Consider the following 56,806-nt stretch of genomic DNA (forward strand, 5'->3'; position numbering starts at 1 on the left):
TGGGCCGCCGAATCGGTGGATGCCATCGAGCCCCCATGGATGGGTTTACGGCGTGTCCTGACCACCCACACCGCCCCGCCATCCCACGGAATGCGGCTCTTGATCTTGCTTCGGCTTCGCCTTCGGCAGGTGCAGGGCTGCAAGCCCTGCCGAAAACCCCCTTGGGCGTAGAATGCGGCCATGAGCGAATCCCTTGATAACCACCTGGTCCACGGCCGCCGCCAGCGGCCCGACGGTCCGTCGCCGATCGATGTCATCTCGGTCCAGTCGCAACTCGTCTACGGTCATGCCGGCAACAGCGCGGCAATCCCGCCGATGCGCGCGCTGGGCGTGCGTGTGGCAAGCATTCCGACGGTGCTGCTCAGCAACGCGCCGTTCTACGACACCACGCGTGGCCGCGTGCTGCCGGCCGACTGGTTCGCCGACCTGCTGCTCGGCAGCCACGAGCGCGGCCTGCCGCAACGCGCGAAGATGCTGGTGTCCGGCTACTTCGGCAGCACCGCCAACGGTGCCGCTTTCGCCGACTGGCTGGACGCGATCCTGCCGGGCTGCCCGCAACTGCGTTATTGCCTGGACCCGGTGATCGGTGACACCCACACCGGCCCGTACGTGGAACCGGGCCTGGAAGCGATCTTCGCCGAGCGCCTGCTGCCCCATGCCTGGCTGGTGACCCCGAACGCCTTTGAACTCAATCGCCTGACCGGCATGCCAGCGCTGGCCGAGGCCGATGCCATCGCCGCCGCGCGCACGCTGCTGGATCGCGGCCCGCATTGGGTGATCGCGCACAGCGTGGGCGGCACCCCGGGTGAACTGGTAACCCTGGCCGTTGGCCGCGAGGAAACCTGGCGCTGGACCTCGCCGTTGCTGCCAGTGGACGTGGCAGGCACCGGTGATGTGCTGATGTCGCTGGTGGTGTCGTTCCTGCTGCGCGGCGAATCGATGCAGCAAGCGATCTCGCGCGCGATTGCCGGCACCCATGCGGCGCTGGAGGCGACCCTCGACAACGGCTTCGAAGAGTTCGACGTGATTGCTGCAGCGCCGGCGGCGCTGGCCGAAGGAACGCGCTTCCGCGCCGAACGCGTGGCATGAGCGGCCTGGACCCACGCACGCCGCGCACGGTCGGCATCATCGGCAGTGCCGGCGCCTACGGGCGCTGGCTGACCCGCTTCTTCCAGCAGCACATGCAGCTGCAGGTGATCGGCCACGATCCGGCCGATCCGGACTCGCATACGCCGGAACAGCTGCTGGCGCAGGCTGACGTGTTGGTGTTCTCGGCACCGATCCGGCATACGCCGGCTCTGATTGCCGCGTACGTGCAGCAGTCGGCCGGCCGCGAGCAGGACCGGCTGTGGCTGGACGTGACCTCGGTAAAAGAAGCGCCGGTGCAGGCGATGTTGGCCTCTCAAGCCGAAGTGGTCGGCCTGCACCCGATGACCGCGCCGCCCAAGGCGCCGACCCTGAAGGGCCGGGTGATGGTGGTCTGCGAAGCGCGGCTGCGGCACTGGCAACCGTGGGTTGATACGCTGTGCACGGCGTTGCAGGCTGAGTGCGTGCGCGCCACGCCGCAGCATCACGACCAGATGATGGCGCTGGTGCAGGCGATGGTGCATGCCACCCACCTGGCCCAGGCCGGCGTGCTGCGCCAGTACCAGCCGCAGCTGGGCGACCTGGCCGCGATGATGCCGTACCGGTCGGCATCGTTCGAACTGGATACGGCGATCATCTCGCGCATCCTGTCGCTGAACCCCGCGATCTACGAGGACATCCAGTTCGGCAACCCGTACGTGGCGCCGATGCTGGAGCGCTTGGTCGGCCAGCTGCAGGCCCTGCAGGCCCAGGTCGGGCAGGGCGACGACACTGCACGCAGTGCATTCCGTGAGCAGCTGTTGTTGGCCAATCGCAATGCCTTCGGCGAGCAGGAACTGGCTGACGGCAACTACACGTTCGAACGCGTGGGTTACCTGTTGGCGGACCTGACCGAGCGCAACGCGCTGTCGGTGCATTTGCCGGAGGACCGGCCGGGCTCGCTGCGTGAACTGTTGAACGTGTTCGAGCAGCACCGCATCAGCTTGGCCTCGATCCATTCCTCACGCACGCCCGGGGGCGAGGTGCATTTCCGTATCGGATTCGTGGCCGGCAGTGATCCGACGGCAATCCGTCGGGCAGCGGCCGAGGTGGACGCCAGCGGCATCGGACGGGTGCTGGGCTGAGCACATTCATCCACAGGCGGTGTGGATGGTTTCTGAGCAAAGGTGTGGATAACCGCGCGCAGCCCTTGGCAGCCAAGGCTGTCAAGATGCCTGGTGAAAAATTGACCATGCTTTTTTGTAGCGTCGAGCCATGCTCGACCGCCTTTGGCAAAAAGCATGTCGACCAAGGTCGACACCCACCAGAGCGGGGCGGAATGAAATCCGGTAGCGCCGGGCATGCCTGGCGAGCCTCAGATCGTCAGCCTCAGCTCACCGCCGCTTGTTGTGAATTCGCGGCCATTGCGCACCAGCTGGCGCCCGTCATCCAGCTCATAGCGTGGCGTAGCTTCGGAGTGGTGCCCGCTGCCACTCGCTTCGGGCTTGAACTCGATGATGATGTGGCTTTCGCCGTTGCTGTCGACGGCGGGGAACTGACGGAACGACATCGTGCACCTCCTTCAGCGGATGCTGCTGTTGCGCGGCCAGCTTGGCCGCGCCGATGTTAGCCGGATGTCATCAATCGATGAACTGCAGGCGTGCCAGTTCAGCGTACAGTCCGTCTTCGGCCAGCAGCTGTGCATGCGTGCCCTCGGCGACGATGCGGCCCTGGTCCATCACCACGATGCGGTCGGCCTTGAGCACGGTGGCCAGGCGGTGGGCGATGACCAGCGTGGTGCGACCCGCCATCAACCGTTCCAATGCCTGCTGCACGCTGTGTTCGCTCTGTGCATCCAGCGCGCTGGTGGCTTCATCCAGCAGCAGGATCGGCGCATCCTTCAGCAGCGCGCGGGCAATCGCCACACGCTGCTGCTGGCCACCGGAAAGGCGGGCACCGCGCTCACCCAGCTCGCTGTCATAGCCCTGCGGCAACGCGCGCAGGAAAGCATCGGCCTCGGCGGCACGCGCGGCATCCTCGACTTCCGCATCGCTGGCCTGCAGGCGGCCATAGCGGATGTTGTCGCGTGCACTGGCCGCGAACAGCGTCGGCTGCTGCGGCACCAGCGCCAGCTGCGCGCGCAGCTCGGCCGGGTCGACCTGGCGCACGTCGATGCCGTCCACGTCAATGTGGCCGCTGGCTGGGTCATGGAAGCGCAGCAGCATCGAAAGCACCGTGCTCTTGCCCGCCCCTGACGGACCCACCAGCGCTACGGTCTCGCCGGGGCGCACATGCAGGTTGAAGTGGTCCAGTGCGGCCTGGTCTGGTCGCTGCGGGTAGTGGAACACCACGTCGTCGAATCGTATCTCGCCACGCAGCGGTTGCGGCAACGCGTGCGGCTGGGCCGGCGCGCGGATCTCGATGTCTTCCTGCAGCAGCTCGCCGATGCGGCCCATGCCGCCGGCCGCGCGCTGCAGCTCATTCCATACTTCGGCCAGCGCGCCCACCGAACCGCCGCCGATCAATGCATACAGCACGAACTGACCCAGCGTGCCGGCGCTGAGGCGGCCGTCGATGACGTCGTGCGCGCCCAGCCACAACACGCCGACGATGGCGCCGAACACGAGCAGGATGGCGCTGGCGGTGACCAGCGACTGCGCGCCGATGCGGCGCCGAGCGGCAACGATGGCATCACCGAGTGCCTTGTCAAAGCGTCCGCGTTCATAGGGTTCGCGCGCATGTGCCTGTACCGTGCGCACCGCTCCCAGTGTCTCACTGGCCAGGCTGTTGGCGTCGGCGATGCGGTCCTGGCTGTTGCGTGCGACGGTGCGCAGCTTGCGTGCGCCGATGATGATCGGCAGCACCGCCAGTGGGATGCCAAGCAGCGACCACGCCGCCAGCCGGGGACTGGTCACAAACAGCATCGCCAGGCTGCCGATGACCGTGACCGTGCTGCGCAGAGCCACCGACATGGTCGAGCCGACCACGCTGCGCAGCAGTTCGGTGTCTGCGGTCAGGCGCGAAACCAGCTCTCCGCTGCGGCTGCGGTCGTGGAAGCCGGCGCCCAGCTGGATCAGGTGGGCATACAGCTGGCTGCGCAGGTCGGCCACGACTTTCTCGCCAAGCAGCGACACGAAGTAGAAGCGCGCGGCCGTGCCCAACGCCATCACTACCGCCACCAGCATCAGCAGGGCGAACGCACGGTTGATCTGGCCGCCGCTGCTGAAACCATGATCGATCATCTGCTTCACCGCCGGAGGCAGGCTCAGCGTGGCGGCCGAAGACACCGCCAGGGCCAGCAGCCAGGCGGTGAACAGCCCGCTGTGGCGGCGCACGAATGGCCACAGCGTGCGCAGGCTGCCGAGGCGCCGCAGCGGCGGTGTCGAAGCGGGGGCGTCGTCCTTGTCAGTCATCCTGGTCGTCTTCTATGCGGATACGGTCACGGGTGGCGTCGCGCAGGCGGATTTTCAATGCGTCGACCTGATCGGCAGGCAGTTCGATCCGCAGGCACACACCGTTGGCATCGAACTGTTCATCGCGTTTTTCCGCGCTGAAGGCGGGCAGGGTGGCGTGCAGGGTGCCGAGGTCCTCAAAGCCAGCCAGCAGCTGCAACCGGGCCAGCGCCACCAGCGGCAGGCGCGGGGCGGTGCGCAGGCACTCGGCGGCGGCGCCACCGTAGGCGCGTACCAGGCCACCGGCGCCGAGCTTGATACCGCCGAACCAGCGCGTCACCACCACCATCACCCGGTCGAAGCCCTGCCCGTCAATCGCCGCAAGGATCGGACGTCCAGCCGTGCCGGCCGGCTCGCCATCGTCGCTGGAACGATAGTCCTGGCCGTGCCGGTAGGCCCAGCAGTTGTGGGTGGCATCGGTCACCGCGACCTGCTGCAGGAACGCCATGGCCGCTGCGGCGCCGTCGATGGGCGCGGCCTGGGTGATGAAACGGCTGTGTTTGACTTCCAGCGTGTGGCTGACCGGCTGGGCGAGGGTATTCAGCATTCCCGTCATTCTACGGGGTTGCCGGGTGTTCCCGTCCGCTTCAATCGTCCAGCAGCGGCCGCAGGTCGCGCGGCAGGCGCGCTTCCGGGTACTGCTGCATGTAGCGCTCCAGGCTGGCACGGGCCAGATCGCGCTGGCCGTCGTCGCGTCGTGTGCGGATTTTCTGCAGCCACTGCCGGCGCGGCAGTCGTGCGTCGGCGTCCACTTCGGCCTGCACGGCATCCGCGCTCAGGCGCGCATCGCTGCCGCGACGCATGATGCCCGGTGCGGAACGGCTGGGAGCCTCACGCTTCATCGAGGTGATCTCCACCCGATCCAGCGCCTGCGCCCGCTCGACCTCGGCTGCATTGGCGGCCGGTGCGCTGGCCGCGCGTGCTTTCAGTGCCCCGGACGCTGCCGGCGCGAGGGCCGGTGCCGGTGCGGGTGCCGGGTAGGCGGCCGGTGCCGGTGGCGCAGGTGGCGCAGGCGGCGCCGCTGCCGGTGCGGGCGGGAGGGCCGCAAAGGAGACATCGGCGGCCGCATCCGCAGCCATCGATCGTGCTGCCTGGGCAGACGCTTCATCGGGTTCGGCCGGAACGGGCTTGGACGCCCGCGCGATGGCCGGTGCCGGGGCGGCGGCAACGGGGGCCGCCTCGGGTGCTGCGGGCGCAGTAGCAGGATCCGCTGCCACCAACGCGCTGTCGGCTGCGCGGTTGCCAGCGGCCTGTTCGGCAGCCGCGCTGTCTTCTGCCGCAGCCGGTGCCGCAGCCACGGCCGCCTCACCGGCCGGAATCGGCGGCGGTTCCGGACGCAGCTGCCAGGCGATGCCGATGGCGAACACCATCGAGGCGGCGATGCCGAACACGGCCGGCCAACGCGGGCGTGTGCGCTGCGTGCGCGGCGCCTCCGGAGAGGCCACTGCATCGGCAGGCGGAGTGTCCACGGCAGCGCGGGCCGCGGCCAGGATGGCGGCGTCCAGTGCGGCCGGCGGTGCCTGCTCGGCGCGACGGCCGAGCAGCCGGGACAGCTCGCGTTCTTCCGGCGTCAGTGGTTCGTCTCGGTTCATGCGTTCAATCCCGCACGCAGCTTGTCCATCGCATAGCGCAGCCGCGATTTCACGGTTTCCCGGCCTACGCCGGTGATCTGGCCGATCTCCTCCAGGCTCAGTTCCTGATCCAGCCGCAGCTGCAGCACTTCGCGCTGCTCCGGCGGCAGTTGTTCCATCGCCAGCTGGATGCGGCGACGTTGTTCGAATTCGGATAGCTCGCCTTCCGGGGTCTGCCCATCCTCGATCGCGGCCAGGCGCAGGTCGGCGTCGGCCGGCGCGGCGGGGCGATGACGGGCGGCACGCCAATGGTCATTCAGGCGGTTGTGGGCGATGCGGAACAGCCAGGTGCTGAACGCGGCCTCGGGCTGCCAGCCGGCGCGGGCGCTGATCACCCGCTGCCAGACGTCCTGGAAGATCTCCTCGGCCAGCGCGTTGTCGCGCAGTTGCCGCAGCAGGAAGCCGAACAGGCGCTTGCGGTGGCGCGCATACAGGCTTTCGAAGGCGCGCAGGTCGCCACCGGCCCAGGCCAGCATCAAGGCTTCATCGGTTGGCAGTGCGCTGGCTTCCACGGCGTACAGGGTAAGGCCTGCGGGCGATGGCGCATAGCCGGTGGCGGGGGCGGGCAGGGCGAGGGTCATGGCTCGGATGGGGCTACGGACAGCAGGAAAAACGTACGGGTGCACGATTCGGGGTTTACGGGCTTCCATTGCCCCCCGGGTGGCGCGCTATGCTCGGCGGCTCAGGGGAGGCGACGCACAGACGGCGCCAAGAGATTGTCATTTGTCCACGCATGCTGAACCGGCGGAAGAGTCACCACACGAGGCCGTGCTGAGCACGGCGCTGGTGCGGGCGTTGCATGCGCTTTTGCCGGAAACGGCCGTGGTTCGCGTTGGCTGGGACGACCCGCAGCTCGGTCGTGGCCAGGGCGGCTGGCCGTCGCCAGCAGTTGCCGGCCAGGTGGCCGCGGAGCCGGGAATCGGCGAGGGTCAGCATGGCTGGGAATACGACGGTGCGCGGTTGCTGTTGTCGGTAGCCGGGGCGGCGCCTTCGCCTGCATGGTGGGGGGTTGCCCGGCAGGCGATGGAACTGGCGCTGCAGCGCGGCCGCCAAGCCGGCCAGATCAAGGCACTGGAAGAGGCCGAGCGGCTGCAGCAGGCCCTGTTCCAGATTGCCGATCTGGCCGGTGCCGATCTGGAAATGCCCGAGATGCTGCGCCACGTGCATGGCGTGCTCGGCACGCTGATGTATGCCGAGAACTGCTACATCGTGGAATACGACGATGTGCGCGACCAGATCCGGTTCCTGTACTTTGCCGATCAGGTCGATGACTTCGTCGCCGATCCCACGCAGAGCCATGACGCCAGCGAGATGTCGCGCAGCCTGACCGTGGCGCTGCTGCGCCATGGCAAGCCGCTCAGTGGCCCTTCGCGCAAACTGCTGGCGCAGGTGATGGAACAGGAGCATGACCCGCAGCGCGGTCCCGAAAGCCTGGACTGGCTGGGCGTGCCGATGCTGCGCGACGGCCGCGTCTGCGGGGCCATCGTGGTTCAGAGCTATGAACAGGCCGCCCGCTACGGCGAGGCCGAGCGCGCACTGCTGGGCTTCGTCGCCCAGCACGTGCAGACCGCGATGGATCGGCGCCAGGCGCAGGTCCGGTTGGAACAGCAGGTGGCGCGGCGCACCCAGGAACTGCAGCGGGCCAACCACAGCCTGCAGGACGAGGTAGCCGAGCGTCGTCGTGCCGAACAGCTGCAGACCGCCCTGTACAACATCGCCGAAATGGCGATGTCGGCCGACAGCCTGGCTCAGTTCTACGGGCAGGTGCACGGCGTGGTCGGGCGCCTGCTCGACGCGCGCAATTTCTACATCGCCCTGGTCAACCCGGCCGGCAACGGCCTGGATTTCGTGTATTCGGTGGACGAGCACAATGCCAGCCGCGCGCCACGGCCCTTCAGCCGGGGCCTGACCGAATACGTGGTGCGCAACCGGCGCCCGCTGCTGGCCTCGCGCGCGCAGATCGATGCGCTGCTGGCCAGTGGCGAGGTGCGTGAATCCGGTGCACGTTCGCACTGCTGGCTGGGCGTGCCGCTGCTGCGCGACGACGAAGTGGTCGGCGCGATCGTGGTGCAGAGCTACAGCGAGAACAGCACGTTCAGCGTTCACGACCAGCGCCTGCTGACCTTCGTCGCGCAGAACATCGGTACCGGCCTGGCCCGTCAACGCGACCAGCAGCGGCTGCGTTCGGCGCATGCCGAACTGGAAAAGCGCGTGGAAGAACGTACCCGCGAGCTGGCCGAGGTCAACGAAAAGCTGCTCGGGCAGATCGGCGAGCGGCTGCGGGCCGAGCAGCGGCTCACCCATCAGGCCATGCACGATGCGCTGACCGGCCTGCCCAATCGCCTGCACCTGCTGGATCGACTGCAGGATGCGCTGGTGCTGGCCAGGCGTGAGGGTGGCCCGGTGTTCGCCGTACTGTTCCTCGATCTGGATCGCTTCAAGCTGGTCAACGACAGCATCGGGCATGCCGCCGGCGACCGCATGCTGGAGGAAGTGGCCAAGCGCATCGTATCGATGGCCGGCGCCGACGACGTGGTGGCACGGCTGGGCGGTGATGAATTCGCGGTGCTGCTGCAATGCCCGCAAGGTCTGGCCCAGGCACTGGATTTCGGCCAGCGGCTGCTGCTGGCGTTGCAGGAATCGATGTGGATCGCCGGGCGCGAACTGTTTCCGTCCGGCAGCCTGGGCATTGCCCTCTGGAATCCGCGCTACCGCACCGGAGAAGAGCTGCTGCGCGATGCGGATGCGGCCATGTACCGGGCCAAGGCGCAGGGCCATGACCGCTGTGCGATTTTCGACGAGGACATGCGCGAAGAAGCCATGCGCAGCCTGGACCTGGAAGCCGACCTGCGCCGTGCGATCAACAACCGCGATTTCGTACCGTTCTACCAGCCGATCGTGCGCTTGTCCGACGGTGAAGTGGTCGGCCACGAGGCGCTGCTGCGCTGGCAGCATGAGCGCCGTGGCCTGCTGCTGCCCGGCGCGTTCCTGGAGCTGGGCGAGGAAAGCGGCCTGATCGAGCAGGTCGACTGGCTGATCTACGAGCAGGTCATCGCAGGGTTGGCGCAGGGGGGCGACGGCTACGTCTCGGTGAACGTCTCACCCCGGCATTTCCGCTCCGCCGAATTCAGTGACCGCCTGTTCGGCCTGCTCGACAGCTGCGGTGCCGATCCGCGCCGGCTGCGCCTGGAGATCACCGAGGTGGCGCTGCTGGACGATGGCCCGCACACGCTGCGCATCCTGCAGGGGCTGCGCGAGCGCGGCATCCAGGTGCAGCTGGACGATTTCGGTACCGGCTTCTCCGCGCTGTCCTACCTGCACCGTTTCCCGATCAGTACGCTGAAGATCGACCAGAGTTTCATCGCTGGCCTGCATGGGCCGGAAGTGCAGAGCACGCGCGCGCTGGTCGAGGGCGTGCTGTCGCTGGCGCGCACGCTCGGCATCGAAACCATCGGCGAAGGAATCGAGACCGAGGCGCAGCGGCAGACCCTGCGCGAACTGGGTTGCGACTACGGCCAGGGCTACCTGTTGGGGCGGCCCGCCCCGTGGTCGCACGCGGCGGCCTGAGCCCACCGCGTGCGGCTGCATCAACGCAGGGCAGCGCGACGCTTCTCGTCGATCCACTTCGAGGCCTGGGCCGGCTGGTAGTTCTGCATCCACTCCAGCATCGCTTCGATGTCCGAGCCGTACCACAGGTCCTGGCGCTGGTCCGGGTGCAGGAAGCGCTCTTCCACCATGCGATCGATCATGCCGATCAGCGGGGCGTAGAAACCTTCCACATCGAGGAAGGCGCACGGCTTGTTGCCGATGCCCAGCTGGCGCCAGGTCAGCATTTCAAAGATCTCTTCCATGGTGCCGAAGCCGCCGGGCAGGGCGACGAAGCCGTCAGCAAGATCGAACATGCGCGACTTGCGCTCATGCATCGAACCGACGATCTCCAGTTCGGTCAGGCCGCGGTGGGCCACTTCCCAGTCGGCCAGCTGGCGCGGGATCACGCCGGTCACCTCGCCGCCAGCGGCGAGCACGGCATTGGCCACGGTTCCCATCAGGCCGACGTTGCCGCCGCCATACACCAGGCGCAGGCCGTCGCGGGCAATGCGGTCGCCCAGGGCAATGGCGCGTTCGGTGTAGGCCGGCTTGCTGCCAGCGTTGGAACCACAGTACACACAGATCGATTTCATGGATCTTCCTGTCTCTTGGCCGGAAACGAAAACGCCCCGTCGCCAACCGCAGGGCGGTCGGGGACGGGGTGTCCTTGGATTATGAGCCCTTCTGTAGAGCCGAGCCATGCTCGGCTGCTCTTCGTTCAGATCGCGGCAAAGGCCGAGTCGAGCATGGCTCGACTCTACAAACGCCAAGCAGGCTTACGCGGCAGCGGCCTGTTCGCGGCGCGGGCCTTCACGCAGGGCACGGCCGACCATCCCCACCAGCAGGTCCAGCTCCTCGCTGTCCATGCCGAAGTGCGGGGTGAAGCGCAGCGAGTTCTCGCCACCGTGGATCACGTTGATGCCGTGCTGGCGCAGCCATTCTTCGGTGGAATTGGCGCCGTAGCACTTGAACTGCGGCGCCAGCTCGCAGGAGAACAGCAGGCCGGTACCCTGCACCTTGGTGATCAGGCCGCCCAGCTCGTTCTTCAGCTGCTCCAGCTTGCGTACGGCTTCGGCGCCACGTTCGGCGATGTTGGCGCGCACCTGTGGGGTCAGCTGGGCCAGCGTGGCGCAGGCCACGTCCAGCGCACGCGGGTTGCTGGTCATGGTGTTGCCGTAGATGCCCTTGCGGTACAGCTGCGCGGCATGCTCGGTCACCGCCAGCACCGACAGCGGGTACTGCGCGGCGTTCAGCGCCTTCGAATAGGTTTCCATGTCCGGCGGGTCCAGGCCTTCGAAGCCCGGGTAATCGACCACCGAGAGCACGCCATGCGCGCGCAGGCCGGCCTGGATCGAGTCGAGCAGCAGCAGGCTGCCATGCGCACGGGTCAGTTCGCGGGCCACGGCATAGAACGACGGCGGCACCGAGCGGCCCGGGTCGCCTTCGCCCATCACCGGCTCCAGGAACACCGCCTCGATGAACCACTGGTTGCGTGCGGCGTCCTCGAACACCTTGCGCAGGCCGGCCTCATCGTACGGCGCCACGGTGATCACCGAATCCTCGCCACGGTAGCTGGCCAGGTGCTGCATGTAGCTCTTGCGGCTGGAATCGGAATACAGGGCAGGGCGGTCGGTACGGCCATGGAAGCTGCCCTTGACCACCACGCGCTTGATCGCAGCGCCAGCGTGGCGCGCACCCGGGTCGGTCTGCAGCTTGGCGTTGACGTCGGCGATGCGCGCGGCCAGGCCGACCGCTTCGGAGCCGGAATTCAGGCACATGAAACGGGCGAATGGGCAGCCGCCACGGCGATGGCCGATCTCGGCGCGCAGGGCGGTGATGAAGCGCTGCTGCGACAGGCTGGGGGTCATGATGTTGGCCATCACCTGCGGGCGGGCCATTGCCTCCAACACGGCGTCCGGGGTGTGCCCGAAGCCGAGCATGCCGTAGCCGCCAGCGTCGTACAGCACGGCGCCCTTCAGGGTGACCACCCACGGGCCGCGCGCAGCCAGTGCCACGTACGGGGTCACCGCGTCATCGGCGTAGAAGTTGACGAAACCATCCTGCATCGCGTCGATCTGCGCCTGTTCGTCCTGCGCCAGCAGCGGCCCCAGGTCGGCCTGCACGCGCGCGAATTCCTCGGCGGCGGCGTCCACCGCGGCGATCAGCTGCGGGTGGTTGGCGGACAGGGCGGTCAGCGTGGCGTCGTCCAGGCCGGAGGTGAGGCGGGTGCCGGGCTGGGCGCGCAGGGGGGCGAGGCGTTCGATGAAGCTCATTGCAGATCTCCTGAAACGATGGGTCGCACGGGCCTTCAAATGCAAAACGCGCGTCATCACGCGCGCTTGGGGGCAGGCTCGTGCAGCGGACTTCCAACTCGATGCTAGCACTTGTTTTTTTGCGCGATAACCCCGCAGAAACCTGCTGCATAGCAGCATTTTGCGCGACGTTCGCCGCGAAGCGCGCCGGCTCGCAGACGCTGGACGTACAATGCGCGCCATTGTCGACCTGTTGCCGCCCACTGCCTTGAAGAAGTCCGATTTCCACTACGACCTGCCGGCTGAACTGATCGCGCAGGCTCCCTTGGCCGAACGTTCCGCCAGCCGCCTGATGCTGGTGCCGGCCGCACCTGCGCCCTTCACCGATCTGCAGGTGCGCGACCTGCCGTCCCTGCTGCAGCCGGGCGACCTGCTGGTGTTCAACGACACCCGCGTGATCCCGGCGCGCCTGTTCGGGCAGAAGGCCAGCGGCGGCCGCGTGGAGATCCTGATCGAGCGCCTGCTCGGTGGCCAGCAGGCCCGTGCCCAGGTCGGCGCCAGCAAGTCGCCGAAGGCCGGCAGCCGCATTGCGCTGGATGCCGGTGGGGAGGCCGAGGTGCTGGGTCGCGACGGCGAGTTCTACGTGCTGCAGTTCCACGTGCCTGAGTCGCTGGAGCAGTGGCTGCTGCACGCCGGCCGCCTGCCGCTGCCGCCGTACATCCAGCGTGAGCCGGGCGTGGACGATCGCGAGCGCTACCAGACCGTGTTCGCGCGCGAAGTGGGCGCGGTGGCGGCACCGACCGCCGGCCTGCATTTCGACGAACCGCTGCTGGCCGCGCTGAAGGAGAAGGGCGTGGACTTCGGCCACGTCACCCTGCACGTGGGGGCGGGCACCTTCCAGCCGGTGCGCGCCGATGACCTGAAGGACCACGTGATGCACCGCGAGTGGCTGAACGTCGGCGCCGAACTGGTGCAGCAGGTGCGGCGCACGCGCGCCGCCGGCGGCCGGGTGATCGGCGTCGGCACCACCGTGGTACGCGCGCTGGAAAGCGCGATGCGCGATGGCGAGCTGCTGCCGTTCGCCGGTGAAACGCAGATCTTCATCACCCCGGGCTACCGCATCCGCAGCGTCGACGCGATGGTGACCAACTTCCACCTGCCGGAAAGCACCCTGCTGATGATGATCTCCGCGTTTGCCGGCAAGGAGCGGGTGTTCGAGGCCTACCGGCACGCGATCGAGCAGCGCTACCGCTTCTTCAGCTACGGCGACGCGATGCTGCTGTTCCCGCAGGCGGGGGTAGGGCGCTGACCTCTGCCTGCTTGTGGTGGGTGCGCACCGTTGGTGCGCACTTGCAGGTGCCTGGAGACCAGGAAAGCCACGCATGGCGTGGCTCTACTGCCCAGGTAGATCCACACCATGCGTGATGAATCCGGTAGCCCCGGCCATCCCGGGCAAACCGCTCCGCCGGGCGTGGCCCGGCGCTACCGGAGCAGGGAGGGCGGTTTTGGGAGACAATGGGCAACTATTTGCCCGAATGACCGCTCCATGTCCCGATTGCAGTTCCAGCTCCAGACCCGCGACGGCCGTGCCCGCCGTGGCCGCCTGACCTTCCCGCGTGGCACGGTGGAAACGCCGGCCTTCATGCCGGTGGGGACCTATGGCTCGGTCAAGGGCATCCTGCCGGACCAGGTGCGGGCGCTGGGCGCCGAGATCATCCTCGGCAACACCTTCCACCTGTACCTGCGCCCGGGCCTGGACATCATCGCCGACCACGGCGGCCTGCATGGCTTCTGCCGCTGGGATGGCCCGATCCTGACCGATTCGGGTGGTTTCCAGGTGTTCTCGCTGGCCCACCGCCGCAAGATCACCGAGCAGGGCGTGACCTTCGCCTCGCCCACCGATGGTGCCCGCGTGTTCCTGGGCCCGGAAGAGAGCATGAAGATCCAGAAGGTGCTCGATTCGGACGTGGTGATGATCTTCGACGAGTGCACCCCTTATCCGGCCACCGAGGATGTGGCGCGCCGCTCGATGGAGCTGAGCCTGCGCTGGGCCCAGCGCAGCCGCAACGCGCATGACGAGCTCGGCAACGACGCGGCCCTGTTCGGCATCGTCCAAGGGGGCGTGCACACCGATCTGCGCAGCCGTTCGGCCGAGGCCCTGCAGGCGATCGGCTTCGACGGCTATGCCATCGGCGGCCTGGCCGTGGGCGAGCCGGAGCACGAGCGCAACGCCATGCTCGACCACCTGGACCCGGAGCTGCCAAGCGACCGTCCGCGCTATCTGATGGGTGTGGGCCGGCCGGAGGACCTGGTCGAGGGTGTCGCACGTGGCGTGGACATGTTCGACTGCGTGATGCCGACCCGTAATGCGCGCAACGGCCATTATTTCACCTCGTTCGGCACCGTCCGCATCCGTAATTCCCAGTACGCGCGCGACATGGACCCGATCGAGCCGGGCTGCGGCTGCGTGGCCTGCACCGGTGGCTATACCCGTTCCTACCTGCGCCACCTGGACCGCTGCAACGAGATGCTGGCGCCGATGCTGGGCACCCTGCACAACCTGTTCTATTACGAAAAGCTCATGGCCGACATCCGTGCGGCCATCGAGGCGGGAACCTTCCTGGCCTTCCGTGAGTCTTTCTACGCGGCACGCGGGGCGGTGGCCCCGCCCCTCTAACCCGGACGCCCCCTGCCAAACGGTCCAAGGACGAACGCCCGGGGCCGTGGCATACTTCAAGGCTGACCCAGATCCGCGGTCGACACCCCCGGCCCTCAAGGGACGGGAGCGCCGCCCAACCAAAGGACCAACGATGAACCTGCTTGCTTTCCTGATTCCCGCCGCCCACGCCCAGGCCGCCGGCGGCCAACCGCAGGGCATGGGCCTGACCACGCTGCTGTTCCCGATCATCCTGATCGCCATCATGTACTTCCTGATGATCCGCCCGCAGATGAAGCGGCAGAAGGAGCACAAGGCCATGCTGGAGAAGATCAAGCGTGGCGATGAAGTGCTGACCAACGGCGGCATCGCCGGCATCGTCACCGACATCGGCGACAACTTCATCACCATTGAAGTGGCTGACAACGTGCGCATCCGCGTGCAGAAGGGCGCTGTCGGCAACGTGCTGCCGGCCGGTACCCTGAAGTCGGCCCAGTAAGCCACTCCCTTTCCGATGCACAACCGCGGCGCCGGGGATGGCGCCGCGCGGGACCCAAGCAATGCTCGAATTTCCACGCTGGAAGTACGTCGTCATCCTGATCGTACTGGCGCTCAGTGCGCTGTATGCGCTGCCCAACATCTACCAGAAGGACCCGGCCGTCCAGATCACCGCCAACCGTGGCGGGCAGATCGATGATGCGCTGCGCGACCGTGTGCTGGCCGACCTGAAGAAGGCCGGTATCACTCCCGTCGGCGCCGAGAAGGAAGGGGAAAGCCTGATCGTCCGCCTGCCGGACCTGAAGGCGCAGTCCGCCGCCAGCGACGCCCTGCGTGACACCGTCGGCGAGAACTACACCGTGGCCCTGAACCTGGCCTCGACCGTGCCGGACTGGCTGGCCAAACTCGGCGGTCGCCCGATGGTGCTGGGCCTGGACCTGCAGGGCGGCGTGCATTTCGTGCTGCAGGTCGACCAGAAGGCTGCCCTCGACAAGCGCCTGGATGCCTATACCGAAGACGTGCGCAGCACGCTGCGCGACGCCCGCATTCCGTACCAGTCGGTGGAACGCCGTGCCGACAATAGCATCGTGGCCAACCTGAGCCCGTCCGCCGGCGACGACGCCGCGCAGCGTGCGCGCGCCGCCCTCGTGAAGGCGCAGCCGACGCTGGGCTATGACGTCAGTGGCAACCGCATCACGGTCACCGTGCCGGAGACCGAGATCACCCAGATCGCCAATGGCGCCATCGAGCAGAACATCAACACCCTGCGCAACCGTGTGAACCAGTTGGGCGTGGCCGAACCGATCATCCAGCGGCAGGGTGCGGACCGCGTGGTCGTGCAGCTGCCGGGTGTGCAGGACACCGCCGAAGCCAAGCGCATGATCGGCGCCACCGCCACCCTGGAGTACCGCGCGGTGGTCGAGGGCAATGCGCAGGACGCCATCAATTCCGGCCGCATCCCGCCGGAGGCGAAGGTGTACCAGCGTCGTGACGGCCTGGGCCCGGTGCTGCTGAACAAGCGAGTGATCGTCACCGGTGACCAGATGGTCGGCGCGCAGGCGGTGACCGATCCGAACAGTGGCTCTCCGGCCGTCAGCGTGACGCTGAACAATGTCGGCGGCCAGCGCATGTTCGACTTCACCAGCGCCAACGTGAACAAGCCGATGGCGGTGGTCTACACCGAGCGCGTGCCGACCGTGACCGTCGTCGACGGCCAGGAAGTGCGTGGCTTCAAGGTCAACGAGGAAGTGATCTCGGTGGCCAACATCAATGGTGTGTTCGGCAAGAACTTCCAGACCACCGGCCTGCAGAAGAAGGAAGCCGAGGACCTGGCCAAGCTGCTGAAGTCGGGTTCGCTGGCTGCGCCGATGGACTTCGTCGAAGAGCGCGTGGTCGGCCCGAGCCTGGGCGCCGAGAACGTCAAGAACGGCATGCGCGCGGTCGTGTTCGCATTCCTGTTCACCCTGGTGTTCTTCAGCATCTACTACCGCATGTTCGGTGTGATCACCTCGGCGGCGATGCTGTTCAACCTGCTGATCGTGGTGGCGGTGATGTCGCTGTTCGGCGCGACCATGACCCTGCCGGGCTTCGCCGGCCTGGCGTTGTCGGTCGGCCTGTCGGTGGACGCCAACGTGCTGATCAACGAGCGTATCCGAGAAGAGCTGCGTGCCGGCGTGCCGGGCAAGACCGCGATCGTGACCGGTTACGAGCGTGCTTCGGGCACCATCCTCGACGCCAACCTGACCGGCCTGATCGTCGGTGTGGCGCTGTTTGCATTCGGTACCGGTCCGCTGAAGGGCTTCGCGCTGACCATGATCATCGGTATTTTCGCCTCCATGTTCACCGCGATCACCGTGTCGCGTGCGCTGGCGACGCTGATCTACGGCCGCCGCAAGAAGCTCCAGAACGTGGCCATCTGACGGGACGACACGCACATGAAACTGTTTCCGCTGCACATCCTCCCGAACGACACCAAGATCGACTTCATGCGCTGGCGCCATGTCGCCATGGCAGTCACCATCGTGGTGTTCCTGGCCTCGGTCGCCATCATCGGCATCAAGGGCTTCAACTACGCACTGGACTTCACCGGCGGCACCCTGATCGAAGCCCGCTTCGACAAGGCGGTGGACGTCGAGCAGGTCCGCACCAAGCTCGAGCAGAACGGCTTCGAAGGCGCGCAGGTGCAGAGCGTCGGTGGCAACACCGATCTGCTCATCCGCCTGGCGCCGCACGGCGAGCATGCGCCGGGCACCGGTGATGCCGCTGCCGAGGACAAGGCCACTGCCGCTGCCGTGGTGAAGGCACTGTCCACGGCTGACAACCAGGCCACCGTGCTGCGCAACGAGTTCGTCGGCCCGCAGATCGGCAAGGACCTGGCGATGAATGGCCTGTACGCCACCATCTTCATGCTGGCCGGCTTCCTGATCTACATCGCGGTGCGCTTCGAATGGAAGTTCGCGGTCACCGCCAGCATCGTGGCGATGTTCGACCTGATCGTGACGGTGGCTTACGTGTCCCTGCTGGGCCGTGAGTTCGACCTGACCGTGCTGGCCGGCCTGCTCTCGGTGATGGGCTTTGCGATCAACGACATCATCGTGGTCTTCGACCGCGTCCGCGAGAACTTCCGCAGCCTGCGCGTGGACTCGATGGAAGTGCTGAACCGCTCGATCAACCAGACGCTGTCGCGTACGGTGATTACCGCGGTGATGTTCTTCCTGTCCGCGCTGGCCCTGTACCTGTACGGTGGCAGCTCGATGGAAGGCCTGGCCGAGACGCACATGATCGGTGCAGTGATCGTGGTGCTGTCCTCGATCCTGGTGGCGGTGCCGATGCTGACGATCGGTTTCCTGCGCGTCAGCAAGCAGGACCTGCTGCCGAAGGCGAAGGACGTCGAGGCCCTGGCCCGTCGTCCGTAAGCGTCCCGCTGCACGCAACACGCAGAGAACCCCGCGCAAGCGGGGTTTTTTGTTGGCAGGGCTTGCAGCCCTGCACCTGCAGAGGCAACAGCAACAGCAACAGCAACAGCGGGCATTCCGTGGATTGGTGGGGCGGTGTCGGAGTGCGGGGGCGCCGCAAGTACGTCCCTGTAGGCTTGGCAGCCGCTTGCTCGTGCGCGCAGTCCTGCGCGCACGGCAAGACCGGGGTTGGGCGTCCTGCCCAACCCGCCCGAGGCATGCCTCGGGCCCATGCGGCTGACACCCCGCACTCCGACACCGCCCCGCCTCTGACAGATCCCCACGGCTGTGGGTAGGTGTCGACCTTGGTCGACACATTTGTCAGATATCGAAACAATTCTGGGGTCAGATCCGTTTTCCTTCGAAAAACGGATCTGACCCCAAGAGCTGTTCCGACAGATCGCGGAAGACTGTCAAAGGCGGGGTGGGTCCGGTTGCGGGGGTGTCCGCGGCATGGATGCGCGGCCAAGCCCCCATGGACGGGTTAACGGCGTCCCCCGCAACCGGACCCACCCCGGCATCCCTCAGTAGCCCGGCTTTTGACGTTGCTGTTGAGGTTGCCGGCCAGCGGCCGGCACTACCGCAGGTGCAGGGTGCAACCCTGCAAAGAAACCCCACCCTACGCCAGCGTCGGTTGTGCATTCGGCCCCCGCACACTACGATCCTGCGGTTCGCGCGCACAGGCGCGCGCCCGTATTCCTGCTGAGCGCCCCGTGCGCCGCATCTGCCAACCCGAGGTATCCATGGTCATCAAACCGCGTGTCCGCGGCTTCATCTGCGTCACTACCCACCCGACTGGCTGCGAAGCCGCGGTCAAGCAGCAGATCGACTACATCCGCGCGCGCCCGCCGATCCAGAACGGCCCCAAGCGCGTGCTGGTGATCGGCGCCTCCACCGGCTACGGCCTGGCCGCACGCATCACCGCCGCGTTCGGCAGTGGCGCGGCAACGCTGGGCATCTTCTTCGAACGCCCGGGCAGTGAATCCAAGCCGGGTACCGCCGGCTGGTACAACTCGGCCGCGTTCCACAAGTACGCCGACGAAGCCGGCCTGTATGCCAAGAGCATCAACGGCGATGCCTTCTCCGATGAGGTGAAGGCGAAAACCATCGAGATGATCAAGGCCGATCTCGGCCAGGTCGACCAGGTCGTGTACAGCCTGGCGGCGCCGCGCCGCAAGCACCCCAAGACCGGCGAGATCATCAGCTCCACGCTGAAGCCGATCGGCGAGCCGATCACCCTGCGTGGTCTGGATACCGACAAGGAAGTGATCACCGAGACCACTCTGCAGCCTGCCACGCAGGAAGAGATCGCCGGCACCGTTGCGGTGATGGGTGGCGAAGACTGGCAGATGTGGATCGACGCGCTGGCCGATGCCGGCGTGCTGGCCAACGGCTGCACCACCACGGCCTTCACCTACGTGGGCGAAGAGATCACCCAGGCGATTTACTGGAACGGCTCGATCGGCGCCGCCAAGAAGGACCTGGACACCAAGGTGCTGGGCCTGCGCGAGAAGCTGGCGAAAATCGGCGGCGACGCGCGCGTGTCGGTGCTGAAGGCCGTGGTGACCCAGGCCAGCTCGGCCATTCCGACCATGCCGCTGTACCTGTCGCTGCTGTTCAAGGTGATGAAGGAAAAGGGTACTCACGAAGGCTGCATCGAGCAGCTCGACGTGCTGTACGACATCCTTTACGGCGGCAGGGCCGATGGCACGGCGGTCGACCGCCTGCGCCACGATCTGGTCGATGGCGATGGCCACACCGTTGCGCTGGTCGACGAGGAAGGCCGCCTGCGTGCCGACTACAAGGAAATGGCGGCGGACGTGCAGGGCAAGGTGGTCGCGCTGTGGCCGCAGGTGACCAACGAGAACCTGTACGAAATCAGCGACCTGGCCGGTTACAAGGCCGACTTCCTGCGCCTGTTCGGTTTTGGCGTGGAGGGTGTCGACTACGAGGCCGACGTCAATCCGGACGTGAAGATCGACAACCTGGTCGACATGACCTGATCAACGAAAAGGCCGGCGAAAGCCGGCCTTCTCTTTGTGTAGAGCCGAGCCATGCTCGGCTGCTCTTCGCTTGAGTCCCGCAGCCGAGCATGGCTCGGCTCTACAGAGAGGCATCACCCAAACTCGAACCCCATCTCCGGCAACGCCGGGCCGACGAAATCGCCCTGCACGTAATCCACGCCGGCACTGAACAGCAGGGTCATCGAATTGGCGTCGCTGACGAACTCGGCGATGGTGCGTATACCGGCCTCCTGCGCGCGTGCGGTGATCTGGCTGATGCGATCGATGTTCTCGCGGGTGGCCGCCAGATCGCTGGTGAAACCGCGGTCCAGCTTGAGGAACTGCGGCTGGAAGTGGGCGAGCAGCTGGAACGAATCCAGTCCGGAACCGAACTGTTCCAGGCCGATGCGGCAGCCCAGGGGCGCCACTTCAGCAAGGAACTGCTGCGCACTGCGCAGGTGGGTGAACACCTTGGCTTCCGGCGCATGCAGCCACAGCCGTTCGCCGGGTAAACCCTGCGCCTGCAGCTCGCGGCGCAGGGTGGCGATCATCTGCGGGTCATCGAACGATTCCGGCGTGACCTTCACCAGCACCTGGGTGGCATGACCCGCACGCGCGCGTTCACCCAGCACCGCGATCGCCTGCGAGACCACCCAGCGGTTGATGTCGGCCAGCAGCCCGTGCTCTTCGGCGATGCCCAGGAACGCGGTCGGGCTCAGCAGTTCGCCATTGTGTTCCAGGCGCAGGTAGGCCTCGTAAAGCTCCAGTGGCTCGCCCTGCAGGTTCAGCACCGGCTGGTAGTGCAGCTGGAAGCCGTCGCCAGCCAGCGCCTCGCGGATGCGGGCGACCCAGCGCAGCACGCGCTCTTCCTCGACCCGGTCGGCGGCGGCCGGGTCGAAGATGCGGCAGGTGTTGCCCAGTTCGGCGGCGGCCTGCGTGCATTCGCTCGCGCGTGCCAGCACCTGGCCGATGCTGGCGATCTTCTCGCCCACCTGCACGCCACCGATGCTGACCGTTACCGTGGCCGAACGCGCGCCGATGCTGAAGACGTGTGCGGCGTAGGCTTCGCGGATGCGCTCGGCCAGCGCCACGGTCTGCGCGTAGGGCCCGGCCTGCAACACGGCGAAATTGTGTTCGCCGAAGCGGGCCAGTTGCGCGTCCGCGCCAACTACTTCGGCCAGCAGGCCGGCGAGGGCGCCGATCAGCGTATCGGCCGAGGCCAGGCCGATGTCCGGCAGCAGGCGCGCATAGTGGTCCGGCTCGATCAGCAGCAGTCCGAACTGGCCCTCGCTGCGCCCGGCCTGGGCCACTGCGCTTTCCAACTGCAGCATGAAGGTCGGTCGGTTGAGCAGGCCGGTCACCTGGTCACGCTGGCGCAGGTCCTCGACCTCGCGTGCCAACTCGGGATCGAACTCCATGCGGCGGCGGAGCACCACCTGCAGGCAGGATTCGCCCTCGTAGGTGGCGGCGGTGAATTCCATCGTCGCCGGGAACGCACTGCCATCCTGGTGGCGCGCGTCGAGCTGGTACTGCGGCGGCGGCGCTTCGCCGCGGCTGAGGCCCTTCAGCAGCTGCTTGAAGCCTTCCACGTGCTGCGCGGCAACCATGTCCAGCAGCGAGATGCCTTCGATATCGTCGAAATGCTCGTAACCGAACATCTCCAGGTAAGCGTCGTTGGCACGGATGTGCATGCCTTCATGCACGTAGGCGATGGGATCGCGCGAGGAGGCAATCAGCGCATCGCAGCGGCGCTCGGTCTCACGCATCTGCGCCTCGATGCGGCGCAGGCCACGCCGTGCCTGCAGGTCCACCCACTGGTCACGGACCACGGCCAGCAGGTGCTCGGAACGCTGGCGCAGGGCGAGGGCACGGATGCCATGGCTGCTGGCCTGTACCAGTTCGTCTTCGTCGATGCGCTCGGCCAGCAGTACCAGCGGGATGTCCTTGCCGCTGGCGGCAATATGCTGGGCCACCAGCGGCAGCGGAATGCCCTGCGAAGGCGAGGCCAGCACCAGGTCGATGGCCTGGCTGGCCAGCACCTGGGCCAGCTCGGCAGCATCCTGCGGGCGCCACGGACGCACCGCGATGCCGCTGTTGCGCAGGGTGCTGACGATGGCTTCGGCATTCTCGCCGCTGTCATCGACGATCAGCAGGCGGATGGTGATGTCGTTCGCGTTCTGCATGCACTGCTCCCCAATCTGCAAATCTAGATACACGATGCGCGCCGAACCGTCCATGCGCGCACCCCTTGCGCGCAACGAACGGCGATGTGGTTCACACCACGCCACCGGCCGCGTGGCCGCTGGCCCAGGCCCACTGGAAGTTGTAGCCGCCCAGCCAGCCGGTCACATCCAGCACCTCGCCGACGAAATGCAGGCCGGGTACGCGCTTGGATTCCATTGTCGAGGACGACACCTCGGCGGTATCCACGCCGCCCAGGGTGACTTCGGCGGTGCGATAGCCCTCGGTGCCGCTGGCCACCAGCGGGAACGCGCCCAGCAGCTGCGCGGCCTGGCGCAGCACCGGCTCGTCCAGCTGACGCACCGGGCGGTCCGGCAGCCAGTGCTCGCACAGGCGCTGCGCCAGCCGCTTGGGCATCACGTCGCCCAGCACGGTGCGCAGCTCGGCGGCGGGCCGCTCGCGCTTCATCTGGCGCAGCCACTCGCCCGCATCCTGGCCGGGCAACAAGTCCAGCTCCAGCGCATCGCCGGGCTGCCAGAACGACGAAATCTGCAGGATGGCCGGGCCGCTCACGCCGCGGTGGGTCAGCAGCATGAAGTTCTGGAAACTCTTTCCGTTGCAGCGCGCCTCGACCGGCAGTGCGACGCCGCTGAGGTCGGCCAGCCGCTCCTGGTGCTTGCCGCTCAGCGTCAGCGGGACCAGCCCGGCGCGGGTCGGCAGCACCTGGTGGCCGAACTGGCGGGCAATTTCGTAGCCGAAGCCGGTGGCGCCCATGCTCGGAATCGACAGGCCGCCGGTGGCAACCACCAGCGAGGCGCAATGGAACAGGCCCTGCGTGGTGTGCACGCGGAAACCATCGCTGCCGTGCTCGATGCGCTGCACGCTGCATTCGGTGCGGATCTGGGCACCGGCCGCCTGGCATTCGTCCACCAGCATCTTCACGATCTGCTTGGACGAGATGTCGCAGAACAGCTGGCCCAGTTCCTTTTCGTGATAGGCGATGCCGTGCTTGCTGACCAGCTCGATGAAGTGCCAGGGCGTGTAGCGCGCCAGCGCGGACTTGCAGAAGTGCGGGTTGGCCGACAGGAAGTTGGCCGGGGTGGTGCCGGTGTTGGTGAAATTGCAGCGGCCGCCGCCGGACATCAGGATCTTCTTGCCGACCTTGTTGGCATGGTCGATCACCTGCACCTGGCGACCGCGCTGGCCAGCCGTGATCGCGGTCATCAGCCCGGCCGCGCCGGCGCCGATGACCACCACGTCGCAGCGGATCGTGCTCATGCCTTGGCGCGCTTGCGCCAGTCCGGGATCACGTCAAGCTGCATCTGATCGTTGAGCAGCTGCACTTCACCGTCCTGGATCAGCACGCTCCAGCGCATCGCGCGCTGGATCTGCTGGCCCCACAGTTCTACGAAGGCACCGTCGAGGTCGACCACCGACAGGTTGTCGAAGCGCGCCAGACCCTTGCCCTGCTTGCCCCACCAGATCTCCGAGGCGTTGCCGCCGTAATTGATCACCTGCACTTGGCGGCTGCGGTTGCTGGCCTTGCGGATGCGCGATTCGTCCGGATGGCCCAGGTCGATCCACTGCAGGATGTCGCCGGTGTAGTCGTGTTCCCACAGGTCCGGCTCATCGTCGGTGCTCAGGCCGCGGCCGAACTCCAGGCGATCGCTGGCATTGAGAGCGAAGGCGAGCAGGCGCACCATCAATCGTTCGTCGGTCTCGGACGGGTGCTGGGCCAGGGTCAGGTTGTGGGTCGCGTAGTAGCCGCGATCCATGTCGCTGATCTGCAGTTCGGCCTTGCGGATGGTGGCGGTAAGAGCCATGGGGGATCCGTGGACTAAAGACGTCAATGATAGAGGTTTGCTCGAAGGGTGTCCGTTGCCGGGCTGTCTGCGCAGCGTCAACGGTGGCACTCTTGGCGCTCTTTCCCGTGGCCGGAATGGACGCCATGACCCTGCCCAGCCACCTGCAGCTGCCCCCCGGCCACTGGCCCAGCCTGCTCGATGGCCTGTGCGCGCGTTTCCCGCGCATCGGTCGCGCGCAATGGCAGGACCGCTTCGCCCGAGGCCGTGTGCAGGATGCGCAGGGCAGGGCACTGGCGCCGGACATGCCCTGGCAGGTGGGGCTGGAAATCCAGTACTTCCGCGAGGTTGCCGACGAGCCGGTGATTCCCTTCGCCGAGACCCTCCTGCATCTGGATGAGCACCTGCTGGTGGCCGACAAGCCGCACTTCCTGCCGGTAACGCCGGCCGGTGGGTATGTGCGCGAAACCCTGCTGTCGCGCCTGGTCGCCCGCACCGGCAACACGGATCTGGTACCACTGCACCGCCTGGACCGGCTCACGGCGGGGCTGGTGTTGTTTTCGACCCAGCCGGCGACACGCGATGCCTATCAGCGCTTGTTCCGCGAGCGCCGCATTGAAAAGACCTACGAGGCGCTGGCACCGGCGCTGCCTGGGCTGGCGTTCCCGCTGCTGCGGCACAGCCGGCTGGCGCCAGACGAGCCGTTCTTCCGCATGGCTGAAGTGCCGGGCGAGCCCAATGCGCGCAGCCGGGTCGAACTGGTCGAAGCCGAGGGGGCGATCTGGCGCTACCGGCTGCTGCCGGAAACCGGCCGCAAGCACCAGCTGCGGGTGCACATGGCGATGCTGGGTGCGCCCATCGTGGGCGACGACCTGTATCCGCAGCTCAGAGTGCGCCCGGAGGGGGCGGACGAGCCGCCCCTGCAGCTGCTGGCGCAGGGCTTGGCCTTCAATGATCCGTTGAGCGGGGAGCGACGGCGCTTCCGCAGCCAGCACCGCTTGGTGCTGCCGGGTCAGGGCGACTAGGCCCGTTCAGCGGGCCGGGCGCCGCGCCAGCCAGCGGTCCAGCTCGGCGGCGAACAGCTGCCGGTCGCGCTGGCCCAGTGGTGGCGGGCCGCCGGTCTGGACCCCGGCGCCGCGCAGTTCTTCCATGAAATTGCGCATCGACAGCCGCTCGGCCATGTTGTTCGGGGTGTACAGCTGACCGCGCGGGTTCAGCGCCACGGCCTTCTTCTCCAGCACCAGCGCGGCCAGCGGAATGTCCTGGGTGACGACCAGGTCTCCAGCGGCGACCCGTTCGACGATGGCGCTGTCGGCCACGTCCAGGCCTTGGGGGACCTGGATCGAGCGCAACCAGCGCGACGGCGGGGTGCGGATCCACTGGTTGGCAACCAGGGTCAGTTCGATCCCGACCCGTTCAGCGGCCCGGAACAGGATGTCGCGAATGACGGCGGGGCAGGCGTCCGCGTCCACCCAGATACGGGGGAGGGCCAGTTCAGCTTGGGTTTCAGCTTCAGTCATTTACCCAGTGTAGGGTAGGAAAATCCTGAATGGGGGCTCAGGGTTAGCCTCGACCGGCTGCCAACCCTTGCCACGTCTAGCGGGCGGGGCCAGCCCATGAACGCCCCGGCTATCGCTTTTTGCAGAAAACACGCGTATCGTTGGCCCCACTGTGTTTGCTAGGGTCACCGTGAATCGTGGCCTGGTGCAGTTGATCTCACGATCCGCTCATCGATCCGCTTTACCAACGCCTGCAACTCAGTCTCGGCCCCGATACCCGGTGGCTGCGATTTTTTCAACATGTGTTTCAGGAGTTAGTCAAATGTCTGATCGTCAGACCGGCACCGTCAAGTGGTTCAACGACGCCAAGGGCTTCGGCTTCATCACCCCGGAAAGCGGCCCGGACCTGTTCGTGCACTTCCGTGCCATCCAGGGCACCGGCTTCAAGACCCTGCAGGAAGGCCAGAAGGTTACCTTCATCGCCGTCCAGGGTCAGAAGGGTATGCAGGCTGACCAGGTGCAGGCGGTCTAATCCGTCTGCTGCCGTTTGGTAGCCAGAACGCCGGAAGCGAGAGCTTCCGGCGTTTTTTATTGCCCGTTGTTTTTTTGTAGAGTCGAGCCACGCTCGACTGCTCTCAAAGCCACTCGAGCATGGCTCGACTCTACAAAGGGCATGCACTGCGCGCGGTACGATGTGGGCCTCCCCAAGGATCATCCCCATGCGCATTGTCCATCACCTGGAAAACTCCCGTTCCCTGCGCGTGCTGTGGATGCTGGAGGAGCTGGGGCTGGACTACGAACTGCGCCGTTATCCCCGTGATCCGAAGACGCTGCTGGCACCGCCCGAGCTGCGCAGGGTGCATCCGCTCGGCAAGTCCCCCGTGCTGCAGGACGGTGAGCTGGTACTGGCCGAGTCCGGCGCGATCCTCGACTACCTCGCGGATCGCTATGACACCCAACGCCAGCTGTCGCCGTCCCCGACACCGGCCGATGGCGCCGAGCGCATCGCCTACCGTTACTGGCTGCACTACGCCGAAGGCTCAGCGATGCCGCCGCTGCTGTTGACCCTGGTGATGGGCCGCATCCGCAACGCGCCGATGCCGTTCTTCGCCCGCCCGATCGCGCGCAGCATCGCCGACAAGGCCGAACGCGGCTTCATTGGTCCGCAGCGGCGCCTGCACCTGGACTGGATGGAGCGCCGCCTGGCCGAAAGCCCCTGGTTCGCGGGTGAGCGGTTCAGCGCAGCCGACATCCAGATGAGCTTTCCGATCCAGGCTGCGGCCGCGCGCGGCGGTGGCCTCGACGACAAGCCGGCGCTGCGCGGCTTCCTCAAGCGCATTGGCGAGCGCCCGGCCTACCAGCGCGCCGAGGCCCACGGTGGACATCTGCAGGCGCTGAGCGGCAATTGAGGCCGTCGGCCGTCGCCCCCATCTTCTACACCATGGATAACGACAGCCCCCGTTTCGACAATCGCCTGCTGAATGCCCTGCCGGGTGACCCAGAGTCCGGCCCGCGCAGGCGTGAAGTGCTGGGCGCCGCCTGGTCGCCGGTGATGCCGACGCCCGTGGCGGCGCCCACGCTGTTGGCCTGGTCGCCGGAGGTGGCGGCGATGCTCGGCTTCGATGCCGATGAAGTGGAGAGCGATGGCTTCGCCGATGTGTTCGGTGGCAATGCGCTGTACCCCGGCATGCAGCCGTGGGCGGCCAATTATGGCGGGCATCAGTTCGGCCACTGGGCGGGGCAGCTGGGTGATGGCCGCGCGATCTCGCTGGGCGAACTGGTCGCGCCGGATGGCGGTCATTGGGAGCTGCAGCTGAAGGGTGCCGGCCCCACCCCGTATTCGCGGGGCGCCGATGGCCGCGCGGTGCTGCGCTCGTCCATCCGCGAATTCCTGTGCAGCGAGGCGATGCATCACCTGGGCGTGCCGACCACGCGCGCGTTGTCGCTGGTCGGCACCGGCGAAGACGTGGTGCGTGACATGTTCTACGACGGTCATCCCCGCGCCGAACCCGGCGCCATCGTGTGCCGTGTATCGCCGTCGTTCCTGCGCTTCGGCTCATTCGAACTGCCGGCCTCGCGTGGTGAAACTGGCTTGTTGCGGCAGCTGGTCCACGCGTGCATCGCCCGCGACTTTCCGGAGCTCGAAGGGCAGGGCGAGGCGCTGTACGGTGACTGGTTCGCGCAGATCGCGGTGCGCACTGCCGAGATGATCGCGCACTGGATGCGCGTCGGCTTCGTGCATGGCGTGATGAACACCGACAACCTGTCCGTGCTAGGCCTGACGCTGGATTACGGTCCCTATGGATGGGTCGAGGACTTCGATCCGGACTGGACGCCGAATACCACCGATGCCCAAGGCCGGCGCTATCGTTTCGGCACCCAACCGCAGGTGGCGTACTGGAACCTGAGCCGACTGACGCAGGCGTTGTCGCCATTGTTTGCCGATGTCGAACCGTTGCAAGCGGGACTGGCGGCGTACCAGTCCACGTTCGTTGCCTGCACCCGTCGCGATGCAGCGGCCAAGCTCGGCCTGGCAGCGGCGGATGATGAGGACCTGCAGCTCTACCTGCGCTGGCAGCAGCTGATGCAGGACGGCAGCATGGACATGACGCTGGCCTGGCGCGCGCTGATGCGCGTTGATCCAACGTCGCCCGATGTGGGCGTGCTTGACGCGGTGTACTACGACGAGGCGCGCCAGCAGTCGGTGCAGGCACCGCTGCAGCAGTGGTTGCAGGACTACGCGGCGCGACTGCGCGTGGATCCGCTGTCGGCCAGCGAGCGCACGGCGAAAATGGCCGCGGCCAATCCGCTGTACGTGCTGCGCAACTGGCTGGCCCAGGAGGCCATCGATCGCGCCGAGCAGGGCGACCTGGGCGGTGTTCACGCATTGCAGGACGTACTGCGTGACCCGTATACCGAACGCGCCGGGCTGGAGCACTTTGCCGGCAAGCGCCCGGCGTGGGCCGACAACCGCGCCGGCTGCTCGATGCTGTCCTGCAGTTCCTGAGGGTGGGTTTCGGCGGGGCTGCGCCCTGCACCTGCAGAGGCCACCGCGCAAGCAACGGCCAAAGCCAAAGCGGCTCTGGATTGCTGATGGTCTGGCGGGGCGGTGTGGGGCTGCAGGACACGCCGTAAACCCGTCCATGGGGGCTCGATGGCGCCATTCATGGCGCCAACGGTCCTGCAGCCCCACACCGCCCCACCTCCGACAGATTCCCGCTGCTGTGGGTAGGTGTCGACCTTGGTCGACACGGTCGATCCACGCCATGCGTGGATGCTTTTCGTTCAATTCTCGAAATATTCGATTTCGATGAAAGTTCATCCACGCATGGCGTGGATCTACGACAGATCGCAGGAATCTGTCGAAGGCGGGGTGGGTCCGGTTGCGGGGGCGTGAGCCGCATGGGCCCGAGGCATGCCTCGGGCGGGTTGGGCAGGACGCCCAACCCCGGTCTTGCCGTGTGCGCAGGAAAGCGCACACGAGCAAGCGGCTGCCAAGCCTAGACGGACGTACTTGCAGCGCCCCCCGCAACCGGACCCACCCCGCCATCCCTCGGAATGCGGCTTTTGTTTTCGCTTTTGCTTGCGCGGTGGCCTCTGCAGGTGCCGGGCGCAGCCCGGCCGAACACCCCAACAGGCAGCCGGCGCCCGGAACAGGTACCCTATGCCGCCATCAGATAGCCAACGTGACATGACCGACGCCCTCGTCGCTCCGCAGTGGGCCTCCCGCCTGCGCGACATCGCCGACTTCCCCAAGCCCGGCATCCTCTTCAAGGACATCATGCCGCTGCTCGCCCATGGCGAGGACTTCCGCGGTGCCATCACCGCGATGGCCGACCGTTGGCGCGACCAGAAGCTGGACGCGGTGATCGGTATCGAATCGCGTGGTTTCATCCTCGGTGCCGCCATGGCGCTGGAACTGGGCGTGGGCTTCGTGCCGGTGCGCAAGCCGGGCAAGCTGCCGGGCCAGGTGCTGCGCGAGGAATACACGCTCGAATACCGCAGCGACTGCATCGAAGTGCACGCCGATGCGCTGCCGGCCGGTGCCCGCGTAGCAATCATCGATGACGTGCTGGCCACCGGCGGTACGCTGGTCGCTGCCTTGTCGCTGGTGCGCCGCCTGGGTGTCGAGGTGGTGGGTGCCGGCGTGTTGGTCGAACTGGACGGACTCGGCGGCCGCGCACGCTGGGAAGCGGACCTGCCACTGCACACCGAACTGGTGTTCTGAGCGTGTCGCCGGGCGTGGCCCGGCGCTACACACGGCATGCCGGTAGCGCCGGGCCACGCCCGGCGACCACCCTGTTCCTTACATCATCCGCACGCGGAAACGACGGCCCTTGATCTTGCCGGCTTCCAGCCTGGCCACGGCCTTGTTGGCCTGCTCACGGGCGATCGCCACGTAGGAGCGGGTCGGGAAGATCGCGATCTTGCCGATGAACTTGGCTGACAGGCCGGCGTCGCCGGTCAGTGCGCCGAGGATGTCACCCGGGCGCAGCTTGTCGGTCTTGCCACCATCGATGCGCAGCGTACGCATCGCCGCCTGCGGCAGCTCGGCCGGGCGCGCCGTCGCCAGCGGCGTCTTCTGCCAATCCAGCGGTTGCCCCATCTGTGCTTCGATCGCTTCGGCGCGGGTCTTCTCGCGGCCGGCCACCAGGCTGATCGCCAGGCCACTGGCACCGGCACGGCCGGTACGGCCCACGCGGTGCTGGTAGCTCTCCACGTCGGTCGGCAGCTCGTAGTTGATCACCGCGGCCAGCTCTTCCACGTCCAGGCCACGTGCGGCCACGTCGCTGGCGACCAGCACGTTGCAGCTGCGGTTGGCCAGCAGCAGCAGCACTTCCTCGCGGTCGCGCTGCTCCATGTCGCCGTGCAGGGCCAGTGCCGAGAAGCCGAACTGCTGCAGCGAGTTCGCCACTTCGTCCACGTCCTTGCGGGTGTTGCAGAACACCACCGCCGATTCCGGCGTGTACTTCAGCAGCAGGCCGGCCAGCGCCTTCTGCCGGTGCGCCGGTTCCACTTCGCAGAACATATGGCGGATGGCCGGGGCCTGGTCAGCGCCTTCGACGGTCACTTCCACCGCGTCGCGCAGCAGGTCGCGTGCCATGGCACGGATGCTGTCGGGGAAGGTGGCCGAGAACAGCAGGCTCTGTCGATCCTTGTGGGTACGGCCGGCGATCTCGCGGATCGGTTCCTCGAAGCCCATGTCGAGCATGCGGTCGGCTTCGTCCAGCACCAGCGTGCGCACCGCGCCAAGATTCAGCGCGCGCTTGCGCGCCAGCTCCTGCACGCGGCCGGGCGTGCCGACCACCACGTGCGGGTCGTGGCCTTCCAGCGACGCCAGCTGCGGGCCCAGCGGCACGCCGCCCACCAGCAGCAACAGCTTCAGGTTGGGGATGCCGGTAGCCAGCTTGCGGATCTGCTTGCCGACCTGGTCAGCCAGTTCGCGGGTCGGGCACAGCACCAGCGCCTGCACGCGGATCAGGCTGGGGTCGATGGCCTGCAGCAGGCCCAGGCCGAAGGCGGCGGTCTTGCCGCTGCCGGTCGGCGCCTGTGCGATCACATCGCGGCCATCGAGGATGGCCGGCAGGCTCTGCGCCTGCACAGGGGTAAGAGTGGTGTAGCCGAGGGCATCCAGGCCGGGCTGCAGGGCCGGGCTCAGCGGCAGGGTCGAGAAGTCAGTCATGGCGCATTGTACCCGTCCGCGAGGCCGGTCCCGCCTGATGGGGTAGGGTCATCCACGCATGGCGTGGATCTACGGGTGGGTGCCGACCGCCGGTCGGCACGCTCTTGCTCAGCCCAGCACCGCCAGCACGCCCTGGTGGATCGCCAGGCCACCGAAGAGCAGCCAGGCGAACAGGATCAGCGCCAGCAGCAGCGGCTTCAGGCCCGCCTGGCGCAGCGCCGAGACGTGGGTGGTCAGGCCCAGTGCGGCCATCGCCATCGCCAGCAGCACGGTATCCAGCTGCACCAGCCCGGCCTGCAGGCCGGCCGGTAGCAGGTGCAGCGAGTTGAAACCGGCCACCGCCACGAAACCGAACGCAAACCACGGCACCACGATGCGGGCCTTGCTGCCGCCGGCGCTGGCCTTGCCGCCACGCGCCAGCCACAACGACAACACGACCAGAAACGGCGCCAGCAGCATCACCCGCACCATCTTGGTGATCACCGCGGTATCGGCGGCGGCTTCGCTGACCGCGCGGCCGGCGGCTACCACCTGCGCCACTTCATGCACCGTCGCACCGGTGAACAGGCCATACTGCCGTGCGTCCATTGCCAGCCAGCCGTGCGACTGCGCCAGTGCATAGAGCGCCGGGTACAGGAACATCGCCAGCGTGCCGAACACCACCACCGTAGAGACCGCGACCGTGACCTGCGCCGCGCGGCCGCGCACCACCGGTTCGGCGGCCATCACCGCTGCCGCACCGCAGATCGCGCTGCCGGCACCGATCAGCATTGCTGCCTCGCGTTCCATCTTGAACACGCGCACGCCCAGCCAGCAGGCCAGGCCGAAGGTGCTGGCGACCACCAGTACGTCCATCAGCACGCCGCTGACGCCGACGTGGCCGATGTCCTGGAAGGTCAGGCGCAGGCCGTACAGCACGATGCCGGCGCGCAGCAGCCAGTGCTTGGAGAAGCCGACACCGGCCGCGCTGCTCGGCGCCAGCCGCGGGTAGAAGGTGTTGCCGACCACGATGCCGGCGACGATGGCGACGGTCAGTGCACTCAGACCATGCGCCTGCAACCAGGGAAGCTCGGCCAGGTACAGGGATGCCGCCGCGATCAGGCCCACCAGCAAGAGGCCGGGCAGGCGTGGCTGCCAGCGTTGGCGCAGAGCGGGCAGGGACCAGGGGGAGAGAGCGGGGGCGTTCATGGCAACGGCAGGTCTGGAATGGCCAGGCAAGCGTGCGCCTGCATGGCTGACCTGTAAAACGAATAATATGGGTGAAATCTACCTATTAAGCGGGTAAATGACATGCGCCTGACCTTGCGCCAGCTTCAGGTCTTCGTCGCCATCGCCGATCACGGCAGCACCACCGCCGCTGGCCAAGCCATCGCGCTATCGCAGTCGGCCAGCAGTGCTGCGTTGCAGGAACTGGAGGCACACTTCGGTACCCCGTTGTTCGACCGCATCGGCCGCCGCTTGGCCCTGAACGGCCACGGCCGCGCGCTGCTGGAGCCGGCCCGCACGCTGCTGGTCAACGCCGCCGACCTGGAGCGGCAGCTGGCCGCCGGCGGCGATCCGGGGCAGGGCGCGCCGCTGCGGCTGGTGCTGGCCGCCAGTACCACCATCGGCAACTACCTGCTTCCACCGCGCATCGCCGAGCTGTTGCGGCAGGCACCACAGGCCGAGGTCGACCTGCGCATCGACAACAGCGCCGGCGTGGTCGCCGCCGTGCAGCGCCTGGATGTGGACGCCGGCCTGATCGAAGGCCCGTGCCACGAGCGCGGCCTCCAGGTCACGGCCTGGCAGGAGGACCCGCTGGTGATCGTGGCTGCCGCCAATGCCCCCGCACGCTGGTCGCTGGACGAACTGCGCCGTACACGCTGGCTGTTGCGCGAGCCCGGCTCGGGTACCCGCGAAGCGGTGGAGCAGGCGTTGTTGCCGCACCTGCGCGGCTTCGCCCAGACCCTGCAGCTGGGCAATACCGAAGCGATCAAGCAGGCCGCCATCGCCGGCCTCGGCCTGGCCTGCCTATCGCGCCACGCGCTGGAAGAGCCGCTGGCCCTGGGTCGCCTGCGCGTGCTCGAGACTCCGCTGCCGGCCCTGCAGCGCACCCTGTGGTTGGTACGCCACCCGGGCAAGCAATGGTTGCCGGGGTTGCAGGCGTTGCTGGGGGAGGTGGAGTAGCAGGGATCGGTCTTGCACTGCGCGAATTCCACGAAGGGGTCAGAGCCCGTTGCGCAGCAACGGGATCCGACCCCGACAGATCGACAGGCCTTGCAGCGCTCATCCACGCGTGGCCTGGATCTGCCGTGTCGACCAAGGTCGACACCCACCCGCGCAGAATGCCGTTCCGACAGATCGCGGGAAACTGTCAGAGGCGGGGCGGTGTGGGTCTGCAGGACCGTTGGCGCCATGGATGGCGCCATCGAGCCCCCAAGGAGGGGTTTACGGCGTGTCCTGCAGACCCGCACCGCCCCGGCATCCCACAGGAAACCAGCTTTTGACGTTGCCGTTGAAGTTGCCGGCCAGCGGCCGGCACTACCGCGGGTGCCGGGTGCAACCCGGCCGACGCCCCCAACCCGTACAATATCCGGATGCCTCTGATTACTCTGCAGAACGTCGACTTCAGCGTCGGCGGCCCGTTGTTGCTGGAAAAAGCCGAACTGTCGATCGAGCCGGGCGAACGCATCGCCCTGATCGGCCGCAACGGCGCCGGCAAATCCACCCTGCTCAAGCTGCTGTCCGGCGACCACAAGCCCGATGACGGCGAAGTCCGCGTGCAGCAGGGCGTGCGCGTCACCCGCCTGGAGCAGGAAGTGCCGCACGGCGCCGCCGGCTCGGTGTTCGACGTCGTCGCCGATGGCCTCGGCGAGCTGGGCCAGTGGCTGGCCGAATTCCACCACCTCAGCCATGCCGAAGTCTTCGATGGCGAAGCCCTCGGCAACGTGCAGGCCAAGATCGATGCCGCCAACGGCTGGGGCCTGGACCAGCGCGTCAGCGAAACTCTGACCAAGCTCGACCTGGATGGCGAGGCCGAGTTCGGCCGCCTGTCCGGCGGCATGAAGCGCCGCGTGCTGCTCGCCCGCGCGCTGGTGTCCAGCCCCGATGTGCTGCTGCTGGACGAACCGACCAACCACCTGGACATCGAGGCCATCGACTGGCTCGAAGCGTTCCTGAAGGGCTGGAGCGGCAGCGTGGTGTTCGTCACCCATGACCGTCGATTCCTGCGTGCCCTGGCCACCCGCATCGTCGAGATCGACCGCGGCCAGGTCACCAGCTGGCCAGGCGACTGGGCCAACTACGAGCGCCGCCGCGAGGAACGCCTCAACGCGCAGGCGCAGGAAAACGCCCGCTTCGACAAGCTGCTGGCGCAGGAAGAAGTCTGGATCCGGCAGGGCATCAAGGCCCGTCGCACCCGCGACGAAGGCCGCGTGCGCCGCCTGAAGGCAATGCGCGTGGAGCGTTCGCAGCGCCGTGATCTCAGCGGCAACGTCAAGATGGAAGCCGCGCAGGGCATCAGCTCCGGCAAGAAGGTCATCGACGTCAAGGACATTTCGTTCGCCTTCGGCGAGCGCACCATGGTCCGCGATTTCACCACGACCATTCTGCGCGGCGACCGCATCGGCCTGATCGGCCCCAACGGCAGCGGCAAGACCACGCTGTTGAAGCTCCTGCTGGGCGAGCTGCAGCCGGCCAAGGGCGAAGTCAACGCCGGCACCAACCTGCAGATCGCGTATTTCGACCAGTACCGCGCGGTGCTCCGCGAAGACTGGAGCGCGATCGAGAACGTCGCCGAAGGCCGCGATTTCCTCGAGTTCAACGGCAAGCGCAAGCACGTGCATGCCTACCTGCAGGACTTCATGTTCACCCCGGAACGTGCGCGTGCGCCGATTACCCGCCTGTCCGGTGGCGAGCGCAACCGCCTGCTGCTGGCCAAGCTGTTCGCGCAGCCGTCCAACCTGCTGGTGATGGACGAACCGACCAACGACCTGGACGTGGAAACCCTGGAGCTGCTGGAAGAGCTGCTGGGCGAATACACCGGCACCCTGCTGCTGGTCAGCCACGACCGTGACTTCATCGACAACGTGGTCACCTCCACGCTGGTGATGGAAGGCGACGGCGTGATCGGCGAGTACGTGGGCGGTTACAGCGACTGGCAGCGTTATGCGGCCAGCATCGCAGCGCCTGCCGCGGCCCCTGCGGCCAAGCCGGCGGCCGCTGCGCCGGCCACCCCGGCTACCGCAGCTCCGGCCGCACCCAAGCGCAAGCTGGCCTACAAGGAAGCGCGCGAACTGGAGCAGCTGCCGAAGACCATCGAGAAGCTGGAAGGCGATGTCGAAGGCCTGACCTCGGCGATGAACGACCCGTCGTTCTACACCCGCAGCAGTGCTGAAGTGACGGCGCACACCCAGCAGCTGGCCAAGGTGCAGGCCGAACTGGATGCCGCTTACGCGCGCTGGGAAGAGCTGGAAGGCTGAGCGTTGACCGGCGCCAGCGATCGCGCCGATTGATGTAGAGCCGAGCCCACGCTCGGCTCAGCAGATCCACGCCATGCGTGGATATCCGGAATCTGTGCGGACCAACGGTCCGCACCTACCAACCGACGGTCCGCACCGACCGGGGGGCCGGCCGTCATTTGACCCCGTGCAGATCCCGCAGCTGGCTCGGCCGGCTACCGAAATACGCGGCCAGATCGGCGATGTCCTGATCGCTCAGGTCCTTCGCCTGCGGCGTCATCAGCGCATGCTGGCGGTCACCGGCGCGGTAGGCCTGCAGCGCGTGCGCCAGGTAGTCACCGTACTGCCCACCCAGCTTCGGGTAGGTCGGATCGATCGGCGCATTGCCGTCGGCCCCGTGGCAGTCGATGCAGCTCTGGTTGGTGGCCTTGCCCTTCACCTTGGCGCGGGCTTCACCGGCGGCCTCGCGGCCGGCGGGCAGGCCGGCCGAAGACGAAGAGCCGTGTTCGCCGCTGGCGTGGCCCGGGTCGGCGGCGGATTTCTCGCTGTTTTCCACCTGCGACTGCGAACAGGCCGCCAGCAGCAGGGCAACGGACAGGGCGATGGCGTGACGCATCGGATGCGCGGCTTTCGACATGGGCGGGCCTTACTTGACGGTGGACAGGTAAACAGAGAGATCGGCGATCTCCTGTTCGCTGAAGCTCATCGACTGCGCCTGCATCGTCGGATGCCGGCGCTTGCCCTGGCGGTACTCGGCCAGGGCCTGGGCCAGGTACTGCTGGGTCTGGCCGCCGATCTTCGGCACCCGGTAGCTGGGGTAGGCGTTCTTGTAGCCGGTGATGCCGTGGCACCCCTGGCAGGTGTAGGCCAGCACGCGGCCATTGTCGAAGTTGCCGGTGGGCGCGGCAGGCGCCGGCGCGGCGGCAGGAGCCGGGGCCGGGGCAGGTGTGGCGGGAGCAGAAGCAGGAGCGGGCTGTGCGGCGGCCCCAAGGGGCAGGAGGACGGCCAGAGCGAGACAAGCGGCGAGCGGCTGCGGGCGCATGGTGTCGTTTCCGGGGATTCGGGTCTGGTCGTTCCGGCGTGGGGTACGGAACGCCCCGAGTATAGCCTCAGGTTTCATCTAGCTGAAATGGGGTCGGTCCGACCGGTGGCGTGAAGGCACCATGACCTTTGGGATATGGTGTGGCCGTGAAGTGGTGCATTACTTTGCTACCACACCTGTCCACGCATCCTCCAGGGACCTGACGATGTCGCACCCAACCTTCCCGTCCGGCCGTCGCAGCGGAATCTGCGCTGCCGCACTGCTGATCTCCACCTCCCTGCTGCTGGGCGGTTGCGCCGCAGGGCCCAATTCCGAAGCCAAGGCCGCCGACACCAAGGAGGAGAAGAAGGTCGATGCGGTCCCGGTCGAAGTGGCCGTGGCCAGCCATCGCGCGGTCGCGGCCAGTTACACAGGCACCGCCGCGCTGGAACCACGCGCCGAGTCGCAGGTGGTGGCCAAGACCTCCGGTGTGGCGCTGGCGGTGCTGGTCGAGGAAGGCCAGCGGGTCACCGCCGGCCAGCCGCTGGTGCGCCTGGACCCGGACCGCGCACGCTTGGCCGTAGCCCAGAGCGAAGCGCAGATGCGCAAGCTGGAGAACAACTACCAGCGTGCACAGAAACTGGTTGGTCAGCAGATGGTCAGTGCGGCCGATGTCGACCAGCTGCGTTTCGACCTGGAGAACGTCCGCGCGCAGTACCGCCTGGCCACGCTGGAACTGTCCTATACCACGGTGGTGGCGCCGATCTCCGGCGTGATCGCCTCGCGCTCGATCAAGACCGGCAACTTCGTCCAGATCAACACGCCGATCTTCCGCATCGTCGACAACTCGCGCCTGGAAGCCACCCTCAACGTGCCCGAGCGCGAGCTGGCCACGTTGCGCGCCGGTCAGCCGGTAACCCTGGCCGCCGACGCGTTGCCGGGCCAGAGCTTCACCGGCACCGTCGACCGCATCGCGCCGGTGGTGGATTCGGGCAGCGGCACGTTTCGCGTGGTCAGTGCCTTCGATGGCGCCGCGCACGCGCTGCAGCCCGGCATGTTCGGGCGCATCCGCATCGATTACGACCAGCGTGCCGATGCGCTCGTGGTGCCGCGCCTGGCGCTGCTCGACGACGGTGAGCCGGCGGTGTTCCGGGTGCGCGAAGGCAAGGTCGCACGCGTTCCGGTCAAGCTGGGTTACGCCGAGGGCCCGTGGGTGGAGATCCGTGATGGCCTGGCGGCCGGTGATCAGGTGGTCACCGCCGGCAAGGTCGCGCTGCGCGATGGCACCGCAGTGCAGGTGATCGCTGATCCGAAGGCAAAGGCGAAGACGGTCGCAGCGGCCGCCAAGCCGGCAGACAAGGCCGGGAGCAAGCAATGACCGCCCCGGGCCACGACCACGGTGCCTCGCCGGCGAGCGACGGCGCCGCCGCCGGCATGCGCGGCGGCCTGGTGGAATTCGCCACCCGCCGCCGCGTGACCATCGCCATGTGCACGGTCACCCTGCTGCTGTTCGGCCTGATCGCGCTGGGCAACCTCAAGGTCAACCTGCTGCCCGACCTGAGCTACCCGACGCTGACCGTACGCACCGAGTACACCGGTGCGGCGCCGACCGAAATCGAAACCCTGATCACCCAGCCGGTCGAAGAAGCGGTGGGCGTGGTCAAGAACCTGCGCAAGCTGAAGTCGGTCTCGCGCACTGGCCAGAGCGACGTGGTGCTGGAGTTCGCCTGGGGCACCAACATGGACCAGGCCAGCCTGGAGGTGCGCGACAAGATGGAAGCGCTGAACCTGCCACTGGAGGCCAAGGCCCCGGTGCTGCTGCGCTTCAATCCGTCCACCGAACCGATCATGCGTCTGGTGCTGTCGAGCAAGGACGCGCCAGCCACCGATGCCGATGCGATCCGCGAGCTGACCGGCCTGCGCCGCTATGCCGATGAAGACCTGAAGAAGAAGCTGGAGCCGGTCACCGGCGTCGCAGCGGTCAAGGTCGGCGGTGGCCTGGAAGACGAGATCCAGGTCGACATCGACCAGCAGAAGCTGGCGCAGCTGAACCTGCCGATCGACACCGTCATCAAGCGCCTGAAGGACGAGAACATCAACATCTCCGGCGGTCGCCTGGAGGAGGGTTCGCAGCGCTTCCTGGTGCGCACCGTCAACCAGTTCGCCGACCTGGAGGAAATCCGCAACCTGCTGGTCACCACCCAGGGCTCGAACGGCAGCGCGGCCGACTCGGCGTTGCAGCAGATGTTCAACATCGCCGCGTCGACCGGGTCGGCGGCCGCCATCGCGGCGGCGTCGGCGGCACAGAGCGCATCGTCCGGTAGTGGCTCCAGCGTGGTCGCCAACGGCGTGCCGGTGCGCCTGAAGGACGTGGCCACCGTGCGCCAGGGCTACAAGGAGCGTGAAGCGGTGATCCGCCTGGGCGGCAAGGAATCGGTGGAACTGGCGATCTACAAGGAAGGCGACGCCAATACCGTGTCCACCGCCGAAGCGCTGCGCAAGCGCCTGGAGCAGATCAAGGGCACGTTCCCGTCCGATGTCGAAATGACCACCATCGAGGACCAGTCGCGCTTCATCGAGCACGCCATCGCCGACGTCAAGAAGGATGCGGTGATCGGTGGCCTGCTGGCGATCCTGATCATCTTCCTGTTCCTGCGCGATGGCTGGAGCACCTTCGTGATCAGCCTGTCGTTGCCGGTCTCGATCATCGCCACGTTCTTCTTCATGGGCCAGCTCGGCCTCAGCTTGAACGTGATGTCGCTGGGCGGCCTGGCGCTGGCCACCGGCCTGGTGGTGGACGACTCGATCGTGGTGCTGGAGAGCATTGCCAAGGCGCGCGAACGCGGCCTGGGCATCCTGCAGGCGGCGATCGTCGGTACCCGCGAAGTGAGCATGGCCGTGGTCGCCTCGACCCTGACCACCATCGCGGTGTTCCTGCCGCTGGTGTTCGTCGATGGCATCGCCGGCCAGCTGTTCCGCGACCAGGCAATGACCGTGGCGATCGCCATTGCGATCTCGCTGCTGGTGTCGATGACCCTGATCCCGATGCTGAGCTCGCTGAAGGGACGGCCGCCGCTGGCGTTCCCGGAAGAGGCACCGAACGAACCGTGGCAGCCGCAGAACCGTTGGCAGAAGCCGGTGGCGCTGGGGCGCCGTGGTGCCGTGGCGACCGCGCGCTGGAGCTTCTATGCACTGGCCTGGCTGGTCGTGCGGGCGTGGCGTGGCATGGTGGCCGTGGTTGGCCCGGTGATGCGCAAGGCCAGCGATCTGGCGATGAAGCCCTATGCCGGTGCCGAGCGCGGCTACCTGCGCCTGCTGCCGAGCGCGCTGGCCCATCCGGGCAAGGTGCTGGGCGTGGCCACGATCATCTTCGTGGCGACCATGGCGCTGGTGCCGATGCTTGGTGCCGACCTGATCCCGCAGCTGGCGCAGGACCGTTTCGAAATGACGGTGAAGCTGCCGGCCGGCACGCCGCTGAAGCAGACCGATGCGCTGGTGCGCGAGCTGCAGCTGGCCCACGGCAACGGCGAGGGCGTGGCCTCGCTGTATGGCGTCAGCGGCAGCGGCACCCGCCTGGATGCCAGCCCAACCGAGAGCGGCGAGAACATCGGCAAGCTGACCGTGGTGATGGAAGGCGGCGGCGACGCGCGTACCGAGGCGGAGATCACCGAGCGCCTGCGTGACACCATGGGCCAGCATCCGGGTGCACAGGTCGACTTCGCGCGCCCGGCGTTGTTCAGCTTCTCCACGCCGCTGGAAATCGAGCTGCGTGGGCAGGACATGGCGACGCTGGAAGTGGCCGGCCAGCGCCTGGCGGCAATGCTGCGCGGCAACGCGCACTACGCCGACGTGAAGTCCACGGTTGAAGAGGGCTTCCCGGAAATCCAGATCCGCTTCGACCAGGAACGTGCCGGTGCGCTGGGCCTGACCACCCGCCAGATCGCCGACGTGGTGGTGAAGAAGGTGCGCGGCGACGTGGCGACCCGCTACAGCTTCCGCGACCGCAAGATCGACGTGCTGGTGCGTGCCCAGGAAGGCGACCGTGCCAGCGTGGAGAGCATCCGCCGGCTGATCGTCAATCCGGGCAGTACCCGTCCGGTGACGCTGGACGCGGTGGCCGACGTGGTCGCCACCACTGGTCCCAGCGAGATCCATCGCGCTGACCAGACCCGGGTGGCCGTCGTGTCGGCCAACCTGCGCGATATCGATCTGGGCGCGGCCATGCGCGAAGTGCAGCAGATGGTGGCCGAGCAGCCGCTGGGCGCGGGTGTCGGCATGCACATCGGTGGCCAGGGTGAGGAGCTGGCGCAGGCGGCGAAGTCGCTGATCTTCGCCTTCGGCCTGGCCATCTTCCTGGTCTACCTGGTGATGGCCTCGCAGTTCGAATCGCTCCTGCACCCGTTCGTGATCCTGTTCACCATTCCGCTGGCGCTGGTCGGTGCCATCCTGGCGCTGGCACTGACCGGCAAGCCCATCTCGGTGGTGGTGTTCATCGGCCTGATCCTGCTGGTCGGGCTGGTCACCAAGAACGCGATCATCCTGATCGACAAGGTCAACCAGCTGCGCGAGGCCGGCGTGGCCAAGCACGAGGCCCTGGTGGAAGGGGCACGCTCGCGCCTGCGGCCGATCATCATGACCACCCTGTGCACGCTGTTCGGCTTCCTGCCGCTGGCGGTGGCGATGGGCGAGGGTGCCGAAGTGCGCGCGCCGATGGCGATCACCGTGATCGGTGGCCTGCTGGTGTCGACCCTGCTCACCCTGCTGGTGATCCCGGTGGTGTACGACCTGATGGATCGCCGCGGTGATGCCTACTACCGCGAGCGTGGCCGCAAGCACGCCGGCGAGATCGAGCCGGGTGCAGCAGGCAGCGCGGCGGGTGTGGAGGAGCCGGCATGAGTGTTGCCGAGTTCTCCATCCGCCGTCCGGTCACCACCATCATGTGTTTCGTGTCACTGGTGGTGATCGGCCTGATCGCCTCGTTCCGGCTGCCGCTGGAAGCGCTGCCGGACATCTCCGCGCCGTTCCTGTTCGTGCAGATTCCGTACACCGGTTCAACCCCGGAGGAAGTGGAGCGGACCATCATCCGCCCGGTGGAGGAATCGCTGGCGACGATGACCGGCATCAAGCGGATGCGCTCGTCGGCGACCTCCGAGGCGGCGCTGATCTTCATCGAGTTCAGCGACTGGGACCGGGACATTGCCATCGCCGCGTCCGATGCACGCGAGCGCATCGATGCGATCCGCAGCGACCTGCCCGATGACCTGCAGCGCTACAACGTGTTCAAGTGGTCCAGCAGCGACCAGCCGGTGCTGAAGGTGCGCCTGGCCAGCACCACCGACCTGACCACCGCTTACGACATGCTCGACCGCGAGTTCAAGCGGCGCATCGAGCGCATCCCCGGCGTGGCCCGCGTCGACATCACCGGCGCGCCGCCGAACGAGGTGGAGATCGCCATCGATCCGAACCGGCTCAACGCGCATGGGTTGAGCATCAACGAGCTGAGCGAGCGCCTGCGCACGCTGAATTTCTCGATCTCGGCCGGGCAGATCGACGACAACGGCCAGCGCGTGCGCGTGCAGCCGGTGGGCGAGATCACCGACCTGCAGGAAATGCGCGACCTGGTGATCAACGCCAAGGGCCTGCGCCTGGGCGACATCGCCGACGTGCGCCTGAAGCCGGCGCGGATGAACTACGGGCGCCGCCTGGACGGCAACCCGGCCGTCGGCCTGGACATCTTCAAGGAGCGCAGCGCCAACCTGGTGGAGGTGTCGCGCGCGGCGCTGGCTGAAGTCGAGTCGATCCGTGCCGAAGCATCGATGCGCGACGTGCAGATCAAGGTGATCGACAATCAGGGCAAGGCGGTGACCTCCTCGCTGCTGGAACTGGCCGAGGCCGGTGCGGTCGGCCTGATCCTGTCGGTGACGGTGCTGTTCTTCTTCCTGCGCCATTGGCCGTCCACGCTGATGGTGACCCTGGCCATTCCGATCTGCTTCACCATCACCCTGGGTTTCATGTACTTCGTCGGGGTGACGCTGAACATCCTGACCATGATGGGCCTGCTGTTGGCGGTGGGCATGCTGGTCGACAACGCCGTGGTGGTGGTGGAGAGCATCTACCAGGAGCGCGAGCGCATGCCGGGACAGCCGCGCCTGGCCTCGATCATCGGCACCCGCAACGTGGCCATCGCGCTCAGCGCTGGCACCTTGTGCCACTGCATCGTGTTCGTGCCGAACCTGTTCGGCGAGACCAACAACATCAGCATCTTCATGGCGCAGATCGCGATCACCATCTCGGTCTCGCTGCTGGCCTCGTGGCTGGTCGCGGTCAGCCTGATCCCGATGCTGTCCGCGCGCATGGCCACGCCCAAGCTGGTGCACTCGCAGACCGGCCTGATCGCGCGGCTGCAGCGCCGCTACGCCAGGCTGCTGGACTGGTCGCTGCACCATCGCGGCTGGAGCCTGCTCGGCATCGTGCTGGTGGTGCTGGTCAGCCTGGTGCCGATGAAGCTGACCAAGGTCGACATGTTCGGCGGTGATGGCGGCAAGGACATCTTCATCGGCTACATGTGGAAGGGCGCCTATACCTATCGGCAGATGTCCGAGGAGGTGGCGCGCGTGGAGAACTGGATCGACGCCAACCGCGAGCGCCTGCACGTCAAGCAGGTGTACTCCTGGTACAGCGAGCAGGAAGGAAGCTCGACGGTGGTCACCCTGGACGAGAAGTACGCCAAGGACATCAAGGCGCTGCAGGAAGAGCTGCGCAAGGGCCTGCCGAAGTCGGCCCGCACCGACTACTTCGTCGGCAACCAGGGCGGTGATGGCGGCGGTGGCGGCAACCAGGGCGTGCAGGTGCAGCTGGTGGGCGACTCCAGTTCGATGCTGCAGGAGATCGGCCAGGAAGTGGTGCCGCTGCTGGCCCAGCGTGCCGAGCTGCGCGACGTGCGCATCGACAACGGCGAGAAGGGCGGCGAGCTGAAGGTGCGCGTCGACCGCGAGCGTGCCGCCGCATTCGGCTTCAATGCCGAGCAGGTCGCCAGCTTCGTCGGCCTGGCCCTGCGCGGTGCGCCGATGCGCGAGTTCCGCCGCGGCGACAATGAAGTACCGGTATGGGTGCGCTTCGCTGGCGCCGAGCAGAGCAGCCCGGAAGACCTGGCCGGCTTCAGCGTGCGCACCGGCGACGGTCGCAGCGTGCCACTGCTGAGCCTGGTCACCGTTGACGTCGGTTCATCGGCGACCCAGATCGGTCGCACCAACCGCCAGACTACGCTGACCATCAAGGCCAACCTGGCCGAGAAGGTCACCGCACCGGATGGCCGCAAGGCGATGGAATCGGTGCTCAAGCCGATGAACTTCCCGGCCGGCTATGGCTTCACCTTCGATGGCGGCGACTACGGCAACGACGACGAAGCGATGCAGCAGATGGTGTTCAACCTGCTGATCGCGCTGGTGATGATCTACGTGGTGATGGCGGCGGTGTTCGAGTCGCTGCTGTTCCCGGCGGCAATCATGAGTGGCGTGCTGTTCTCGATCTTCGGCGTGTTCTGGCTGTTCTGGATCACCGGCACCTCGTTCGGGATCATGTCCTTCATCGGCATCCTGGTGCTGATGGGCGTGGTGGTGAACAACGGCATCGTGATGATCGAGCACATCAACAACCTGCGGCGCAGCGGCATGGGCCGTACCCAGGCGCTGGTGGAGGGCTCACGTGAGCGATTGCGCCCGATCATGATGACGATGGGCACGGCGATCCTGGCGATGGTGCCGATCTCGCTGACCAACACGCAGATGTTCGGCAATGGTCCGGAGTACGCGCCGATGGCGCGCGCGATTGCCGGCGGGCTTGCGTTCTCCACCGTGGTCAGCCTCCTGTTCCTGCCGACCATCTATGCAGTGCTGGATGACCTGCGCAGTGCGGTGACGCGGCTGATCCGCCGTGCCCGAGGTGTGGAGAGGGTAGAGCCGGGCGCTGCCCGGCTGTAATGCGCGACAACGTGTTGTGGTGTGGGGGAGGCTGGTCGTAGTGGGGCGGCCTCCCCCTTTTTTTGGCTTGAGTCAGGCTTTGCGCAGGAACCAGGTCCGGCGCGTGTACTCGTGACCGAAATCCACCTGCCCGAATCGCGCGATCTCACGCTGACCACGCCTGTAATAGCGCCAGGGCGCTTTGGCCAGCGGAGGGGTTTGCCCGTAGAAAACATCCATGTGACCCACGGGCATCGACTTCGGGGTCACGTGCATGACCACGCTGCGGCGGGTTCCGGCAGAGGGATGCGGGGCGCCGCCATGGAACAGCTGCGGGTGCCAGACGATCACATCGCCTGGCTGCACGTGCACCGACTGCGGCTTCAGGCCAGCGTCTTCGCACTGGCGCGCCACCGCATCCTGATAGGCGGCCCAGCCCTCCGGCGACATGGCGCTGATCGGGCCGTCGCCGAAGACTTCGCGTCGCAGTGCCTGCACATCGATGGGCGGCAACAGGTGGCTACCCGGAACCACGCGCAGGGGGCCATTGCTTTCGTCAACCGCATCCAGCGCGGTCCATACCCCCATGTAGCGCTCGCCCGGGGACGTGCAGAACACTGGCGTATCGCGATGCAATGACTGCTCCGATCCGCGCTCGTAGTAGAGGCTGGTGTAGAGCGTGGTCGGTTCGCCGAGGAAGCGATCGCAGACGTCGATGGCCGGGTTGTCAGTGAGCAGGCGGGTCATCGCATCCACCGCCAGGTGCAGGTTGACGACCCGATACATGCGCTGGTGGTCGTCCAGGTTGCGCGAGACCGCCTTTGGATTGCGCTGTTTGAAGCGCGAGATGCGCTCGTTGATGTCCCTGACCAGTGCGGGTGCGATGGCCTGTCGCACCACCACGAAGCCATCGCGCATCAGCGCATCGTATGCATCCATTGGACTGTTCCTTCCTTAAATGCGGAGTATAGCTACGTGTGGCGGGACGTTACCCCGCCACCTTGCCCCACACCTTGAACGTGGTCAGCCACAGGCCGAGCATGCTGCCGATGTTGGTCAGCATGAACGTCAGCACCACGCGCGTGACCCGATTGCGGTACCAGCCCTTCAGGCTCTGCGCGTCGTCGCGCAGCTTGAGGAAGTCTTCGTACGCCGGCTTGCGCAGGCGCGCTTCCACCAGCGCCGAGAATGCGCCGGTCGGGATGCTCAGGCGGAACGGCTTGAACGGGGCCACCGCGATCGCGGTGAGGATGCTCAGCGGGTGACCGCCTGCCAGCAGGCAGCCCAGGCCCGCCAAGCCGCCGGTAAACATCGCCCAGGTCGCCAGCAGTTCGGTACCCACGCCCAGCCCGCCGCGGTAGAAGCCCACGCCGATGCCGGTCGCCACGATGGCCAGGATGCCGAGCGTGAACCACGGAATGTTGCGCTTCTTCGGTACCGCCTCCAGCTCGGCGCGCAGCGGTGCCGGTGCCTCGGTGTCGGTTTCCAGGTAGCGCGCCAGGCCTGCAAGGTGACCCGCACCCACAACCGCCAGCACTTCACGCTGCTGCGGGTTGTGCTCCTCGCGCAGGCGCGTGGCCATGTAGCGGTCGCGCTCGCCGATGATGGTCTCGTACAGTGCCGGGCTCTCGCTGGCGAACTCGCCGAAGCTCGATTCCAGCATGTCGCCCTGCTTGAGCTTCTCGATCTCGTTCTCGCCCACTTCCTCGGACGAGAAAAGGCCGGCGCCGAGACCGGCAACCAGCTTCAGCTTGCCGAAGAAGCCCAGCCGCTGCGAGGCGCGGCGGAAGGTCAGGCCGACCTCGCGGTCGATCAGGTGCACCGGCAGGTTGCGCTCGCGCGCCAGGTCCACCGCGCGCTTCAGCTCGGCACCGGGCTCGATGTCGAGCTGTTCGGCCAGGCGGCGCTGGTAGGCGGACAGGGCCAGGTTGGCGGCGAACAGGGCGACGCGGCCCTTGCGGATCACATCGACCAGGTCGAGCTTGGCCAGCGTATCCGGGTCGCTCAGCGCCTGCAGGCGCTGCGGGTCCAGTTCAACGGCAACGGCATCGAAGCGGCCGCTGTCGATGGCTTTCTCCACTGCTTCGACGCTGGCGCGCGAAACGTGGGCGGTGCCCAGCAGGGTGTAGCGCACGCCGTCGCGTTCGACGACGCGCACCGGCTGGCCGGCGAACAGATCGTCGCCGGTCTCGGGAAGGGTTTCGGTCATGGGTTCATTCATTGAAAGGTGCGGTTTCGGCGCCATCGCCGAGCGCGCGCTGCATCTGCACGGTGTCCAGCCAGCGGCCATGCTTGCGGCCGAGGCCACGGAACACGCCCACCAGCTCGAAGCCGAAGCGTTCGTGCAGCTTGATCGAGGCGGTGTTGGTCGGTTCGCCGATCACGGCCACCATCTGCCGGTAGCCACGCGCCACGCAGGCATCGATCAGGGCCTGCAGCAGGCTGGTGCCGACGCCCTTGCCCTGGAACGCGGCATCGACGTAGACCGAGTTCTCCACGGTCCACTGGTAGGCAATGCGGGTGCGGTAGGTGTTGGCGTAGGCGTAGCCGGCCACCTGGCCGTCGATTTCGGCGACCAGGTAGGGAAAGCCGCGATCGACAATGTCGCGCATGCGGCGCAGCATCTCGGTCGCGTCCGGAATGTCGTACTCGTAGGTGTTGACGAAGTCGGTCACTTCCACCGCATAGATCGCGGTGATCGCGTCGATGTCGGCCGGGCCGGCATCACGGATGAGGACGGCCATGCGCGGCTCCGGCTCAGTCGATGTAGCGCTTGAGCAGGTCACCGTACGCGTCGATGCGACGGTCGCGCAGGAACGGCCAGATGCGGCGCACGTGCTCGCTGCGCTGCAGGTCGACATCGCACAGCAGCACGGTGGCGTCCGTGCCGGCCTCGGCCAGGAACTCGCCCTGCGGGCCGAGCACGTGGCTGTTGCCCCAGAACTGGATGCCCGAGGCACCCAGCGGCGAGGCTTCGTGGCCGACGCGGTTGCAGCTCAGCACCGGCAGGCCGTTGGCCACGGCATGGCCGCGGTGGCTCAGCACCCAAGCGTCACGCTGGCGGGTCTTCTCGTCCTGCACGTCGTCCGGGTCCCAGCCGATCGCGGTCGGGTAGAGCAGCAGTTCGGCACCGGCCAGCGCCATCAGGCGTGCCGCTTCCGGGTACCACTGGTCCCAGCACACCAGCACGCCCAGGCGGCCCACCGAAGTGTCGATCGGCTTGAAGCCGATGTCGCCCGGGGTGAAGTAGAACTTCTCGTAGAAGCCCGGGTCGTCCGGGATGTGCATCTTGCGGTACTTGCCCAGCAGCGTACCGTCCTTCTCGAACACCACGGCGGTGTTGTGGTACAGGCCGGCGGCGCGGCGCTCGAACAGCGAGCCGACCAGCACCACGCCATGCTGCTTCGCCAGCGCGCCCAGGCGCTCGGTGCTCGGTCCGGGAATCGGCTCGGCCAGGTCGAACTCGTCCACCGACTCGTGCTGGCAGAAGTACGGACCGTTGTGCAGTTCCTGCAGCAGCACCAGCTTGGCACCCTGCGCAGCCGCCTCGGCCACGCGTGCTTCGATCACCGCCAGGTTGGCGGCGGCGTCACCGTGGTTGCGCTCCTGGACCAGGGCGACGGTAAGGGGGCTGCGCGAGTTCATGCGGGGCGTTCCTGCGGGAGAAAACCTGCATGTTAGCGCGGATGGGCGGCCGCAGCGTGTTGCGCGCTGAATGGCGTCCGCACACGGTAGCGCCGGGCCATGCCCGGCGGATTTTCAGGTCGTCGCTGCGCTCGCCGGGCTTGGCCCGGCGCTACCGGTCCGGCTTATGCCTTCAACAGCCCTTCCGGCAGCTGCATGGTGATGCAGTGCAGGCTGCCGTTCTGCCAGATCAGCGAGCGGCAGTGCACCTGCACGATCTCGCGGCCCGGATGGGCCTGGGCCAGCACGTCGCGGGCCAGGTCATCAGCCGGATCGCCGTAGGCCGGCATCAGCACCGCGCCGTTGATGATCAGGTAATTGGCGTACGACGCCGCCAGGCGGCGGCCTTCGTCGATCACCGGCTGTGCCCACGGCAGCGGGAACAGGCGGTACGGCTTCCCATCCTTGGTACGCAGCGCGGCCAGTTCGTTGCCCATCGCCTGCAGTTCGGCGTAGTGCGAGTCGCTCGCGTCGTCGCAGGCCTGGTAGACGATGCTGTCAGGCGAGGCGAAACGGGCCAGGGTGTCGATGTGGGCGTCGGTGTCGTCGCCTTCCAGGTAGCCGTGGTCCAGCCACAGCACGCGGTCCTGCTGCAGCCAGTTGGCCAGGTCGGCGCTCAGGCTGGCGCGGTCGCGGTCCGGGTGGCGCTCGTGCAGGCACTTCCAGGTGGTCAACAGGGTGCCTTCGCCATCGGTCTCGATGCCGCCGCCTTCCAGCGCGAACGGGATGCTGCGCACCGGCGCGTCGTTGAACACGCCGGCCTGGTCCAGCACGCCCACCAGCTGGTCATCCAGGGTGGCGTCGAACTTGCCGCCCCAGCCGGTGAAGCGGAAATCCAGCAGCTGGAAACCGCCATCGGCACGGCGCAGGGTGATCGGGCCGGAGTCACGCAGCCAGGTATCGTCGTAGGCCGCCGTGGTGAAGTGGACCTTGTCCATGTCGATGCGGTTGGAGCGCAGCCGCATCTCGGCGTAGGTCTCCACATCGTCGTCGGCCACGCAGATCAGCACCGGCTGGAAGCGGGTGATGGCCGCGACCAGGGCGATGTAGGTCTCTTCCACCTGGCCCAGGCGGTCAGCCCAGTCGGTATCGGCGGTGGGCCAGGCAATCAGGACGCCGCTCTGGGCTTCCCACTCGGCAGGAAAACGAAGGGTCTGGTTCATGGTCTCGCTACACAGGCCCGCCCACGGCGGGTAAGGGGATCAGCGGATCGGCGGTCTCGGGCCGATTTCGTTCGGGTCCGCCTGGTTGGCCACCACGTCGATCACCTTCTGCTTCTCGAAGTAGACGGTGAACTGCGGGTACACCCAGCGGTTGATGGTCGGCCATTGCCGCTTCTGCCCGCCACGCGGCTGCAGCTGCTCGCTCGGCGCGCCGAACTGCGCCTGCACCTGCTGCATGCTCTGGCCGCGCACGGGCAGGGCACCGGCCGGCTTCTCGCGGGCGCGGTCGACAAGCAGGGTATCGGCCAGCGCCGGCGTGGCGGCGGCCAGGGTGGCCATCACGGCCAGGGCGGACAGGTAACGCTTCATCTCGATCTACTCCCCAGTGGTCAAGAAAGGCGATTACAGCAAAAACGGCAGGAAAAAGCCGCATAAACAAAAAACCGCCCGAAGGCGGTTTCTTGCATCGGGTCGGCCCCGCGTAGGGCCAGCCGCAGCCGGAAGGCTGTGAGGCTTAGCGCTGACGCGCCTTGAAACGCGGGTTCGACTTGCAGATGACGAAGATCTTGCCGCGACGACGGACGACCTTGCAGTCGCGGTGACGGGCCTTCGCCGACTTCAGGGAGGACAGGACTTTCATGGCATACCTCGGCGTAAACAGTAGTTGTTCGGGTGGAGCGTGGCCGCGATATGCGAAAGACAATCGGCAGTTGACGCTCGTTCAAGCCCGCCATTCTACCGGGCTTTTCCTCGTGGTTTCAAGTGGTTGCACAAAAGACCCCGCTGGGGGCGTCTGGCAGGGGCTAGAATGACCCCTTCACACGCTCTGGGACCCCCATGAATCCACTCGCTCCCGTCCTGACCATCGACGGCCCATCCGGGGCCGGCAAGGGTACCATCAGCCGCATCATCGCGCGCCGCATGGGCTGGCATTACCTGGATTCGGGTGCGCTGTACCGGGCGGTGGGCGTGGCCGCAAGCTGGGCCGACATCGACACCTCCGACGCCTCGGCGCTGGTGCGCTGCACCTTCGATACCCATGTTCAGTTTGTCGAGCAGGGCGATGCCATGCGGGTCATGGTCAACGGCACCGATGCCACCGACGAGCTGCGCCTGGAGACCACCGGCGCCCTGGCCTCTGCCATCGCCGCCATCCCCGAGGTCCGGGCCGCCCTGAAGGAGCGGCAGCGCGCATTCAGGGAGCTGCCGGGCCTGGTCGCCGACGGCCGCGACATGGGCACGGTGATCTTCCCGGATGCCCCCCACAAGGTCTTCCTGACCGCCAGCGCCGAGGAGCGCGCCGAGCGCCGGCATAAGCAGTTGAAAGACAAGGGGGTTTCTGTTAACTTTGATGACCTCCTGCGCGAGATCATGGCCCGCGACGCCCGTGATGCCCAGCGTACCGTGGCGCCCCTGAAGCCGGCAGACGATGCTGTCCTCATCGACACCACAGGCATCGGCATCGATGATGTCGTTGCCCGAGTGATGGATCTGCTTCCGGTTCCGGCTGCCTGATCCGTTCGCGCGGGAGCACTGCCAGCCGCATCGGCAGTGGTCGCGCAAAGCAGTGCTGTACCCGCTCCGTCGCGCAATGATGCGTGGCGGTTTTCCTACTACACACGACCTGCGTTTCCGGGGTCGACCAACAGGCGGGCGGTCGCCATTCCCCTGAAGGGGACGCCACCGACCCATGTGTCCAACAGAGTAAATCTAATGACCGAATCATTTGCCGAACTGTTTGAAGCCAGCCAGGCCAACCTGGCCAAGCTGAAGCCGGGCGCCATCGTCAGCGGTACCGTTGTTGAAGTCCGCGGCGACGTCGTGGTGATCAACGCTGGCCTGAAGTCCGAAGGCATCGTGCCGATCGAACAGTTCCGTAACGACGCTGGCGAAATCGACGTCGCCGAAGGCGACATCGTCAAGGTCGCCCTCGACTCGATCGAGAACGGCTTCGGCGAAACCGTCCTGTCGCGCGAGAAGGCCAAGCGCGCGATGGTGTGGGACGAGCTGGAAGAAGCGTTGGAAAAGAACGAAACCATCACCGGCCGCATCAGCGGCAAGGTCAAGGGTGGTTTCACCGTGGACATCAAGGATGTCCGCGCCTTCCTGCCGGGTTCCCTGGTCGATGTGCGCCCGGTGCGCGATCCGGCCTACCTGGAAGGCAAGGAGCTCGAGTTCAAGCTCATCAAGCTGGACCGCAAGCGTAACAACGTCGTGGTCTCGCGCCGCGCTGTCGTCGAAAGCGAGCACTCGGAAGAGCGCGAGCAGCTGATGGACAAGCTGCAGGAAGGCGCGATCCTGAAGGGTGTCGTCAAGAACCTGACCGATTACGGCGCGTTCGTGGACCTGGGCGGTATCGACGGCCTGCTGCACATCACCGACATGGCGTGGAAGCGCGTGCGTCACCCGTCGGAAGTCGTGAACGTCGGCGACGAGCTGGACGTCCGCGTGCTGAAGTTCGACCGCGAGCGCAACCGCGTTTCGCTGGGCCTGAAGCAGTTGGGCGAGGATCCGTGGGACAACATCGGCCGTCGTTACCCGGCCAACAGCCGCGTCTTCGGCAAGGTCTCCAACGTCACCGATTACGGTGCGTTCGTTGAGATCGAGCCGGGCGTCGAAGGCCTGGTGCACGTCTCGGAGATGGATTGGACCAACAAGAACGTCAACCCGTCCAAGGTTGTGCAGGTTGGTGATGAAGTCGAAGTGATGGTGCTGGACGTCGATGAAGAGCGTCGCCGCATCTCGCTGGGCATGAAGCAGGTTGCCGCCAACCCGTGGGAAACCTTCGCTGCCACCCACAAGAAGGGTGACAAGGTGTCGGGCCAGATCAAGTCGATCACCGACTTCGGCATCTTCATCGGCCTGGACGGCGGCATCGACGGCCTGGTCCACCTGTCCGACATCAGCTGGAACACCACCGGCGAAGACGTCGTTCGCAACTTCAAGAAGGGCGATACCCTGGACGCCGTCGTCCTGGCTGTCGATCCGGAGCGCGAGCGCATCTCCCTGGGCGTGAAGCAGCTGGAGCAGGATCCGTTCGGCCAGTACATGGCTGCCAATCCGAAGGGCTCCAAGGTCGAAGGCGTGGTGAAGGAAGTCGACGCCAAGGGCGCGATCATCGAGCTGGCTGACGGCATCGAAGGTTACGTCTCGGCCCGCGACATCGCCAACGAGCGCGTTGACGACGCCACCCAGCACCTGAAGGTCGGCGACAAGGTCGAAGCCAAGTTCGTGGGCATGGACCGCAAGGGCCGTACCCTGCAGCTGTCGATCAAGGCCAAGGACGACGCGGAAATGCGCGAAGTGCTGGAGGAATACCAGTCCTCTTCGGCTTCCAGCGGCACCACCCAGCTGGGCGCACTGCTGCGTGCACAGCTGAACGGCAACAAGTCCGAGTAATCGGCCTTAGGCTGTTCGTTGTTTCCTGGACGGCCCGGGCCTTGCCCGGGCCGTTTCAGGCTGAGATACCCCTGATGTGAGCCGGTAATGACCAAATCCGAACTGATCGAAATCCTTGCGCGCCGCCAGGCGCACCTGAAGGCCGATGATGTCGATCTGGCGGTGAAGTCGTTGCTGGAAATGATGGGCGGATCGCTGTCCGCCGGGGATCGCATCGAAATTCGTGGTTTTGGCAGCTTCTCGCTGCACTATCGGCCGCCGCGCCTGGGTCGCAACCCGAAGACCGGCGAGTCGGTTGCCCTGCCGGGCAAGCACGTCCCACATTTCAAGCCGGGCAAGGAACTGCGCGAGCGTGTCAGCAGTGTGCTGCCGCTGGACGCCGATCCGGCCTGAGCCTCCCGTCGCGCCACCGCGTGCGAATCCAGCCGCGAGTCGGATAAGCTACGGACTCCTGCCACTGGAGCTGTCGCATGAAGGTTTTTCGTCTGCTGGTCCTGCTGGCGGTACTCATTGTTGGGTTGATCATCGGTGCCATGAACATGGACGAGATGACCATCAACCTGCTGTTCACCCAGCTCAAGACCTCGGTCGGCGTGGCCATCATTGCCGCGTTGCTGATCGGCGTCATCGTTGGTGCTGGCCTGGTGCTGGTGAGCGTGGTCATTCCGCTCTACAGCCAGCTGCGCCGCGCCAACAAGTCCGCTGCCGCCACGCCGGCACCGGTTGCCTCCCCTCAATCTTTTGATGGACGCTGATCGAAGATGGATTTCGTCACCGAGTGGTTCTGGTTCTTCCTGTTCGTTCCGCTGGCCGCACTGGCCGGGTGGGTGATCGGACGGCGTGGTGGTCAACGCCACGGTGACAACCAGGTCAGCCGCCTGTCCAGCACCTACTTCCGTGGCCTGAACTACCTGCTCAACGAGCAGCCGGACAAGGCCATCGAGCTGTTCCTGCACATCGCCGAGCTGGACAAGGAAACCTTCGAGACCCAGGTCGCGCTGGGCCACCTGTTCCGCCGCCGCGGCGAAGTCGATCGCGCCATCCGCCTGCACCAGGGCCTGGTCAACCGGCACGACCTCAGCGATGCGCAACGCGTGCAGGCGCTGCTGGCGCTGGGCGAGGACTACATGAAGTCCGGCCTGCTGGACCGTGCCGAGACCGTGTTCACCGAACTGGCGCAGCTGGACCAGCGTGCCCCGCAGGCACTCAAGCACCTGATCGGCATCTACCAGGCCGAGCGTGACTGGGAAAAGGCGATCGACAACGCGACCCGTTTCGAGGACGTTACCGGCGAGCCGATGGGCAAGCTGATCGGGCAGTTCGAGTGCGAACTGGCCGAACGCTTCCGCGGTGCCGGCAAGCTGGAAGAGGCGAGGGCGGCGATCGCCCGGGCCTACCAGGCCGATGCGATGTCGGTGCGTGCCGGCATCATCGAAGGGCGCCTGGAAACCGACGCGGGCAATCCGGAAGCGGCCGTACGCGCGTTCGAGCGTGCTGCGCGCAATGATCCGGAGTACCTGCCGGAGCTGCTGCCGGCGCTGATGCAGAACTACCGCAAGGTGGGTGATCTGGCAGGCGCGCGCGCTTTCCTGTCGGAGATGACCGAGCATTACCGTGGCATTGCCCCGGTGCTGGCGCTGACCCGCCTGATGGAAGAGCAGGAGGGCGTGGCCCCGGCCCGTGCCTACCTGGGCCGCCAGCTCAAGGACCGCCCGTCGGTGCGTGGCGAGTCCGCGCTGATCGACCTGACCCTTGCTGAAGGCGCTGATTCCACGGCGACCCTGCACGACCTCAAGCACATCACCGACCAGTTGCTGGTACGCAACCCGGCCTATCGCTGCACCCGCTGTGGTTTCGGGGCGCGCACCCATCACTGGCAGTGCCCGAGCTGCAAGGAGTGGGGTACGGTCAAGCCGCTGTTGAATTACGCGGTGCTCTGATCCATGCCGTGGCTCGTGATGGGCGCGCTGCTGGGCCTGGCCCTGCTGAGTGCGGCGCTGACCTGGGCGGCGCGGGGCTATGCGCTGCGCCGGCAACTGTTTGACCAGCCGGGCGAGCGCCGCAGTCACAGCGTAGCGACCCCTCGAGGTGGCGGCATCGCCATCGTCATCAGCCTGCTGGTGACCGCCGGTGTTGCCATGTGGGCCTGGCCCGCAGCGCTTCCGAGCCTGCTCGTGGCCGCCCTTGGCCTGGCGCTGGTGGCGGGTATCGGCTGGTGGGATGACCATCGGCCGCTTCCGGCCATGCGCCGCCTGATGGTGCATTTCATCGCCGCCGCGCTGCTGGCCGCGCTGGTCAGGGTGCATGGTGGCAGCTGGCTGCTGGCCGTGTTGGTCCTGCTGTTCACTGCCTCTCTGATCAACATCTGGAATTTCATGGATGGGATCAACGGCATCGCGGCCAGCCAGGCCGGTGTGGTGGCCCTGGGGCTGGCGCCGTTGCTGCCCTGGCCGTACTCGCTGGCGGCCATCGCGTTGGGCCTGGCGTGCCTGGGCTTCCTGCCGTTCAACTTCCCACGGGCCCGGATCTTCATGGGCGATGTCGGAAGTGGCGCGCTGGGTTATGCGGTTGCGGCGGTGCTGGCACTGGCCAGTGTCAAGACCGACATCAACTGGATACTGCTGCTTGTGTCGGCATCGCCGTTCCTTGTGGACGCAGGCTTCACACTGCTGGCGCGCATCATTTCAGGACAACGCTGGATGGAACCCCATACCCAGCATGTCTACCAGCGCGCGGTGCAGGCAGGAGCCAGTCACGCCCGGGTAACAGGGATGTACTTTGCTTTGGGCCTGTTCAGTATTACAGTGCTTAATGTCTGCTCCAACTTGCAGCCGAGGTGGGAGGCTGCCGTGGCGATCGCGTGGTTCATTGCGCTGAGCGTCCTCTGGCTCCTCCTGCGCAATGGATTGCGCCACCGAAAAGGAAATACCTGACTTATGGCTTCACCCTGGCGGGACAGAATCCTCGGCCTGATGCCGCGTTCGGCCATCGTCTGCCACGACCTGTTCATGGTCTGGGCATGCTGGCAGCTGCTGCATGCAGGGCGGTACTCGATCCTGGCCAACGCCCCCGAGCTCCCTCTCTGGAACGTCGACACCACGCTGGTGCTGCTGCTGCAGGGCCTGGTGTTCTGGCGCGTGGGCCTCTATCGGGGGCTGTGGCGGTTCGCCAGCGTCAGCGACCTGCTGAACATCTTCAAGGCCAGCTTCATCGGCATGGTGGCCATCGTGCTGGTGCTGATGTGGAAGCGCTTCGATGGCGTGCCGATGTCGGTGCTGGTGATCTATCCGTTCGCGCTGTCGGCGCTGCTGGGCGCGCCGCGCCTGCTGTACCGGGCCTGGAAGGACTACCAGGCGCTGCAGTCGGACTCATCCGCGCGTCGCGTGCTGATCCTGGGTGCCGGCCAGGCCGCCGAGACCCTGGTCCGTGACCTGCGCCGTTCAGGCAATTTCGAGCCGGTCGGCCTGCTGGACGATGCGCCGCACCTGCGCGGTGCCAAGCTGCAGGGCCTGCCGATCCTCGGCACCCTGGACGATGCGCCGACCGTGGTCCGTGAGACGGCGGCCAAGCTGCTGGTGATCGCCATCCCCTCGCTGGACGCCGCAGGCATGCAGCGGATCGTGGCCATCTGCGAAAGCACCGGCGTGCCGTTCCGCACCGTGCCCAAGCTCAGCGACATCCTGCAGGGCCAGTCGCTGCCGGGGCAGTTGAAGGAAGTGGCGATCGAGGATCTGCTCGGACGCAAGCCGATCATGCCGGACTGGAACCTGATCCGTGGCTGGTTGGGCGGGCGTACGGTGATGGTCACCGGCGCTGGCGGCTCGATCGGCTCCGAGCTGTGCCGCCAGTGCGCGCGTCACGGTGCCGGTCGCATCATC

49 protein-coding genes (1 of these 49 cut by a window edge) are annotated in these 56,806 nt (G+C 66.8%); 26 read left to right on the forward strand and 23 right to left on the reverse strand.

Translation table 11 applies throughout. The features are described from left to right. The coding region (locus ACTXG9_RS06720; protein WP_457654780.1) for a hypothetical protein at window positions 1–182 on the reverse strand (182 nt) is incomplete at its 3' end. Here ACTXG9_RS06720 and pdxY point away from each other — a divergent pair. Then, window positions 181–1,089 carry a pyridoxal kinase gene (gene pdxY / locus ACTXG9_RS06725; protein WP_019661249.1) on the forward strand — a complete coding sequence of 303 codons (909 nt, stop codon included), beginning with the start codon at window positions 181–183 and terminating at the stop codon, window positions 1,087–1,089. The two genes, ACTXG9_RS06720 and pdxY, sit on opposite strands and share 2 nt — an antisense overlap. Beyond that, window positions 1,086–2,210 (forward strand): prephenate dehydrogenase, encoded by a 1,125-nt coding sequence (locus ACTXG9_RS06730; protein WP_111104002.1) that lies wholly within the window; start codon window positions 1,086–1,088, stop codon window positions 2,208–2,210. Before pdxY ends, ACTXG9_RS06730 begins: the two co-directional genes overlap by 4 nt. A gap of 230 nt (window positions 2,211–2,440) precedes the next feature. Here ACTXG9_RS06730 and ACTXG9_RS06735 read toward each other — a convergent pair whose 3' ends face one another. From ACTXG9_RS06735 to ACTXG9_RS06755, 5 genes are all read right to left on the reverse strand, one after another. Beyond that, window positions 2,441–2,635: a hypothetical protein gene (locus ACTXG9_RS06735; protein WP_019661251.1), complete on the reverse strand. Its 195-nt coding sequence runs from the start codon at window positions 2,633–2,635 to the stop codon at window positions 2,441–2,443. 70 nt (window positions 2,636–2,705) lie between these two features. Next, the gene (locus tag ACTXG9_RS06740) at window positions 2,706–4,478 is read right to left on the reverse strand and encodes an ABC transporter transmembrane domain-containing protein (protein ID WP_456115584.1); all 1,773 of its coding nucleotides are present in this window, start codon (window positions 4,476–4,478) and stop codon (window positions 2,706–2,708) included. Then, entirely contained in the window at window positions 4,471–5,064 is a 594-nt protein-coding gene (locus tag ACTXG9_RS06745; protein WP_053442855.1) for an IMPACT family protein, read from the reverse strand. The genes ACTXG9_RS06740 and ACTXG9_RS06745 overlap by 8 nt, the downstream gene beginning before the upstream one ends. Before the next feature lie 40 nt (window positions 5,065–5,104). Continuing rightward, complete coding sequence (locus tag ACTXG9_RS06750) at window positions 5,105–6,109, reverse strand: hypothetical protein (protein WP_456115585.1); 1,005 nt, start codon at window positions 6,107–6,109, stop codon at window positions 5,105–5,107. Further along, window positions 6,106–6,624, reverse strand: a complete 519-nt coding sequence (locus ACTXG9_RS06755) for an RNA polymerase sigma factor (protein WP_229301621.1) — start codon at window positions 6,622–6,624, stop codon at window positions 6,106–6,108. The genes ACTXG9_RS06750 and ACTXG9_RS06755 overlap by 4 nt, the downstream gene beginning before the upstream one ends. Window positions 6,625–6,871: 247 nt before the next feature. Here ACTXG9_RS06755 and ACTXG9_RS06760 point away from each other — a divergent pair, with 247 nt between their 5' ends. After that, entirely contained in the window at window positions 6,872–9,715 is a 2,844-nt protein-coding gene (locus ACTXG9_RS06760; RefSeq protein ID WP_456115586.1) for an EAL domain-containing protein, read from the forward strand. A 20-nt stretch (window positions 9,716–9,735) separates the two neighbouring features. Here ACTXG9_RS06760 and ACTXG9_RS06765 read toward each other — a convergent pair whose 3' ends face one another. Further along, entirely contained in the window at window positions 9,736–10,329 is a 594-nt protein-coding gene (locus ACTXG9_RS06765) for an LOG family protein (protein WP_019661256.1), read from the reverse strand. Window positions 10,330–10,512: 183 nt separating this feature from the next. Continuing rightward, window positions 10,513–12,009: an aminotransferase class III-fold pyridoxal phosphate-dependent enzyme gene (locus ACTXG9_RS06770; RefSeq protein WP_019661257.1), complete on the reverse strand. Its 1,497-nt coding sequence runs from the start codon at window positions 12,007–12,009 to the stop codon at window positions 10,513–10,515. Window positions 12,010–12,220: 211 nt separating this feature from the next. On the opposite strand from ACTXG9_RS06770, the gene queA reads away from it, so the two are divergent. From queA to fabV, 6 genes are all read left to right on the forward strand, one after another. Further along, the gene (gene queA, locus ACTXG9_RS06775) at window positions 12,221–13,297 is read left to right on the forward strand and encodes a tRNA preQ1(34) S-adenosylmethionine ribosyltransferase-isomerase QueA (protein ID WP_134730510.1); all 1,077 of its coding nucleotides are present in this window, start codon (window positions 12,221–12,223) and stop codon (window positions 13,295–13,297) included. Window positions 13,298–13,534: 237 nt separating this feature from the next. After that, complete coding sequence (gene tgt / locus ACTXG9_RS06780; RefSeq protein WP_005409256.1) at window positions 13,535–14,665, forward strand: tRNA guanosine(34) transglycosylase Tgt; 1,131 nt, start codon at window positions 13,535–13,537, stop codon at window positions 14,663–14,665. A gap of 133 nt (window positions 14,666–14,798) precedes the next feature. Next, the gene (gene yajC, locus ACTXG9_RS06785) at window positions 14,799–15,143 is read left to right on the forward strand and encodes a preprotein translocase subunit YajC (protein WP_006434333.1); all 345 of its coding nucleotides are present in this window, start codon (window positions 14,799–14,801) and stop codon (window positions 15,141–15,143) included. A 61-nt stretch (window positions 15,144–15,204) separates the two neighbouring features. Continuing rightward, complete coding sequence (gene secD, locus ACTXG9_RS06790) at window positions 15,205–17,061, forward strand: protein translocase subunit SecD (protein ID WP_019661260.1); 1,857 nt, start codon at window positions 15,205–15,207, stop codon at window positions 17,059–17,061. A gap of 15 nt (window positions 17,062–17,076) precedes the next feature. Continuing rightward, window positions 17,077–18,057, forward strand: a complete 981-nt coding sequence (secF, locus tag ACTXG9_RS06795) for a protein translocase subunit SecF (protein ID WP_021202635.1) — start codon at window positions 17,077–17,079, stop codon at window positions 18,055–18,057. Window positions 18,058–18,839: 782 nt separating this feature from the next. Further along, complete coding sequence (gene fabV / locus ACTXG9_RS06800) at window positions 18,840–20,099, forward strand: enoyl-ACP reductase FabV (protein ID WP_021204715.1); 1,260 nt, start codon at window positions 18,840–18,842, stop codon at window positions 20,097–20,099. Window positions 20,100–20,212: 113 nt separating this feature from the next. Here fabV and ACTXG9_RS06805 read toward each other — a convergent pair whose 3' ends face one another. The 3 genes from ACTXG9_RS06805 to ACTXG9_RS06815 form a co-directional block, all read right to left on the reverse strand. Next, window positions 20,213–22,282, reverse strand: coding sequence for an EAL domain-containing response regulator (locus ACTXG9_RS06805; protein ID WP_111104613.1), 2,070 nt, complete (start codon window positions 22,280–22,282; stop codon window positions 20,213–20,215). 91 nt (window positions 22,283–22,373) lie between these two features. Continuing rightward, window positions 22,374–23,558, reverse strand: coding sequence for a BaiN/RdsA family NAD(P)/FAD-dependent oxidoreductase (locus tag ACTXG9_RS06810; RefSeq protein ID WP_019661264.1), 1,185 nt, complete (start codon window positions 23,556–23,558; stop codon window positions 22,374–22,376). Then, window positions 23,555–24,103: a YaeQ family protein gene (locus tag ACTXG9_RS06815; protein WP_111099176.1), complete on the reverse strand. Its 549-nt coding sequence runs from the start codon at window positions 24,101–24,103 to the stop codon at window positions 23,555–23,557. Before ACTXG9_RS06815 ends, ACTXG9_RS06810 begins: the two co-directional genes overlap by 4 nt. 125 nt (window positions 24,104–24,228) lie before the next feature. On the opposite strand from ACTXG9_RS06815, the gene ACTXG9_RS06820 reads away from it, so the two are divergent. Next, complete coding sequence (locus tag ACTXG9_RS06820; protein WP_021204711.1) at window positions 24,229–25,107, forward strand: pseudouridine synthase; 879 nt, start codon at window positions 24,229–24,231, stop codon at window positions 25,105–25,107. A gap of 6 nt (window positions 25,108–25,113) precedes the next feature. On the opposite strand, the gene ACTXG9_RS06825 is transcribed toward ACTXG9_RS06820, so the two are convergent. Next, window positions 25,114–25,602, reverse strand: coding sequence for a YaiI/YqxD family protein (locus ACTXG9_RS06825; protein WP_021204710.1), 489 nt, complete (start codon window positions 25,600–25,602; stop codon window positions 25,114–25,116). Between the two features lie 301 nt (window positions 25,603–25,903). On the opposite strand from ACTXG9_RS06825, the gene ACTXG9_RS06830 reads away from it, so the two are divergent. From ACTXG9_RS06830 to ACTXG9_RS06845, 4 genes are all read left to right on the forward strand, one after another. Beyond that, entirely contained in the window at window positions 25,904–26,113 is a 210-nt protein-coding gene (locus ACTXG9_RS06830) for a cold-shock protein (protein WP_004153307.1), read from the forward strand. A gap of 187 nt (window positions 26,114–26,300) precedes the next feature. Then, window positions 26,301–26,990, forward strand: coding sequence for a glutathione S-transferase family protein (locus ACTXG9_RS06835; RefSeq protein ID WP_021204709.1), 690 nt, complete (start codon window positions 26,301–26,303; stop codon window positions 26,988–26,990). A gap of 32 nt (window positions 26,991–27,022) precedes the next feature. Beyond that, window positions 27,023–28,588: a protein adenylyltransferase SelO gene (locus tag ACTXG9_RS06840; RefSeq protein WP_111099178.1), complete on the forward strand. Its 1,566-nt coding sequence runs from the start codon at window positions 27,023–27,025 to the stop codon at window positions 28,586–28,588. 684 nt (window positions 28,589–29,272) lie between these two features. After that, on the forward strand, window positions 29,273–29,809 hold the full coding sequence (locus ACTXG9_RS06845; protein ID WP_019338396.1) for an adenine phosphoribosyltransferase: 537 nt from the start codon (window positions 29,273–29,275) through the stop codon (window positions 29,807–29,809). Window positions 29,810–29,887: 78 nt separating this feature from the next. Here the strand turns inward: ACTXG9_RS06845 and dbpA are convergent, their stop codons facing one another. Both dbpA and ACTXG9_RS06855 read right to left on the reverse strand, forming a co-directional pair. Continuing rightward, window positions 29,888–31,264: an ATP-dependent RNA helicase DbpA gene (dbpA, locus tag ACTXG9_RS06850; protein ID WP_134730497.1), complete on the reverse strand. Its 1,377-nt coding sequence runs from the start codon at window positions 31,262–31,264 to the stop codon at window positions 29,888–29,890. 108 nt (window positions 31,265–31,372) lie between these two features. Beyond that, window positions 31,373–32,452, reverse strand: coding sequence for a YeiH family protein (locus ACTXG9_RS06855; RefSeq protein ID WP_111099034.1), 1,080 nt, complete (start codon window positions 32,450–32,452; stop codon window positions 31,373–31,375). A gap of 102 nt (window positions 32,453–32,554) precedes the next feature. On the opposite strand from ACTXG9_RS06855, the gene ACTXG9_RS06860 reads away from it, so the two are divergent. Both ACTXG9_RS06860 and ACTXG9_RS06865 read left to right on the forward strand, forming a co-directional pair. Next, complete coding sequence (locus ACTXG9_RS06860; protein ID WP_111099035.1) at window positions 32,555–33,430, forward strand: LysR family transcriptional regulator; 876 nt, start codon at window positions 32,555–32,557, stop codon at window positions 33,428–33,430. A gap of 410 nt (window positions 33,431–33,840) precedes the next feature. Continuing rightward, on the forward strand, window positions 33,841–35,724 hold the full coding sequence (locus ACTXG9_RS06865) for an ATP-binding cassette domain-containing protein (RefSeq protein WP_019661288.1): 1,884 nt from the start codon (window positions 33,841–33,843) through the stop codon (window positions 35,722–35,724). Between the two features lie 154 nt (window positions 35,725–35,878). Here the strand turns inward: ACTXG9_RS06865 and ACTXG9_RS06870 are convergent, their stop codons facing one another. Beyond that, window positions 35,879–36,340 (reverse strand): c-type cytochrome, encoded by a 462-nt coding sequence (locus ACTXG9_RS06870; protein ID WP_005416218.1) that lies wholly within the window; start codon window positions 36,338–36,340, stop codon window positions 35,879–35,881. Window positions 36,341–36,349: 9 nt separating this feature from the next. Further along, window positions 36,350–36,745 carry a c-type cytochrome gene (locus ACTXG9_RS06875; RefSeq protein WP_019661290.1) on the reverse strand — a complete coding sequence of 132 codons (396 nt, stop codon included), beginning with the start codon at window positions 36,743–36,745 and terminating at the stop codon, window positions 36,350–36,352. Window positions 36,746–36,950: 205 nt separating this feature from the next. Between ACTXG9_RS06875 and ACTXG9_RS06880 the strand changes: the two genes are divergently transcribed. From ACTXG9_RS06880 to ACTXG9_RS06890, 3 genes are read left to right on the forward strand one after another with little or no spacing between them, the layout of a single operon-like run. After that, window positions 36,951–38,102, forward strand: coding sequence for an efflux RND transporter periplasmic adaptor subunit (locus ACTXG9_RS06880; protein WP_019661291.1), 1,152 nt, complete (start codon window positions 36,951–36,953; stop codon window positions 38,100–38,102). Continuing rightward, window positions 38,099–41,620, forward strand: a complete 3,522-nt coding sequence (locus tag ACTXG9_RS06885; protein ID WP_456115587.1) for an efflux RND transporter permease subunit — start codon at window positions 38,099–38,101, stop codon at window positions 41,618–41,620. The genes ACTXG9_RS06880 and ACTXG9_RS06885 overlap by 4 nt, the downstream gene beginning before the upstream one ends. After that, a complete protein-coding gene (locus ACTXG9_RS06890) occupies window positions 41,617–44,703 on the forward strand; it encodes an efflux RND transporter permease subunit (protein WP_456115588.1) in 3,087 nt (1,028 codons plus the stop codon). The genes ACTXG9_RS06885 and ACTXG9_RS06890 overlap by 4 nt, the downstream gene beginning before the upstream one ends. Window positions 44,704–44,775: 72 nt before the next feature. Here ACTXG9_RS06890 and ACTXG9_RS06895 read toward each other — a convergent pair whose 3' ends face one another. The 7 genes from ACTXG9_RS06895 to ykgO all read right to left on the reverse strand — a co-directional run bounded on the left by ACTXG9_RS06895 (window position 44,776) and on the right by ykgO (window position 50,169). After that, the gene (locus tag ACTXG9_RS06895; RefSeq protein WP_021204154.1) at window positions 44,776–45,621 is read right to left on the reverse strand and encodes a phytanoyl-CoA dioxygenase family protein; all 846 of its coding nucleotides are present in this window, start codon (window positions 45,619–45,621) and stop codon (window positions 44,776–44,778) included. 49 nt (window positions 45,622–45,670) lie between these two features. After that, window positions 45,671–46,891 (reverse strand): TraB/GumN family protein, encoded by a 1,221-nt coding sequence (locus ACTXG9_RS06900; protein ID WP_425605112.1) that lies wholly within the window; start codon window positions 46,889–46,891, stop codon window positions 45,671–45,673. Between the two features lie 4 nt (window positions 46,892–46,895). Next, window positions 46,896–47,426 carry a GNAT family N-acetyltransferase gene (locus ACTXG9_RS06905; protein WP_021204152.1) on the reverse strand — a complete coding sequence of 177 codons (531 nt, stop codon included), beginning with the start codon at window positions 47,424–47,426 and terminating at the stop codon, window positions 46,896–46,898. A 13-nt stretch (window positions 47,427–47,439) separates the two neighbouring features. Then, complete coding sequence (locus ACTXG9_RS06910) at window positions 47,440–48,327, reverse strand: carbon-nitrogen hydrolase (RefSeq protein WP_021204151.1); 888 nt, start codon at window positions 48,325–48,327, stop codon at window positions 47,440–47,442. 164 nt (window positions 48,328–48,491) lie between these two features. Continuing rightward, a complete protein-coding gene (locus ACTXG9_RS06915; protein ID WP_155029392.1) occupies window positions 48,492–49,529 on the reverse strand; it encodes an agmatine deiminase family protein in 1,038 nt (345 codons plus the stop codon). Window positions 49,530–49,568: 39 nt separating this feature from the next. After that, window positions 49,569–49,868 (reverse strand): hypothetical protein, encoded by a 300-nt coding sequence (locus ACTXG9_RS06920; protein WP_456115612.1) that lies wholly within the window; start codon window positions 49,866–49,868, stop codon window positions 49,569–49,571. Between the two features lie 175 nt (window positions 49,869–50,043). Further along, on the reverse strand, window positions 50,044–50,169 hold the full coding sequence (ykgO, locus tag ACTXG9_RS06925) for a type B 50S ribosomal protein L36 (protein ID WP_005409283.1): 126 nt from the start codon (window positions 50,167–50,169) through the stop codon (window positions 50,044–50,046). A 197-nt stretch (window positions 50,170–50,366) separates the two neighbouring features. Between ykgO and cmk the strand changes: the two genes are divergently transcribed. The 7 genes from cmk to ACTXG9_RS06960 all read left to right on the forward strand — a co-directional run. Then, window positions 50,367–51,044: a (d)CMP kinase gene (gene cmk / locus ACTXG9_RS06930; protein ID WP_019661298.1), complete on the forward strand. Its 678-nt coding sequence runs from the start codon at window positions 50,367–50,369 to the stop codon at window positions 51,042–51,044. Window positions 51,045–51,242: 198 nt separating this feature from the next. Continuing rightward, complete coding sequence (gene rpsA, locus ACTXG9_RS06935; protein ID WP_005416230.1) at window positions 51,243–52,928, forward strand: 30S ribosomal protein S1; 1,686 nt, start codon at window positions 51,243–51,245, stop codon at window positions 52,926–52,928. Between the two features lie 87 nt (window positions 52,929–53,015). Continuing rightward, complete coding sequence (locus tag ACTXG9_RS06940) at window positions 53,016–53,321, forward strand: integration host factor subunit beta (RefSeq protein ID WP_005409286.1); 306 nt, start codon at window positions 53,016–53,018, stop codon at window positions 53,319–53,321. Window positions 53,322–53,398: 77 nt separating this feature from the next. Further along, window positions 53,399–53,683 carry a LapA family protein gene (locus ACTXG9_RS06945; protein ID WP_019661299.1) on the forward strand — a complete coding sequence of 95 codons (285 nt, stop codon included), beginning with the start codon at window positions 53,399–53,401 and terminating at the stop codon, window positions 53,681–53,683. A 6-nt stretch (window positions 53,684–53,689) separates the two neighbouring features. After that, on the forward strand, window positions 53,690–54,868 hold the full coding sequence (gene lapB, locus ACTXG9_RS06950; RefSeq protein ID WP_019661300.1) for a lipopolysaccharide assembly protein LapB: 1,179 nt from the start codon (window positions 53,690–53,692) through the stop codon (window positions 54,866–54,868). Between the two features lie 3 nt (window positions 54,869–54,871). Continuing rightward, entirely contained in the window at window positions 54,872–55,861 is a 990-nt protein-coding gene (locus tag ACTXG9_RS06955) for an MraY family glycosyltransferase (protein WP_456115589.1), read from the forward strand. 3 nt (window positions 55,862–55,864) lie between these two features. Beyond that, on the forward strand, window positions 55,865–56,806 hold the start of the coding sequence (locus ACTXG9_RS06960; protein ID WP_019661302.1) for a polysaccharide biosynthesis protein. The gene runs 972 nt beyond the window's last position; the window shows 942 of its 1,914 coding nt (coding positions 1–942); its start codon is at window positions 55,865–55,867; its stop codon lies beyond the right edge, outside the window.

The sequence above is a fragment of the Stenotrophomonas maltophilia group sp. LNF247 genome (genome assembly GCF_054083135.1).

Bases quoted from the DNA above. Each gene is read 5' to 3' on its own strand.
- pdxY (WP_019661249.1), top strand. From the start codon at position 181: ATGAGCGAATCCCTTGATAACCACCTGGTCCACGGCCGCCGCCAGCGG.
- ACTXG9_RS06730 (WP_111104002.1), top strand. From the start codon at position 1,086: ATGAGCGGCCTGGACCCACGCACGCCGCGCACGGTCGGCATCATCGGC.
- ACTXG9_RS06735 (WP_019661251.1), bottom strand. From the start codon at position 2,635: ATGTCGTTCCGTCAGTTCCCCGCCGTCGACAGCAACGGCGAAAGCCAC.
- ACTXG9_RS06740 (WP_456115584.1), bottom strand. From the start codon at position 4,478: ATGACTGACAAGGACGACGCCCCCGCTTCGACACCGCCGCTGCGGCGC.
- ACTXG9_RS06745 (WP_053442855.1), bottom strand. From the start codon at position 5,064: ATGCTGAATACCCTCGCCCAGCCGGTCAGCCACACGCTGGAAGTCAAA.
- ACTXG9_RS06750 (WP_456115585.1), bottom strand. From the start codon at position 6,109: ATGAACCGAGACGAACCACTGACGCCGGAAGAACGCGAGCTGTCCCGG.
- ACTXG9_RS06755 (WP_229301621.1), bottom strand. From the start codon at position 6,624: ATGCTGGCCTGGGCCGGTGGCGACCTGCGCGCCTTCGAAAGCCTGTAT.
- ACTXG9_RS06765 (WP_019661256.1), bottom strand. From the start codon at position 10,329: ATGAAATCGATCTGTGTGTACTGTGGTTCCAACGCTGGCAGCAAGCCG.
- ACTXG9_RS06770 (WP_019661257.1), bottom strand. From the start codon at position 12,009: ATGAGCTTCATCGAACGCCTCGCCCCCCTGCGCGCCCAGCCCGGCACC.
- queA (WP_134730510.1), top strand. From the start codon at position 12,221: ATGCGCGCCATTGTCGACCTGTTGCCGCCCACTGCCTTGAAGAAGTCC.
- tgt (WP_005409256.1), top strand. From the start codon at position 13,535: ATGTCCCGATTGCAGTTCCAGCTCCAGACCCGCGACGGCCGTGCCCGC.
- yajC (WP_006434333.1), top strand. From the start codon at position 14,799: ATGAACCTGCTTGCTTTCCTGATTCCCGCCGCCCACGCCCAGGCCGCC.
- secD (WP_019661260.1), top strand. From the start codon at position 15,205: ATGCTCGAATTTCCACGCTGGAAGTACGTCGTCATCCTGATCGTACTG.
- secF (WP_021202635.1), top strand. From the start codon at position 17,077: ATGAAACTGTTTCCGCTGCACATCCTCCCGAACGACACCAAGATCGAC.
- fabV (WP_021204715.1), top strand. From the start codon at position 18,840: ATGGTCATCAAACCGCGTGTCCGCGGCTTCATCTGCGTCACTACCCAC.
- ACTXG9_RS06805 (WP_111104613.1), bottom strand. From the start codon at position 22,282: ATGCAGAACGCGAACGACATCACCATCCGCCTGCTGATCGTCGATGAC.
- ACTXG9_RS06810 (WP_019661264.1), bottom strand. From the start codon at position 23,558: ATGAGCACGATCCGCTGCGACGTGGTGGTCATCGGCGCCGGCGCGGCC.
- ACTXG9_RS06815 (WP_111099176.1), bottom strand. From the start codon at position 24,103: ATGGCTCTTACCGCCACCATCCGCAAGGCCGAACTGCAGATCAGCGAC.
- ACTXG9_RS06820 (WP_021204711.1), top strand. From the start codon at position 24,229: ATGACCCTGCCCAGCCACCTGCAGCTGCCCCCCGGCCACTGGCCCAGC.
- ACTXG9_RS06825 (WP_021204710.1), bottom strand. From the start codon at position 25,602: ATGACTGAAGCTGAAACCCAAGCTGAACTGGCCCTCCCCCGTATCTGG.
- ACTXG9_RS06830 (WP_004153307.1), top strand. From the start codon at position 25,904: ATGTCTGATCGTCAGACCGGCACCGTCAAGTGGTTCAACGACGCCAAG.
- ACTXG9_RS06835 (WP_021204709.1), top strand. From the start codon at position 26,301: ATGCGCATTGTCCATCACCTGGAAAACTCCCGTTCCCTGCGCGTGCTG.
- ACTXG9_RS06840 (WP_111099178.1), top strand. From the start codon at position 27,023: ATGGATAACGACAGCCCCCGTTTCGACAATCGCCTGCTGAATGCCCTG.
- ACTXG9_RS06845 (WP_019338396.1), top strand. From the start codon at position 29,273: ATGACCGACGCCCTCGTCGCTCCGCAGTGGGCCTCCCGCCTGCGCGAC.
- dbpA (WP_134730497.1), bottom strand. From the start codon at position 31,264: ATGACTGACTTCTCGACCCTGCCGCTGAGCCCGGCCCTGCAGCCCGGC.
- ACTXG9_RS06855 (WP_111099034.1), bottom strand. From the start codon at position 32,452: ATGAACGCCCCCGCTCTCTCCCCCTGGTCCCTGCCCGCTCTGCGCCAA.
- ACTXG9_RS06860 (WP_111099035.1), top strand. From the start codon at position 32,555: ATGCGCCTGACCTTGCGCCAGCTTCAGGTCTTCGTCGCCATCGCCGAT.
- ACTXG9_RS06865 (WP_019661288.1), top strand. From the start codon at position 33,841: ATGCCTCTGATTACTCTGCAGAACGTCGACTTCAGCGTCGGCGGCCCG.
- ACTXG9_RS06870 (WP_005416218.1), bottom strand. From the start codon at position 36,340: ATGTCGAAAGCCGCGCATCCGATGCGTCACGCCATCGCCCTGTCCGTT.
- ACTXG9_RS06875 (WP_019661290.1), bottom strand. From the start codon at position 36,745: ATGCGCCCGCAGCCGCTCGCCGCTTGTCTCGCTCTGGCCGTCCTCCTG.
- ACTXG9_RS06880 (WP_019661291.1), top strand. From the start codon at position 36,951: ATGTCGCACCCAACCTTCCCGTCCGGCCGTCGCAGCGGAATCTGCGCT.
- ACTXG9_RS06885 (WP_456115587.1), top strand. From the start codon at position 38,099: ATGACCGCCCCGGGCCACGACCACGGTGCCTCGCCGGCGAGCGACGGC.
- ACTXG9_RS06890 (WP_456115588.1), top strand. From the start codon at position 41,617: ATGAGTGTTGCCGAGTTCTCCATCCGCCGTCCGGTCACCACCATCATG.
- ACTXG9_RS06895 (WP_021204154.1), bottom strand. From the start codon at position 45,621: ATGGATGCATACGATGCGCTGATGCGCGATGGCTTCGTGGTGGTGCGA.
- ACTXG9_RS06900 (WP_425605112.1), bottom strand. From the start codon at position 46,891: ATGACCGAAACCCTTCCCGAGACCGGCGACGATCTGTTCGCCGGCCAG.
- ACTXG9_RS06905 (WP_021204152.1), bottom strand. From the start codon at position 47,426: ATGGCCGTCCTCATCCGTGATGCCGGCCCGGCCGACATCGACGCGATC.
- ACTXG9_RS06910 (WP_021204151.1), bottom strand. From the start codon at position 48,327: ATGAACTCGCGCAGCCCCCTTACCGTCGCCCTGGTCCAGGAGCGCAAC.
- ACTXG9_RS06915 (WP_155029392.1), bottom strand. From the start codon at position 49,529: ATGAACCAGACCCTTCGTTTTCCTGCCGAGTGGGAAGCCCAGAGCGGC.
- ACTXG9_RS06920 (WP_456115612.1), bottom strand. From the start codon at position 49,868: ATGGCCACCCTGGCCGCCGCCACGCCGGCGCTGGCCGATACCCTGCTT.
- ykgO (WP_005409283.1), bottom strand. From the start codon at position 50,169: ATGAAAGTCCTGTCCTCCCTGAAGTCGGCGAAGGCCCGTCACCGCGAC.
- cmk (WP_019661298.1), top strand. From the start codon at position 50,367: ATGAATCCACTCGCTCCCGTCCTGACCATCGACGGCCCATCCGGGGCC.
- rpsA (WP_005416230.1), top strand. From the start codon at position 51,243: ATGACCGAATCATTTGCCGAACTGTTTGAAGCCAGCCAGGCCAACCTG.
- ACTXG9_RS06940 (WP_005409286.1), top strand. From the start codon at position 53,016: ATGACCAAATCCGAACTGATCGAAATCCTTGCGCGCCGCCAGGCGCAC.
- ACTXG9_RS06945 (WP_019661299.1), top strand. From the start codon at position 53,399: ATGAAGGTTTTTCGTCTGCTGGTCCTGCTGGCGGTACTCATTGTTGGG.
- lapB (WP_019661300.1), top strand. From the start codon at position 53,690: ATGGATTTCGTCACCGAGTGGTTCTGGTTCTTCCTGTTCGTTCCGCTG.
- ACTXG9_RS06955 (WP_456115589.1), top strand. From the start codon at position 54,872: ATGCCGTGGCTCGTGATGGGCGCGCTGCTGGGCCTGGCCCTGCTGAGT.